Source organism: Agrobacterium sp. 22-223-1, from assembly GCF_053522385.1.
Window position 1 is genome coordinate 1,854,169 of record NZ_JBNWCN010000001.1, and the last position, 55,852, is coordinate 1,910,020.

56 protein-coding genes and 1 riboswitch (2 of these 57 running past the window's edge) are annotated in these 55,852 nt (G+C 60.3%); of the genes, 26 read left to right on the plus strand and 30 right to left on the minus strand.

Annotated features, from left to right (window positions below; genetic code table 11):
- The 3 genes from ACQZ60_RS09185 to ACQZ60_RS09195 form a co-directional block, all read left to right on the plus strand.
- Positions 1-1,046, plus strand: partial view of an aminotransferase-like domain-containing protein gene (locus ACQZ60_RS09185; protein ID WP_020810370.1) — the 3' portion only. It extends 373 nt beyond the left edge of the window; only the last 1,046 of its 1,419 coding nucleotides appear in the window; the start codon falls outside the window, past its left edge; the stop codon is at positions 1,044-1,046.
- 133 nt (positions 1,047-1,179) lie between these two features.
- Positions 1,180-3,414 (plus strand): phosphoribosylformylglycinamidine synthase subunit PurL, encoded by a 2,235-nt coding sequence (purL, locus tag ACQZ60_RS09190; protein WP_448735122.1) that lies wholly within the window; start codon positions 1,180-1,182, stop codon positions 3,412-3,414.
- 16 nt (positions 3,415-3,430) lie between these two features.
- Positions 3,431-3,664 carry a BolA/IbaG family iron-sulfur metabolism protein gene (locus ACQZ60_RS09195; protein ID WP_003507909.1) on the plus strand — a complete coding sequence of 78 codons (234 nt, stop codon included), beginning with the start codon at positions 3,431-3,433 and terminating at the stop codon, positions 3,662-3,664.
- Between the two features lie 141 nt (positions 3,665-3,805).
- On the opposite strand, the gene ACQZ60_RS09200 is transcribed toward ACQZ60_RS09195, so the two are convergent.
- Complete coding sequence (locus ACQZ60_RS09200; RefSeq protein ID WP_448735123.1) at positions 3,806-4,954, minus strand: hypothetical protein; 1,149 nt, start codon at positions 4,952-4,954, stop codon at positions 3,806-3,808.
- A gap of 211 nt (positions 4,955-5,165) precedes the next feature.
- Here ACQZ60_RS09200 and ACQZ60_RS09205 point away from each other — a divergent pair, with 211 nt between their 5' ends.
- From ACQZ60_RS09205 to ACQZ60_RS09220, 4 genes are all read left to right on the plus strand, one after another.
- Positions 5,166-5,414 carry a hypothetical protein gene (locus tag ACQZ60_RS09205; protein WP_003520431.1) on the plus strand — a complete coding sequence of 83 codons (249 nt, stop codon included), beginning with the start codon at positions 5,166-5,168 and terminating at the stop codon, positions 5,412-5,414.
- The gene (locus tag ACQZ60_RS09210) at positions 5,411-5,842 is read left to right on the plus strand and encodes a hypothetical protein (RefSeq protein WP_448735124.1); all 432 of its coding nucleotides are present in this window, start codon (positions 5,411-5,413) and stop codon (positions 5,840-5,842) included. Before ACQZ60_RS09205 ends, ACQZ60_RS09210 begins: the two co-directional genes overlap by 4 nt.
- Positions 5,843-5,979: 137 nt before the next feature.
- Entirely contained in the window at positions 5,980-6,315 is a 336-nt protein-coding gene (gene grxD / locus ACQZ60_RS09215; RefSeq protein ID WP_003520429.1) for a Grx4 family monothiol glutaredoxin, read from the plus strand.
- Positions 6,316-6,452: 137 nt separating this feature from the next.
- Complete coding sequence (locus ACQZ60_RS09220; protein WP_142780179.1) at positions 6,453-7,661, plus strand: multidrug effflux MFS transporter; 1,209 nt, start codon at positions 6,453-6,455, stop codon at positions 7,659-7,661.
- 229 nt (positions 7,662-7,890) lie between these two features.
- Here ACQZ60_RS09220 and ACQZ60_RS09225 read toward each other — a convergent pair whose 3' ends face one another.
- The 5 genes from ACQZ60_RS09225 to rpsD all read right to left on the minus strand — a co-directional run bounded on the left by ACQZ60_RS09225 (position 7,891) and on the right by rpsD (position 12,207).
- On the minus strand, positions 7,891-8,715 hold the full coding sequence (locus tag ACQZ60_RS09225) for an inositol monophosphatase family protein (RefSeq protein ID WP_448735125.1): 825 nt from the start codon (positions 8,713-8,715) through the stop codon (positions 7,891-7,893).
- Between the two features lie 29 nt (positions 8,716-8,744).
- Positions 8,745-9,572, minus strand: coding sequence for an inositol monophosphatase family protein (locus tag ACQZ60_RS09230; protein WP_448735126.1), 828 nt, complete (start codon positions 9,570-9,572; stop codon positions 8,745-8,747).
- A 16-nt stretch (positions 9,573-9,588) separates the two neighbouring features.
- A complete protein-coding gene (gene ttcA, locus ACQZ60_RS09235; RefSeq protein ID WP_448735127.1) occupies positions 9,589-10,530 on the minus strand; it encodes a tRNA 2-thiocytidine(32) synthetase TtcA in 942 nt (313 codons plus the stop codon).
- 61 nt (positions 10,531-10,591) lie between these two features.
- A complete protein-coding gene (locus ACQZ60_RS09240; protein ID WP_003520424.1) occupies positions 10,592-11,521 on the minus strand; it encodes a glutaminase in 930 nt (309 codons plus the stop codon).
- 68 nt (positions 11,522-11,589) lie between these two features.
- A complete protein-coding gene (gene rpsD / locus ACQZ60_RS09245; RefSeq protein WP_003520423.1) occupies positions 11,590-12,207 on the minus strand; it encodes a 30S ribosomal protein S4 in 618 nt (205 codons plus the stop codon).
- A 452-nt stretch (positions 12,208-12,659) separates the two neighbouring features.
- Between rpsD and ACQZ60_RS09250 the strand changes: the two genes are divergently transcribed.
- On the plus strand, positions 12,660-13,643 hold the full coding sequence (locus ACQZ60_RS09250) for a TerC family protein (protein ID WP_142779390.1): 984 nt from the start codon (positions 12,660-12,662) through the stop codon (positions 13,641-13,643).
- A 300-nt stretch (positions 13,644-13,943) separates the two neighbouring features.
- Entirely contained in the window at positions 13,944-14,462 is a 519-nt protein-coding gene (locus ACQZ60_RS09255; protein WP_448735128.1) for a hypothetical protein, read from the plus strand.
- A 3-nt stretch (positions 14,463-14,465) separates the two neighbouring features.
- On the opposite strand, the gene ACQZ60_RS09260 is transcribed toward ACQZ60_RS09255, so the two are convergent.
- The 9 genes from ACQZ60_RS09260 to ACQZ60_RS09300 all read right to left on the minus strand — a co-directional run bounded on the left by ACQZ60_RS09260 (position 14,466) and on the right by ACQZ60_RS09300 (position 21,363).
- Positions 14,466-15,980: a helicase HerA domain-containing protein gene (locus ACQZ60_RS09260; RefSeq protein WP_448735327.1), complete on the minus strand. Its 1,515-nt coding sequence runs from the start codon at positions 15,978-15,980 to the stop codon at positions 14,466-14,468.
- Between the two features lie 128 nt (positions 15,981-16,108).
- Positions 16,109-16,996: an EamA family transporter gene (locus ACQZ60_RS09265; protein WP_448735129.1), complete on the minus strand. Its 888-nt coding sequence runs from the start codon at positions 16,994-16,996 to the stop codon at positions 16,109-16,111.
- 51 nt (positions 16,997-17,047) lie between these two features.
- Positions 17,048-17,686: a LysE family translocator gene (locus ACQZ60_RS09270; protein ID WP_304981340.1), complete on the minus strand. Its 639-nt coding sequence runs from the start codon at positions 17,684-17,686 to the stop codon at positions 17,048-17,050.
- Positions 17,687-17,758: 72 nt separating this feature from the next.
- The gene (locus tag ACQZ60_RS09275) at positions 17,759-18,046 is read right to left on the minus strand and encodes a HigA family addiction module antitoxin (protein WP_020810458.1); all 288 of its coding nucleotides are present in this window, start codon (positions 18,044-18,046) and stop codon (positions 17,759-17,761) included.
- A gap of 14 nt (positions 18,047-18,060) precedes the next feature.
- Positions 18,061-18,339, minus strand: coding sequence for a type II toxin-antitoxin system RelE/ParE family toxin (locus tag ACQZ60_RS09280; protein ID WP_020810459.1), 279 nt, complete (start codon positions 18,337-18,339; stop codon positions 18,061-18,063).
- Positions 18,340-18,435: 96 nt separating this feature from the next.
- Positions 18,436-18,675, minus strand: a complete 240-nt coding sequence (locus ACQZ60_RS09285) for a hypothetical protein (RefSeq protein ID WP_035236761.1) — start codon at positions 18,673-18,675, stop codon at positions 18,436-18,438.
- Between the two features lie 377 nt (positions 18,676-19,052).
- A complete protein-coding gene (murI, locus tag ACQZ60_RS09290; RefSeq protein WP_020810462.1) occupies positions 19,053-19,874 on the minus strand; it encodes a glutamate racemase in 822 nt (273 codons plus the stop codon).
- Positions 19,858-20,691, minus strand: a complete 834-nt coding sequence (locus tag ACQZ60_RS09295) for an RNA methyltransferase (protein ID WP_003520414.1) — start codon at positions 20,689-20,691, stop codon at positions 19,858-19,860. Before ACQZ60_RS09295 ends, murI begins: the two co-directional genes overlap by 17 nt.
- A gap of 138 nt (positions 20,692-20,829) precedes the next feature.
- Positions 20,830-21,363, minus strand: a complete 534-nt coding sequence (locus tag ACQZ60_RS09300; RefSeq protein WP_448735130.1) for a hypothetical protein — start codon at positions 21,361-21,363, stop codon at positions 20,830-20,832.
- A 214-nt stretch (positions 21,364-21,577) separates the two neighbouring features.
- Between ACQZ60_RS09300 and ACQZ60_RS09305 the strand changes: the two genes are divergently transcribed.
- The gene (locus ACQZ60_RS09305) at positions 21,578-22,792 is read left to right on the plus strand and encodes an NADP-dependent isocitrate dehydrogenase (protein WP_448735131.1); all 1,215 of its coding nucleotides are present in this window, start codon (positions 21,578-21,580) and stop codon (positions 22,790-22,792) included.
- A 317-nt stretch (positions 22,793-23,109) separates the two neighbouring features.
- A complete protein-coding gene (locus tag ACQZ60_RS09310; protein ID WP_020811594.1) occupies positions 23,110-23,736 on the plus strand; it encodes a glutathione S-transferase family protein in 627 nt (208 codons plus the stop codon).
- 76 nt (positions 23,737-23,812) lie between these two features.
- Here ACQZ60_RS09310 and ACQZ60_RS09315 read toward each other — a convergent pair whose 3' ends face one another.
- The 3 genes from ACQZ60_RS09315 to recA all read right to left on the minus strand — a co-directional run bounded on the left by ACQZ60_RS09315 (position 23,813) and on the right by recA (position 28,282).
- Entirely contained in the window at positions 23,813-24,196 is a 384-nt protein-coding gene (locus ACQZ60_RS09315) for a VOC family protein (RefSeq protein ID WP_020811593.1), read from the minus strand.
- A gap of 99 nt (positions 24,197-24,295) precedes the next feature.
- Positions 24,296-26,959, minus strand: a complete 2,664-nt coding sequence (gene alaS / locus ACQZ60_RS09320; RefSeq protein WP_448732836.1) for an alanine--tRNA ligase — start codon at positions 26,957-26,959, stop codon at positions 24,296-24,298.
- Between the two features lie 231 nt (positions 26,960-27,190).
- Positions 27,191-28,282 carry a recombinase RecA gene (recA, locus tag ACQZ60_RS09325; RefSeq protein WP_059760399.1) on the minus strand — a complete coding sequence of 364 codons (1,092 nt, stop codon included), beginning with the start codon at positions 28,280-28,282 and terminating at the stop codon, positions 27,191-27,193.
- Positions 28,283-28,528: 246 nt separating this feature from the next.
- Here recA and ACQZ60_RS09330 point away from each other — a divergent pair, with 246 nt between their 5' ends.
- Together ACQZ60_RS09330 and ACQZ60_RS09335 are read left to right on the plus strand one after the other, a co-directional pair.
- Positions 28,529-29,470: a carbohydrate kinase family protein gene (locus ACQZ60_RS09330; RefSeq protein ID WP_448735132.1), complete on the plus strand. Its 942-nt coding sequence runs from the start codon at positions 28,529-28,531 to the stop codon at positions 29,468-29,470.
- A gap of 29 nt (positions 29,471-29,499) precedes the next feature.
- Entirely contained in the window at positions 29,500-30,423 is a 924-nt protein-coding gene (locus tag ACQZ60_RS09335) for a pseudouridine-5'-phosphate glycosidase (protein WP_003525163.1), read from the plus strand.
- Positions 30,424-30,669: 246 nt separating this feature from the next.
- Here ACQZ60_RS09335 and ACQZ60_RS09340 read toward each other — a convergent pair whose 3' ends face one another.
- Positions 30,670-32,934: an OmpA family protein gene (locus ACQZ60_RS09340; protein ID WP_448735133.1), complete on the minus strand. Its 2,265-nt coding sequence runs from the start codon at positions 32,932-32,934 to the stop codon at positions 30,670-30,672.
- Between the two features lie 336 nt (positions 32,935-33,270).
- Here ACQZ60_RS09340 and ACQZ60_RS09345 point away from each other — a divergent pair, with 336 nt between their 5' ends.
- The 5 genes from ACQZ60_RS09345 to ACQZ60_RS09365 all read left to right on the plus strand — a co-directional run bounded on the left by ACQZ60_RS09345 (position 33,271) and on the right by ACQZ60_RS09365 (position 37,131).
- Positions 33,271-34,044: an ABC transporter substrate-binding protein gene (locus ACQZ60_RS09345; RefSeq protein ID WP_142779400.1), complete on the plus strand. Its 774-nt coding sequence runs from the start codon at positions 33,271-33,273 to the stop codon at positions 34,042-34,044.
- Positions 34,045-34,156: 112 nt separating this feature from the next.
- Positions 34,157-34,960 carry an ABC transporter permease gene (locus tag ACQZ60_RS09350; RefSeq protein WP_059760406.1) on the plus strand — a complete coding sequence of 268 codons (804 nt, stop codon included), beginning with the start codon at positions 34,157-34,159 and terminating at the stop codon, positions 34,958-34,960.
- Positions 34,957-35,787, plus strand: coding sequence for an ABC transporter permease (locus ACQZ60_RS09355; RefSeq protein ID WP_059760408.1), 831 nt, complete (start codon positions 34,957-34,959; stop codon positions 35,785-35,787). Before ACQZ60_RS09350 ends, ACQZ60_RS09355 begins: the two co-directional genes overlap by 4 nt.
- Before the next feature lie 168 nt (positions 35,788-35,955).
- Positions 35,956-36,222 carry an usg protein gene (locus ACQZ60_RS09360; RefSeq protein ID WP_003522173.1) on the plus strand — a complete coding sequence of 89 codons (267 nt, stop codon included), beginning with the start codon at positions 35,956-35,958 and terminating at the stop codon, positions 36,220-36,222.
- A gap of 84 nt (positions 36,223-36,306) precedes the next feature.
- On the plus strand, positions 36,307-37,131 hold the full coding sequence (locus ACQZ60_RS09365) for a class I SAM-dependent DNA methyltransferase (RefSeq protein ID WP_174056994.1): 825 nt from the start codon (positions 36,307-36,309) through the stop codon (positions 37,129-37,131).
- A 242-nt stretch (positions 37,132-37,373) separates the two neighbouring features.
- Here ACQZ60_RS09365 and ACQZ60_RS09370 read toward each other — a convergent pair whose 3' ends face one another.
- The 4 genes from ACQZ60_RS09370 to ACQZ60_RS09385 form a co-directional block, all read right to left on the minus strand.
- Positions 37,374-38,339 carry an aliphatic sulfonate ABC transporter substrate-binding protein gene (locus ACQZ60_RS09370; protein WP_269827506.1) on the minus strand — a complete coding sequence of 322 codons (966 nt, stop codon included), beginning with the start codon at positions 38,337-38,339 and terminating at the stop codon, positions 37,374-37,376.
- Positions 38,340-38,624: 285 nt separating this feature from the next.
- Complete coding sequence (locus ACQZ60_RS09375; RefSeq protein WP_003507846.1) at positions 38,625-39,113, minus strand: Lrp/AsnC family transcriptional regulator; 489 nt, start codon at positions 39,111-39,113, stop codon at positions 38,625-38,627.
- A gap of 70 nt (positions 39,114-39,183) precedes the next feature.
- Positions 39,184-39,828, minus strand: coding sequence for a uracil-DNA glycosylase family protein (locus ACQZ60_RS09380; RefSeq protein ID WP_448735134.1), 645 nt, complete (start codon positions 39,826-39,828; stop codon positions 39,184-39,186).
- The gene (locus ACQZ60_RS09385; RefSeq protein ID WP_448735135.1) at positions 39,821-40,414 is read right to left on the minus strand and encodes a thermonuclease family protein; all 594 of its coding nucleotides are present in this window, start codon (positions 40,412-40,414) and stop codon (positions 39,821-39,823) included. The genes ACQZ60_RS09380 and ACQZ60_RS09385 overlap by 8 nt, the downstream gene beginning before the upstream one ends.
- 108 nt (positions 40,415-40,522) lie before the next feature.
- Between ACQZ60_RS09385 and pdhS2 the strand changes: the two genes are divergently transcribed.
- A complete protein-coding gene (gene pdhS2 / locus ACQZ60_RS09390; protein ID WP_035262217.1) occupies positions 40,523-42,058 on the plus strand; it encodes a two-component system sensor histidine kinase PdhS2 in 1,536 nt (511 codons plus the stop codon).
- A 61-nt stretch (positions 42,059-42,119) separates the two neighbouring features.
- Here the strand turns inward: pdhS2 and ACQZ60_RS09395 are convergent, their stop codons facing one another.
- Positions 42,120-42,524, minus strand: coding sequence for a diacylglycerol kinase (locus tag ACQZ60_RS09395; RefSeq protein ID WP_020012886.1), 405 nt, complete (start codon positions 42,522-42,524; stop codon positions 42,120-42,122).
- A gap of 8 nt (positions 42,525-42,532) precedes the next feature.
- On the minus strand, positions 42,533-43,567 hold the full coding sequence (gene cobT / locus ACQZ60_RS09400; RefSeq protein WP_003522166.1) for a nicotinate-nucleotide--dimethylbenzimidazole phosphoribosyltransferase: 1,035 nt from the start codon (positions 43,565-43,567) through the stop codon (positions 42,533-42,535).
- A gap of 152 nt (positions 43,568-43,719) precedes the next feature.
- Here cobT and ACQZ60_RS09405 point away from each other — a divergent pair, with 152 nt between their 5' ends.
- From ACQZ60_RS09405 to ACQZ60_RS09415, 3 genes are read left to right on the plus strand one after another with little or no spacing between them, the layout of a single operon-like run.
- Positions 43,720-44,505 (plus strand): adenosylcobinamide-GDP ribazoletransferase, encoded by a 786-nt coding sequence (locus ACQZ60_RS09405; protein ID WP_448735136.1) that lies wholly within the window; start codon positions 43,720-43,722, stop codon positions 44,503-44,505.
- A gap of 19 nt (positions 44,506-44,524) precedes the next feature.
- A complete protein-coding gene (locus ACQZ60_RS09410) occupies positions 44,525-44,716 on the plus strand; it encodes a DUF1289 domain-containing protein (RefSeq protein WP_035262220.1) in 192 nt (63 codons plus the stop codon).
- Positions 44,713-45,420 (plus strand): TIGR02281 family clan AA aspartic protease, encoded by a 708-nt coding sequence (locus ACQZ60_RS09415; protein ID WP_448735137.1) that lies wholly within the window; start codon positions 44,713-44,715, stop codon positions 45,418-45,420. Before ACQZ60_RS09410 ends, ACQZ60_RS09415 begins: the two co-directional genes overlap by 4 nt.
- Before the next feature lie 267 nt (positions 45,421-45,687).
- Here the strand turns inward: ACQZ60_RS09415 and ACQZ60_RS09420 are convergent, their stop codons facing one another.
- Positions 45,688-46,290: a hypothetical protein gene (locus tag ACQZ60_RS09420; protein ID WP_125146930.1), complete on the minus strand. Its 603-nt coding sequence runs from the start codon at positions 46,288-46,290 to the stop codon at positions 45,688-45,690.
- A gap of 291 nt (positions 46,291-46,581) precedes the next feature.
- Positions 46,582-46,732, plus strand: a riboswitch (FMN riboswitch).
- A 120-nt stretch (positions 46,733-46,852) separates the two neighbouring features.
- On the opposite strand from ACQZ60_RS09420, the gene ribB reads away from it, so the two are divergent.
- Positions 46,853-47,494: a 3,4-dihydroxy-2-butanone-4-phosphate synthase gene (gene ribB, locus ACQZ60_RS09425; RefSeq protein ID WP_080851608.1), complete on the plus strand. Its 642-nt coding sequence runs from the start codon at positions 46,853-46,855 to the stop codon at positions 47,492-47,494.
- 274 nt (positions 47,495-47,768) lie between these two features.
- Here the strand turns inward: ribB and ACQZ60_RS09430 are convergent, their stop codons facing one another.
- From ACQZ60_RS09430 to ACQZ60_RS09445, 4 genes are all read right to left on the minus strand, one after another.
- Positions 47,769-48,557 carry an SDR family oxidoreductase gene (locus ACQZ60_RS09430; RefSeq protein WP_065115987.1) on the minus strand — a complete coding sequence of 263 codons (789 nt, stop codon included), beginning with the start codon at positions 48,555-48,557 and terminating at the stop codon, positions 47,769-47,771.
- 14 nt (positions 48,558-48,571) lie between these two features.
- Positions 48,572-50,050, minus strand: coding sequence for a sugar ABC transporter ATP-binding protein (locus tag ACQZ60_RS09435; protein WP_080851605.1), 1,479 nt, complete (start codon positions 50,048-50,050; stop codon positions 48,572-48,574).
- Positions 50,051-50,168: 118 nt separating this feature from the next.
- The gene (locus ACQZ60_RS09440; protein WP_448735138.1) at positions 50,169-51,098 is read right to left on the minus strand and encodes a substrate-binding domain-containing protein; all 930 of its coding nucleotides are present in this window, start codon (positions 51,096-51,098) and stop codon (positions 50,169-50,171) included.
- Positions 51,099-51,232: 134 nt separating this feature from the next.
- Complete coding sequence (locus tag ACQZ60_RS09445) at positions 51,233-52,213, minus strand: ABC transporter permease (protein ID WP_448735139.1); 981 nt, start codon at positions 52,211-52,213, stop codon at positions 51,233-51,235.
- 440 nt (positions 52,214-52,653) lie between these two features.
- Here ACQZ60_RS09445 and ACQZ60_RS09450 point away from each other — a divergent pair, with 440 nt between their 5' ends.
- The 3 genes from ACQZ60_RS09450 to ACQZ60_RS09460 form a co-directional block, all read left to right on the plus strand.
- Complete coding sequence (locus ACQZ60_RS09450) at positions 52,654-53,463, plus strand: transketolase (protein ID WP_149740910.1); 810 nt, start codon at positions 52,654-52,656, stop codon at positions 53,461-53,463.
- Entirely contained in the window at positions 53,463-54,419 is a 957-nt protein-coding gene (locus ACQZ60_RS09455) for a transketolase family protein (RefSeq protein ID WP_080851601.1), read from the plus strand. The genes ACQZ60_RS09450 and ACQZ60_RS09455 overlap by 1 nt, the downstream gene beginning before the upstream one ends.
- A gap of 116 nt (positions 54,420-54,535) precedes the next feature.
- Positions 54,536-55,852: the 5' portion of an FGGY family carbohydrate kinase gene (locus ACQZ60_RS09460; RefSeq protein ID WP_448735328.1), read on the plus strand. Its footprint extends 153 nt past the window's final position; the window shows 1,317 of its 1,470 coding nt (coding positions 1-1,317); it begins with the start codon at positions 54,536-54,538; the stop codon falls past the right edge of the window.

Sequence of the window (55,852 nt, forward strand, 5' to 3'; positions counted from 1 at the left end):
TGATCGCCAGGCACATCGAGGCGGTGACCAGAGAGCATCCGCAGGACATTACCAACTATGCCCGCTCTTTTCCCGACAACTGGTGCATGGCGGGCGTTCGCTGGCTTTCCCAGAACGGCTGGTCGCCGAAGCCGGAAAACATCGTTTCGACGCTTGGCGCCCATGCGGCGGTGATGAGCGTGATGTCCGCGATGACCGCGCCGGGCGACCGCATCGTCTTCGAACCCGTCACCTATTCCCACATCAGCCGCAGCGCCGCCCTTGCCGGCCGGCGGGTGACGCTGGTGGAAGCGGATGAGAACGGCATTGTCCCTGACGATTTCGAACGCGTCTGCGCCCAGCAGCACCCCAAGATGATCTTCCTGATGTCGGCCGGCCAGAACCCGACCTGCGCCACCCTGCCGGAAGAGCGCCGCCGCGCGATTGCCGATATCGCCCGCCGTTACGGCGTGTGGATCGTCGAGGACAATCTTTATGGCGCGATGACGCGCGATGCGATCCCGCTGATCGCCGAATTTGCGCCCGACATTACCTTCGTCGTCGGCGGCCTGTCGAAATCCGTCGCCGCCGGCGTGCGCGGCGGCTGGGTCGCCTGCCCCGCGCAATATTCCTCGCGCATCCGTATTTCCCACTCGATGATGACGGGCGGCCTGCCCTTCATGCTGGCCGAACTGAATGCGCGCCTCGTCAATAGCGGCGACGCCCACGATATCCGCAAGGATTGCATCGCCGAACTGAATGAGCGCGAGGCGATTGCCCGGCGCGTCTTTACCGGGCTGGACTTCAATTCGCTGCCCGACATCGCCTTCCTGTGGCTGAGACTGCCCGAACCATGGCTTTCCGGCACCTTCCGCAATGCGGCGATGAAGGAAGGCGTGTTGATCGACGACGAGGACGAGTTCAAGGCCGGACGGACGGACAAGGTTTTCCACCGCGTCCGCATCAGCTTTTCCGGGCCTTCCACCCGCGAGGAGCTGACCCATGCCTTCGGCATCCTCCGCCACCTGCTGGATAACGGCTCCGCCGGCTATGAAAGCGTGGCGTGATACGGGTCGCAACGGGTGAATAACCGCATAAACCGCCAATTAGCCGGCAAAGCGGCGCATTTTCCTGTCGCGCCATGGAGCCTCTTGCGCTAAAGAACCGGAAACTTTCCTCGGCTCGAACCGCGTGAGACCTATGTCGATTCCAAACTCCATCAAGATCACCCCGGAACTCGTTGCATCCCACGGGCTGAAGCCCGACGAATACCAGCGTATCCTCGACCTGATCGGACGGGAGCCGAGCTTTACCGAGCTTGGCATTTTCTCGGCCATGTGGAACGAGCACTGCTCCTACAAATCCTCCAAGAAGTGGCTGAAGACCCTGCCGACCAAGGGTCCGCGCGTCATTCAGGGCCCCGGCGAGAACGCCGGCGTGGTCGATATCGACGACGGCGACTGCGTCGTCTTCAAGATGGAGAGCCACAACCACCCGTCCTATATCGAGCCCTATCAGGGTGCGGCAACGGGCGTCGGCGGCATCCTGCGTGACGTCTTCACCATGGGCGCACGCCCGATCGCGGCCATGAACGCCCTGCGCTTCGGCGCGCCTGACCACCCGAAGACCCGTCACCTCGTGGCCGGCGTCGTCGCCGGTGTCGGCGGTTACGGCAATTCCTTCGGCGTACCGACCGTCGGCGGCGAAGTGGAATTCGACCCGCGTTATAACGGCAACATCCTCGTTAACGCCTTTGCCGCCGGTCTTGCCAAGTCCAACGCGATCTTCCTGTCCGAAGCCAAGGGCGTCGGCCTGCCGGTCGTTTATCTCGGTGCGAAGACCGGCCGCGACGGCGTCGGCGGCGCGACCATGGCGTCCGCCGAATTTGACGAATCCATCGAAGAAAAGCGCCCGACCGTTCAGGTCGGCGACCCCTTCACCGAAAAGTGCCTGCTGGAAGCCTGCCTTGAGCTGATGAAGACCGGCGCGGTCATCGCCATTCAGGACATGGGTGCGGCCGGCCTCACCTGCTCGGCCGTTGAAATGGGCGCCAAGGGCGATCTCGGCATCGAGCTTGACTTGAACGCCGTACCGGTGCGCGAAGAGCGCATGACGGCTTACGAAATGATGCTGTCGGAAAGCCAGGAGCGCATGCTCATGGTTCTCGAGCCCTCCAAGGAAGAAGTCGCCAAGGCGATCTTCGTCAAGTGGGGTCTGGACTTCGCCATCGTTGGCAAGACCACCGACGACCTGCGCTTCCGCGTGCTGCACAATGGCGAGGAAGTCGCCAACCTGCCGATCAAGGAACTGGGCGATCAGGCTCCGGAATATGACCGCCCGTGGACACCCGCCAAGGTGCCCGCGCCGCTGGCGGAAAACGACGTCCCCGCCGCCGATATCGCCGATGCGCTGGTGTCGCTGGTCGGTTCGGCCAACAACTCTTCGCGCCGCTGGGTCTACGAACAGTATGACACGCTGATCCAGGGCAATTCGCTGCAGCTTCCCGGCGGCGATGCCGGCGTGGTGCGCGTCGAAGGCCATGACAAGAAGGCGCTCGCCTTCTCCTCCGACGTCACACCGCGTTATGTCGAGGCCGATCCCTTCGAAGGCGGCAAGCAGGCCGTCGCCGAATGCTGGCGCAACATCACCGCCACCGGCGCTTTGCCGCTGGCGGCCACCGACAACCTCAATTTCGGCAACCCGGAAAAGCCCGAGATCATGAGCCAGCTGGTCCATGCCATCAAGGGCATCGGCGAAGCCTGCCGCGTGCTGGAATTCCCGATCGTTTCCGGCAACGTCTCGCTCTATAACGAGACCAACGGTCAGGCGATCCTACCCACCCCCACCATCGGCGGCGTTGGCCTGCTGAAGGACTGGGGCCGCATGGCGCGCATCCGTTTCGCCGCCGCTGACGAAGTGGTGCTGCTCGTCGGCGCACCTGCCGGCCTCGGCACGCATATCGCCCAGTCGGTTTACATGCGTGACATTCATGGCCGCATCGATGGCCCGGCGCCGCATGTCGATCTGACCGCTGAAAAGAACAACGGCGATTTCGTCCGCAGCCTCATCACCGACGGTCTTGCCACCGCCGTTCACGATTGCTCCTCGGGCGGTCTCGCACTTGCAGTCGCCGAAATGGCGATTTCGTCGGGCATCGGCGCGACCATCGACGCGGTCGAAGGCCACAACCCGGTCCTCACCTTCTATGGCGAAGATCAGGGCCGTTACGTTCTGACGGTCAAAAAGGCCGATCTCGACGAGGTGCAGACAGCGGCGAAGGCGGCGGGCGTTTCCTGCCCGGTCATCGGCGTTACCGGCGGTTCCACCGTAAAGCTGGGCACGGCGCGGGCTGTCGAGATTAAAGAATTGCACTTGGCCTATGAATCGTGGTTCCCTCAATTCATGGACGGCGAAACTTTGCTCGCCGCAGAATGAATTAAGGAGAAACATCATGCCCATGAAACCCGGCGACATTGAAGACATGATTAAGGCGGGAATTCCCGGGGCAAAGGTCACGATCCGCGATCTGGCCGGTGATGGCGATCATTACGCGGCGGAAGTCGTTGCGGAAGCATTCAAGGGCAAGACCCGCGTGCAGCAGCACCAGATGGTCTATGACGCGCTGAAGGGCAATATGGGCGGCGTTCTGCATGCCCTTGCCCTGCAGACCTCGGCTCCCGAATGATTGCGCCCGTGAAAGCGGTTCCAGCAACAAACCGTCTCTGTCCCGCCTGCGGCAGAGCGTGAAACCTGCGGAATAAATCAAGGCCCGCGTGATACTCTCACGCGGGCCTTTTTCATGTCCGGCCGAATGGATCAGCGCCGCTTACAAGGCGGGCGGCGTCTGCGAATCCAGAGCGGCGAAGGAGGCGGCAGGCAAAGGCCCCGCCGTCAGCAGGGTAAAATCGTAACCGGATCTGCGGTCCGGCCCCAGCACATATTGCCGGTGCATGCGCAGGAAGTTGCGCTTGTTCTTCTTATAACGGTCCGGCGAGAGCGAATGCTTGAAACGGATCGGCACGATCTTCGGCTGCGGCGCATCCCTGTGACCGGTCAGGCCCACGGTATTGCACCGGTAGAGATGAATCGGATCGGTCAGGCACTGGATATCGAACCATGTCACCTCCGGGTGACGCGCAATCGAACCGACGCTCTCGCGAAGCCGGTCCGCGCTCGACAGGAACGCACATTGCAGCGCCGCGCCGCCCAAGGTCGCAAAGGACAGTTTCCGGCCATCCAGCGCATCCGGCTTCAGCTCCAGCACACGGCCGATCACGGCGAGCGCAAGGCTGGCGCCCATGCTGTGCGACACCACCAGAACCTCATCCGCGGGCTGCTCCAGCGCCGTCAGAACAAGTGCCGCCCTCTCCTCGATCCAGTCACGGGCAATCGGCTCATCGCGGCCGACCGCAAGCGCGAACCGCCAGTCCGCATAAAGATGCAGGGTGTGAAACCGCTCCGCAAACGGCAGGAAAGCCTTCACGAAAAACAGCGCGGCGGCGGGAAGGCTGATCGCCAAGAGCCAGAGAGGTAAGGCGAAAATTAAGGGCGACAGGGCAATAGCCGCCGCAAGGGCACCGCCGACAAGCATCAGCAGGAACGGAAAGATGAAGAACAGGCCAAAACGCCAGGCGTGGCGGAAGTAACGCGCCGCGCCGCCTTCGGCGATGATGCCGGCTCCGGCCTTGAAACCGAGCCAGATCTGCCGCCAGACGGGCGCATCCCGCAATTGCGATATCACCGCATTATGGTCGTAAACGAAAATGTCGGAGCGCGTCCGCCAGTCGCCCGCCGAGGCCTCCACCGTGAATGTTTCGCCCCCGGGCGCATTCTCCAGCGGCCCCACGGCATAGTCGACATCCCATGTCTTGCCGGCCAGCGCCGCCGCCCGCTGGTAACGCAGATGATGGGCGGCCGCATCGAGCGGATCGAAACCGGGGAAATAAAGAACAAGTCGTGACTTGACGGCTGGCATGCATGAACCTTCGGCCGGAGCATTTCCAGTAAAAGCGGAATCGCTTTTACGTTAAGACAATGCGTAAAAACAAAGAGATAGTGCGCTTTTGCGTTTCGGAGAAAAGCAAAACCGCGCTAGAGACACCCGAAAGGATCGCTTGATACAGCGGGCGATGCACGTATAGTAAAAATCGCGACGGAAATGTGATTTATTTATCGGTGAGGGAAATTTGTCTGGCATCGTCGATCAAGTACTCAACGGCGTCGTCAAGGGCGCACTGTCTGAAATCCTCACCAAGACCGGCATCCGCAAAACCCGGCGGGCGCGCCGGACGAAAAGCACCGGCTCGCTTGCCGGCGGCATCGTCGGCTCGGTTCTGGAAGCCGCGATCAACGCCGCCGTCAAACCCAAGCCAGCCAAGAAGCAGGTGAGCAAAAGACGCACGGCCGCCGCCCGCAGCAGACAACGATATCGATGATGTATCGCCTCCCCCTGCTTCCCGCCTTTTTACTACTGGCGATTTCGGGATCGTTACAAGGTGCCGCAGAGGTTAAGAGCAGCAAAGAGATCAAGATCGGCTTCGTCGTGGAGCTTGATGGTACTGATCGGATATCCGGCACAGCCTTCTGCAAAACCGGCAACACCTGCCGCCTGGTAGACCAGAAAAGTCCAAAGTTAATTCTCGATATTGAAGTGAACAGTTTCTATAGCGAAATGGAGATTGACTGTGAGGACGATTGCTCGTTGCCGAGCGGCAGGCGAGCCATAACGTTCGATAACACTCGCGAATTCGATATTTGGGAAGGCGAAACAGGTGTATTGATACAATCAGTCTTCAGACGGTGGGAGCGGATAGGAAAAATCGTTCTCGACTTTTCTTACCCGAAGAGAACGACGCGCTGGTAGCCGGAGTTTCGACCCGCAATCAGCGATGCCACACCCGCAGTTTTTTACGCTTTCCGGGTGGAAATCGCGCCACGACATGTTATTTAGGAACAAACAGAAAGCAGCGGCCTTGAACCGCATGTGAAAGGAATAGGCCTATGAGCGGCATTCACGACATGATCGACAGCGAAGTGAAGAGCAACGACATCGTTCTTTTCATGAAGGGCACCCCGCAATTTCCGCAGTGCGGTTTTTCCGGCCAGGTGGTACAGATCCTCGATTATCTCGGCGTCGACTACAAGGGCATCAACGTGCTTGCCGATGCAGATATCCGCCAGGGCATCAAGGACTACTCCAACTGGCCGACCATCCCGCAGCTCTACGTCAAGGGCGAATTCGTCGGCGGCTGTGACATCGTAAGAGAGATGTTCCAGTCCGGCGAACTTCAAAACCACTTCCAAGAACAGGGTATCAGCGTCCGCGGCGCGGCCTGATTTCGGCCGGTTCATCCGGCCCACCCTGATTGTCAGAAATTTATGCCAGGCGTTGCTTCATGCAACGCCTTTGCCGTTCTTTTTGGGGCAATCCTGTGACAAATCTTTCACAATCCACCGCTTCGCGCGCAGGCTCGATGGGGCGCACGGAATTCATCGCGCTTGCCGCGATGCTGATGGCGCTGAACGCGCTCGCAATCGACATCATGCTGCCGGGTCTTCAGGAAATCGGCGCTTCGCTCGGCGTCGAAAACGAAAACCACCGCCAATATGTGATTTCCGCCTATCTTCTCGGCTTCGGCATCGCCCAGCTTCTGTACGGACCGATTTCGGACCGTTTCGGACGCCGCAAGCCGATGTTCGTCGGGCTTGCCATCTACATCGTTTCAGCCATTGCCGTGGTCTTCGTACCGTCCTTCTCAGGGCTGCTGGCGCTGCGCTTCATTCAGGGCATCGGTTCTGCGGCCACGCGTGTCATCACGGTCTCCATCGTGCGTGACATCTATGGCGGACGGCAGATGGCGGAAGTCATGTCGCTGATCATGATGGTCTTCATGGTCGTGCCGGTCATTGCGCCCGGCACCGGCCAGATCGTGCTGTTTTTCGGTGACTGGCACCTGATCTTCGCTTTCATGGCGGCCATTGCCGCCGTGGTAACGGCCTGGATGTATTTCCGCCTGCCCGAAACCCTGCATCCGGACGATATCCGCCCCCTGACCGCAAGCTCCATCCTCGGCGGTTTCAAGATCGTGCTCACCAACCGTATCGCGCTCTGCTATACGCTCTCCAGCACCTTCATCTTCGGGGCGCTGTTCGGCTTCATCAACTCGGTCGAACAAGTCTATAAGGGCATTTACGGGCTCGGCGCATGGTTTGCGGCGGCCTTTGCGGGCGTGGCGCTGTTCATGGCCTTCTCCTCCTTCGTCAATGCAAGGCTGGTCGGCCGGTTCGGCATGCGCAAGCTGTCACACGGCTCACTGCTCGGCTTCATCGCCATCACCTTCGTCTGGCTGCTGGTGCAGGTGCTGGGGCCGGAACCGATGCCTTTCGCCATCTTCATCGTGTTCTTTGCGCTCGCCATGTTCCAGTTCGGCTGGATCGGCTCGAACTTCAACTCGCTCGCCATGGAGCCGCTCGGCCACGTCGCCGGCACCGCATCGTCCGTCATGGGCTTCATGGGAACCGTCGGCGGCTCGCTGATCGGCGCGGCCATCGGCCAGTCTTTCGACGGCACGGCGCTGCCCATGGTGGCGGGCTTCTTCGCCGTCTCCATCGTCGGCCTCATCTTCGTGCTGATCGGTGAAAAGGGCGTGCTGTTTCAGGCGCATAACAAGCCGACCCGCTGAGGGACGATGGAAAAATGAAAGGGCGCGGAATTCTGTTCCGCGCCCTTTTTATTGATTGGTTCACGTCATACGCATTTCGTCACCCCGGACTTGATCCGGGCTCCAGCCAGCCCAAGTCTTTGGGCTGAGAAGAGTCTTCCGCCACGCAGACGCGCGGCTACTGGATGCCGGATCAAGCCCGGCATGACGGGCAAAAGCCTTTCCGCCCTGTCCCTTACACAACACCACCTCAAACCGTAAAAATCTTCTCCCGCAGCAGTTCCCACGTCTCCTGATCCGGCGCGAGCAGCAGCCCGCCATCCAAATGGCGCGGCAGATAGGGCGAGCCGTCGAGGCGCGCCGCATAGGCGCCCGCCTCCTGCGACAGCAGCGTGCCGGCCAGATGGTCCCAGGGCATCAGCTTGTTATACATCAGGAAATGCATGTGGCCGCCGCAGAACAGGCGATATTCATGCGCCGCGCAGCGATAGCTGGTGAAGAGCCGCACATCGGCGAGGTTCGTCAGGATCTTGCGCCGTGTCTCCACGTCGAAATAGCCGGTATTGGCGATGCCGACCATCTGCGACAATTCCGGGGCCGGCACGACCGACATCTGCGTCTGCGAACCGTCGGCGCTGCAAAGCCACGCGCCGGAACCCTTTTCGGCAATCGCCCAGTCATTGCCCATCGGATCGAAGATCAGGCCGGCAACGGTCTCGCCCTTGGAGATGACGCTCATCATCACGCCGAAAAGCGGCAGGCCGGAAGCGAAATTATAGGTGCCGTCGATGGGATCGACCACCACGGCAAGATCGGCATCGGCAAGCTTGCCGAGCAGCGAGGCATCCGCCGCCACCGCCTCTTCGCCGATGAACAGTGCATCAGGCATGATTTCCTGCACACGGGCGCGGATCAGCCGCTCGGCGGCCTCGTCGGCCTCGGTGACGAGATCGATCGCCTCGGTCTTGATCCGCACATCGCCCTCGCCCAGATTGCGGAACCGCGGCAGGATTTCCACTGCCGCCGCCTCCTGAAGCGCATTGGCAAGAGAGGCGATGTCGAGTTCGATAGCCATGGGCGATATCCTTCTATTTGAGCGCGATCTTATAAGGCGACGATTTCCCATCGCAGCATCTTCCAGCTTTCCTTGTCGGGAGCGGACAGGATGCCGCCCTCCGTTTGCCCCGGCCGATAGGGCGTATTGTCGAAACGGGCCGTGTAACCGCCCGCCTCCTGATGAATGAGCACGCCGGCGAGATGATCCCACGGCATCAGCTTTTCATGGCCGATGAAATGCAGCTTGCCGGCCGAGGCGAGCCAATATTCATGTGCCGAGCAGTTGAGCGACAGCGCCATCTTGATCTTCGCCATATTGGCGGCAATCACCGGACGGCGATCCTGATGGCTGTGGCCCCAGGAAAAGATGCCGACCATATCGGACAATGGCGCGGGATCGGCAACCCTTAGCTTCGCCTGCGAACCGTTCCTGCGGTTGAGAAACGCACCCTCGCCTTTCAAAGCAACGATGGTATCGCCCATCACCGGATCGTGGATGATGCCCGCCACCGTCTCGCCCCTGACGGTGACCGCAAGCAGCGTGCCGAAAGCGGGAAAACCGGAAGCGTAATTGAAAGTGCCGTCGATGGGGTCGATCACGAAGGCAAGCGGCGCATCGGCAAGTGCGGGAATGACGGATTGGTCCGCCTCATAGGCCTCTTCGCCGACGATATGGGCCTTCGGAAATCGCTGAAGGAGAGCAGCGGTGATCGCCTTTTCCGCCAGAACATCGGCCTCGGTGACGAGATCGACGGCCGAGGTCTTTTCGGAGATCGCACCGGCGCTCAGGTTTCGGAAGCGGGGAAGAATTTCATTCGCGCCGGCAGCGGCAACGGTGGAAACGAGGAAGTCGATATCTTTGTCGGAAAGGGTCATCGGGCGGGGCACTTCTTCATAAGGGGGAGTTGGCCTCCCTACGCTCTTCAGGTGACGCCCCGGTGACAGAAAGCGCCGAAAAATCAAAAAGCTTAGGATCGAGCAGATGCGACGGATTGACATGGGCAAGCGCCCTCAGCATCACGTCCTTGCGGCCGGGCATACGCCGTTCGATGTCGGCCAGCATCTCCTTCATGGCATTGCGCTGAAGCCCGTCCTGCGAGCCGCAGAGGTCGCAGGGAATGATCGGGAATTCCATCGCCGCCGCAAATTTCGCCATATCCTCTTCGGCGCAATAGGCAAGCGGGCGCATAACCATCAGGTCGCCCTCGTCATTCAAAAGCTTAGCCGGCATACCGGCCAGCCGGCCGCCGTGGAAGAAGTTCATGAAGAAGGTTTCGAGAATATCCTCGCGATGATGGCCGAGCAGCAGCGCGTCGCAACCCTCCTCCCGCGCGATGCGGTAGAGATTGCCGCGCCTGAGCCGCGAACAGAGCGAACAGTAAGTGCCGCCGGACGGCACCTTTTCCTTCACCACGGAATAGGTGTCGCGATATTCGATGCGATGGGGCACACCAATCTTCGCCAGATACTCCGGTAAGACGTGCTTTGGAAAATTCGGCTGACCCTGATCGAGATTGCAGGCAACAAGTTCGACTGGCAAAAGGCCGCGCCATTTCAGATCGAGCAGCAGCGCCAGCAGCCCATAGCTGTCCTTGCCGCCGGAAAGGCCGACAAGCCAGCGCTTCTGGCCATTCAGCATGCCGAAATCTTCAAAGGCCTGGCGCACATTGCGCAACAGCCGCTTGCGCAGCTTGTTGAAGGAAACCGAACGCGGTGCATTGTCGAACAGGGGATGCGAGCTGCCGTTTTCTTCGGGCGCGTCCTGATCCGCCCCGATCCGGTCGGCCCCAGCCCGATCTACAAAGTCATCGATCTTGGTGAGAATGTTCATCATCAGCTCGCTCCGGCACGACTGCCGTTCTTAATGCAGGCAATGCCCCCATCCGCCGGCAATATCAAGCCCCGAATACCGACCAGCCGGTTTTCGTCGCCAGCATTTCCAGCGCCTGTGACCCGAGCGCCGAATTGCCGACCTTGTTGAGACCCGGCGACCAGACCGCAATCGACGCGTTGCCGGGCGCCACCGCCATGATGCCGCCGCCCACACCGCTCTTCCCCGGCAGGCCGACATGATAGGCGAAATCGCCCGATCCGTCATAATGGCCGCAAGTCAGCATCAGCGCGTTGATGCGCCGCGCTCGCCGGTCTGAGACGACCGTATGCCCCGTCAGCGGATTGCGGCCGCGATTGGCGAGGAAGAGGCCGGCGCGGGAAAGCTGCGCGCAGGTCATGGACAGCGCGCACTGATGGAAATAAACGCCGAGCGTATATTCCACGGGATGGTGCAGATTGCCGAAGGAGCGCATGAAATTGGCGAGCGCGAAATTGCGGAACCCCGTCGCCTGCTCGGATTTCGCCACCGTATCGTCGATGCTGATCGTATCGTCATCCGCGAGATAACGAACGAAGCGCAAAAGCTCGCCGATAGCCTCACGCGGCTGGTGGCCGGCAAGCACGATATCGGTGACCACGATAGCACCGGCATTGACGAAGGGATTGCGCGGGATTCCGTGCTCGTGCTCCAGCTGGACGATGGAATTGAAGGAAGAGCCTGAAGGCTCGCGCCCCACCCGATTCCACACCGTTTCCCCCGCCTTGCCAAGCGCCAGCGTCAGCATGAAGACCTTGGAGATGCTCTGGATCGAAAACGGCGTGAGCGCATTGCCGGCCGTATAGGTGGTTCCATCGACGGTGGTGATGGCGATGCCGAACTGGTTGGGATCGACCTTGGCAAGTTCGGGAATGTAATCCGCAACCTTCCCCTCACCGAGCCTCGGCGCCATGCTGTCGTAAATGGAATCGACGATCGCCTGAATGTCCTGCATGCAAAGCCTTCCCCGCAAACAAAAAAGCCGCCCCGAAGGGCGGCTTCCTGAATACTGAAACGCGTCGATTAACGCGAGTAGAATTCGACGACCAGATGCGGTTCCATGACGACCGGGTACGGAACGTCGGAGAGAGCCGGAACGCGGGCGTAGGTCGCAACCATCTTGTTGTGGTCAACTTCGATGTAGTCCGGAACGTCGCGCTCAGCGAGCTGAACGGCTTCCAGAACGGTTACGAGCTGCTTGGACTTCTGGCGAACTTCGATAACGTCGCCCGGCTTGCAGCGGTAAGAACCGATGTTGACGCGAACGCCGTTAACCGTGACGTGGCCATGGTTGATGAACTGGCGCGATGCGAAAACGGTCGGAACGAACTTGGCGCGGTAGACGATGGCGTCCAGACGCGACTCGAGCAGGCCGATGAGGTTTTCGGAAGTGTCACCCTTGCGACGGTTTGCTTCGTCGAAGGTGGCGCGGAACTGCTTTTCGCGCAGTTCGCCGTAGTAGCCCTTGAGCTTCTGCTTGGCGCGCAGCTGCGTGCCGAAGTCGCTCATCTTGCCCTTGCGGCGCTGGCCGTGCTGGCCCGGGCCGTATTCGCGGCGGTTTACCGGGGACTTCGGACGGCCCCAGATGTTTTCGCCCATGCGGCGGTCGATTTTGTACTTAGCCGATTCGCGCTTGCTCATCGTATTTCCTTCTCAAAAGGTTATGCCGGTTTGTTGCCAAACCGGTTCAAGGAAACACGCCCTCCTCTGAAGCCCGTTTCAGGGCCTCTGACAGGCTTCTCACATGCAAATGGAGAAACCACGGGACATGTCGGTGATATTGACCGCCGAACGTCAGCTATTACACTGCAAGGCAGTCAACAAAACACACCGGACATCACTGCCCGGCGTTGGGGCGGCTTCTAAACACGTTTTACAAATTTGTCAAACAACGCCTGCCGCTTTTTTTCTCGATCCTGCCCTTGAAAAGCCTGAGCGCCCACCCATCTCTCCATCGTGATCAGAACTCGGGCCCCTCTGGCGTGTTACCGGACAACACGTGATGTCGAGTTTCTTTAGGTTGGGGCCCACGTATATTCTTCACGCACGTTCCCCATCCGCAAAGCCAACCTCGTCCGGCTAAAGGTTGACTGATGGAATTTCTCCTGACGGATTTTCTCGGCACCCCCACATGGATGTGGGCTGTCTTCATTTCTCTCGTCCTTGGCCTGCTCGCGCTCGATCTCGGCGTGCTGCACAAGAACTCCAAGGAAATCGGCGTTCGTGAAAGCCTGCTGATGTCGGGCTTTTATATCGCCATCGGCTTGGCCTTCGGCGGCTGGATCTGGTACCAGTCCGGCGAACAGTCGGCGATGGAATATGTCACCGGCTTCGTGGTCGAAAAAAGCCTGGCGATGGACAATATCTTCATCATCGCCATGATTTTCTCTTATTTCGCAATTCCCCGCCAATATCAGCACCGCGTGCTGCTCTGGGGCATCCTCGGCGTCATCGTCCTGCGCGGCATCATGATCGCCGGCGGCGCGGCCATCGTCGAAAACTTCCACTGGGTGCTTTATCTCTTCGCGGCCTTCCTCGTCTTCACCGGCCTCAAGATGCTGTTCTCGTCCGACCACGATGAATCGGATATCGGCAATAACCGCATCCTGAAGTTCCTGCGCAGTCACCTTCCGGTGACAAATAGGCTGCATGGCGAGAAATTCTTCGTCAAGGAAACCGATGAGGCCACCGGCAAACTCAAGACCTTCGTGACGCCGCTCTTCCTGGCGCTCATCATGGTCGAAATCGCCGACCTGATCTTCGCAGTCGATTCGATCCCGGCGATCTTCGCGATCACCACCGATCCGTTTATCGTCTACACCTCGAACATCTTCGCGATCCTCGGCCTGCGCGCCCTCTATTTTGCGCTCGCCGCCCTGATCCACCGCTTCGCTTATCTGAAATATGCGCTGGCTGCGGTTCTGGTCTTCGTCGGTTCGAAAATCTTCGTCGCCGATATGCTCGGCATCGCCAAGATCCCGCCCGCCGTCTCACTCGGCGTCACGGTCGCCATCCTCGCAACCGGCATCATCGGTTCGCTGATCGCAACGCGGAAGGAAGCAAAGGCCATCGAATAAGAATATGCGACGAGGAGGCGGAAACGCCTCCTCGTACCACTGACAAAGTCCTGAAAGCTCTCTTCCGTCATGCTCGGGCCTGTCGCGAGCATCTGCAACGTCTCGATTTTATTAAACGTGATTAGATCCTTGGGACAAGCCCAAGGATGACGTCGAGAGTGAGCAGGTTTGTCAGTAAATTGAGGAGGCGATGACGCCTCCTCTTTCTTTTTTGATGCTGAAACCTATAATCTGCATTATTACTACCAAGACCAAAATCTATTTTAAAAATATTAAAAACTTCCAATTCATTGCTTTAAAATGACCTTTGAACCCGTTGACCAAGCCATTTCCGAACAGAAACTCTGGCGAGCGAAGGAAATCCTTCAAGGCAGGCTCAGCCATCCTGAAGTCGATCTGGCGCTCTTTCAAAAATACGGCGAAGTACTGCTCGAGATGAACGATCTCGTTGAAGCGGGGCGCATGTTGTTCTGCTCCGGCGCGCGCGAGGAACGTTTCAGGGAAGCGATCGATATATTCCTGTCGAGAAGCAACCGGCGAGAACCGCAGCGCTTTCTGGCGCAATTGCCCTCTTCCATAAGGCGGCAACGGCATCTGGCGGAATTTATCGCCTCGCCGGAATTCGAACGCAGCGGATGGACGGCGGCGCAGCTCTCCCGGGTCGCTCCCGTAAAAACGGATGTCAGCACCCGCCCCTATCAACGGCCGCACCGATTGGCCTCGGCACTTGTCATAGCCGTTCTTGTCTGCGTACTGACTTTAAGCCTCGTCGGTCTCTACACAACGATCAGCTTCGTCGTGCGGATTCTGACGGAATAACGACTACTCCGCCGCGAGCCGCGCATCGTCCTCTGCCGCATCCGCGTCACCCGGCGCGGTCTTCGCGTCGAGATCGGGAAACGCCACGATGCGCTTGCCGGAGAAATCGGCATGCACCACCACAAGCTCCTTCTCCTCGAAATAACCAAGCAGCCGCCGCGCGCGGCGGGCGGAATGGGTGCCGTAGGCGCGGGCGATGCGAGCATCCGACGGACAAGGCTCCTCGCCGAGAGCGGCCTTGACCAGCAGCAGGAAAACACCCTGAAGGTCGTCGGAAACCGACGTCGACAGTTCCAGCGCCTTTTCCCAGCCTTCGCTGGCCGCCATCGCCGCATCCACGCCGGAGCGGGCAATCGCCACCTGTCGGCGGAATTCCGGCAGCGTCATCGGCGTGCCGGGAATACGGCGCATGCGGGCGCGCACCAGAAAATCCTGATAAAGCACGGCATCGGTTCGATAGGCCGATTGCGGATCGTCGAGAATTTCGACGAGAACCGTCGCGATTTTCTCCTCACGCTCCTCCGGCGTCATCTCCGGCTGGCCGCTTCGCGGCTGCTCGGGTGAAGGACCGACGGCAGCAGGCGTGGAACGGGAGAGTTCGGCCAGAATATCCGTGGTCGGGCGTGGTGCTGGCGGTGTGCGGCGCACGGCAGGCCGGGTAAACTCTTCCGGATCCGGCGTGAAAATAAGGTCTTCGACATCTTGAGGCGCATCCGGCAGCGGCATCAGCTTCGGCGAAGAGGAACGCGCCGAGGTTTCCACCGGGCCGATGACGATGGGAAGCGGCCGGCGCGACAGCGCCGGGCCGAGCGCCACGAAATTGCCGCGCTGCAGATCGCGGAACATTTCCGCCTGCCGCCGGTCCATGCCGAGCAGGTCGGCCGCGCGCGCCATGTCGATATCGAGGAAGGTGCGGCCCATCAGGAAGTTGGAGGCTTCCGCCGCCACGTTCTTGGCAAGCTTGGCAAGGCGCTGGGTGGCGATGACGCCGGCAAGCCCGCGTTTACGCCCACGGCACATCAGATTGGTCATGGCGCCAAGTGACGCCTTGCGCGCATCCTCGGTCACCTCGCCGCCGACGGAGGGCGCAAACATCTGCGCCTCGTCCACCACGACAAGCACCGGATACCAGAATTCACGATCCGCATCGAACATGCCGTTGAGGAAGGCGGCGGCGGCCCGCATCTGCTGCTCGATATCGAGGCCTTCAAGCGTCAGCACGCAGGAAACGCGGTGCTGGCGAATGCGGTTGGCAATGCCGGCAAGCTCCGCTTCGGTACGCTCGCCATCCACCACCACATGACCGAACTTGTCGGAAAGCGTGACGAAATCGCCCTCGGGATCGATGATGACCTGTTGCACCCATTGCGCCGATTGCTCAAGCAGCCGGCGCAGCAGATGCGACTTGCCGGAACCGGAATTGCCCTGCACCAGCAAACGCGTCGCAAGCAATTCCTCGATATCGAGCTTGGCCTGCTGCCCGCCCGATAGGGTTCCCATGTCGATGCCGACCTGCAATGTTCCATTCCTCGTGCTGCATGTCATCCGGCCGATTCCCCTGGCGGCGGCCGAACATGCTCTTTACCAAAAAATCGCCGGTTGCGTCTGCCGCATCCCGATAATGCACAGGCAATTCAATATTCAGCCTATGCGGGCCGACCCCGAAACCAGGAAAAGGCGATACGCCGCCCGAAGACGTTGAGCATCAACCCCAGAATGACCAGCGCCGCGCCCACCACCTCGAAGACGGTGATGTGCTCCGCAAAAGCGAAATAGGCGCTGACGAAACCGATCACCGGCACCAACAGCGAAAAGGGCGCCACGGTTCCCGCCGGATAACGCAGAAGCAAATAACTCCAGATGCCCGCGCCCACAATGGTAGCGCCATAGGCCATATAGACCAACACGAAAGCCGTCATTGCCGTTGCGTTGGCAAGGCCCTCGGCAATCGCACCCGGCCCTTCCACCACCAGCGAAAGCGCCGCCAGCGGCAGGACCGGCACCAAGCTAGTCCAGGCAACAAAGGAAACGGCGTTCACCTGGCCGATACGCCTGTTGACGATATTGCCGCAGGCCCAGGCAATCGCCGAGCCGATACCCATCAGAAGCGGTACGAGAGCCGCAGCCGTCATGCGCTCCACGCCGATAACCGCAAGCCCACTGAAAGCGATGACCGCGCCGACGACCTGCGAAGGCAAACGCCGCTCGCCGAGAAACAGCACGGCAAGCGCCAGCGTGAAAAAGGCCTGCGACTGCATGACCAGCGACGCAAGCCCGGCAGGCAGACCGAGCTTGATGGCCGGATAAAGCAGGCCGAACTGCACGAAACCCATGGCCATGCCGTATACGATCATATGCCGCCACGGCACATTCGGTTTCGGCAGAAAGAATACCAGAGGCACGGCCGCACAGAGATAACGCAGCGCCGTCAGGAACAGGGGCGGCATGTCCGCGACCCCGATCTTGATGGCAACGAAGTTGAAGCCCCACAAAAACACGGTGATCAGGGCGAGAAGAATATGCGGCAATGCCATTTTGTTATGTCCGAATTTCAGGCGACCGACACCTCTGATGTTTGAGGGGCTTTACGCCGAAACCGCCCTCTTCCAGCCGAAGGCAACGAGACCGGCGCCGATCAGGAGACCGCCGCCCGTGCGGTTGACGATGCGCTGAACCTTCGGCTTGCGGATCGTATTGCGGGCGGCACTTGCCAGAAGTCCATAAAGCGCCGCATTCACCGTGGCAAGCACCAGGAATGTGACTTCGAAAATCAGCACCTGCGGCCAGAAGGGCAATGTCGGCACCAGAAACTGCGGCAGGAAAGCCACGAAGAACACGATGCTCTTCGGGTTCAGCGCGGTGACGATATAGGCATGCAGGAAGATTTTGAGCGGCCTTTCGCGGCCGGTCACGCCCGTCCCTTCCGCACCCTCGCCGCTGACCGGCGAACGCCACAGCTTGATGCCGAGATAGATGAGGTAAGCCGCACCGATCCATTTCAGCCCGGTGAAAAGCGCCGCCGATGTGGCAAGCAGCGCGCCGAGCCCGAGCATGGAAGCCGTCATCGCGGTGAAATCACCGAGCGCCACACCCGTCACCGTCGCCGTGCTGGCCTTGCGGCCATGACCCAGCGCATAAGAAATCACCAGCAGGATCGTCGGTCCCGGAATGGCAAGCATGATGGCGGATGCGGCCACGAAGGCCAGCCAGTTCTCCAGCGGCATGATGAATCTCCCTATCTGATTTTTAGGAGCAAGCCACCAAAACCAGAAGGTATCAAGCCAAATCTTCGAAGATTATGCCGCCCTGTCATCCAACGGACGAACGGGCGGCTGCTCGCGTTTCATCGCCTGTGCGAGATCGTAATTCGACTGCATGGCAAGCCATGCCCGCGCGGTGCTGACCCCTGCCCGCTCCAACCGTAAGGCAAGGTCTGGGCTCACTCCTGCCCGTCCGTTCAAGACCCGAGAAAGCGCTACGCGCGACATTCCAAGCCTTTCAGCAGCGTCTGTTACGGAAAGCTGAAGTGCGGCAATAACCTCCTCCCGTAACAACTCACCGGGATGAACAGGAAATTTCATCATTGGAACAATTCCCTTCAGTGATAGTCCTGATAGTCGACAAGTTCGACGTCGCTATCCAGAAATCGAAACGTCACACGCCAGTTTCCATTCACCCATATGGACCAGTGGCCCCTCATATCACCCTTTAACGGATGAAGTTTGAGACCAGGAAGATTAAGATCGGGAGCGCCTGCCGCAACCTCAAGCAAGGTTAGTATTCGGCCAAGCTTGGCGGCATGGGCAGGCTGAATACCCTTCGTCGTCCCGGAACGATAAAAAGCTTCTAGCCCTTTGTGTCGGAAACTGACGATCATAGGAACAGCGTATCCTGTATCGCATCGCTATACAATACGTAACGGCAGAGATGCGGCGGCCGCCCCGACGTTTTTCGCCGGAGAGGCCTTTGCCAATCAAAACCGGGGCGCCCAGTAAGGAACCTCCCAATCCCGCCGCCGCTTCACCCGGGAGGGGTCAAGGCCGATATCGACCAGAAGTCGCTCTGGCAGATCGGCAGGATCGGTCGGCGGTGCACGCGGCACCACTGCGGCAATGAGAACCGCTTTCAGGGTTTTCCAGACACCGAATGTGACGAACAAGCGATCGACCGCATCCGGCAGCGCATATGCTACCAATGGTTGATTTTTCTGCATGGGAAATCCATCCCGGCGCGGCAAAGCGGCCAGGTCCTTTATCGATGGAAAACGACATGCCGGAAGCGCGGACGCAGCAGCAGGGCCACGCGGACGCACGATCACATGTCGGACGAAGTGAAAATGCCAAACGGCAGGGAAATCAGGCTTTAAGCCTTATCGGAGGGAGATGCCTCGGGTCACATAACCGCCGATAATCATGCCGGAAAGGCCTGACATGCCGTTAAGGCGCATATTGATGTCATTGGTCATTCCACGCCTCCATTTATAGCGGTTACAGACAAGATGCATCTTACACAAGAAATCCGGCGCGACAAGTGGTCGCAATCTCGAATTGCAAAAGACGGATAAAACAGATGCAAAAATGCAACAGGCGCTCAGGCCGCCGAAACGCTGAGACCGAAACCCTGCATCAGCCGCCGGGTGGCGAAATCCGGCTTGCCGGAGGTGAAGACGGCAAAATCGAAACCATCCGGATGCTCCGCATCCTGCGGCAGCGGCACGAGGTGGCGCGCGCGCCGCGCAATCGCCTCGGCGGGGTCGAGCCAATCCACCGGCCATGGCGCCAGCCTGCGAAACAGATTGGCCATGAAGGGGTAATGGGTGCAGGCAAGAACGACGATATCCGTGCGTTTTCCCTCGCTGTCGATGAAGCAGGGTTCGATTTCGGCAAGCACAGCCTCATCCGAAACCGGCTCGCCCCTGATCCAGCTTTCCGCCATGCGCGCCAGGTTTTCAGAGCCGACGAGGCGGACATGGCATTGGCTGGCGAAGGACTGGATGAGATCGCGCGTATAGGCGCGCTTGACGGTGCCCGGTGTCGCCAGCACCGAAACGAGGCCCGAGCGGGTGCGCTCCGCCGCCGGCTTGATGGCGGGCACAGTGCCAACGAAGGTCATCTGCGGAAAGCGGGCGCGAAGATCTGCGCCAGCGAGCGTGAAGGCGGTGTTGCAGGCGATGATGCAGACTTCCGGGCTATATTCGTCCAGCAGCTTGTCGAAGAGCGAGAGAATGCGCGCCTTCAGCGCCTCCTCCTCCCAGCCGCCATAGGGGAAACCCGCATCGTCGGCCACATAGATGAAGCCGCGCTCGGGCATCAGCACCCGCGCCTCACGCAGCACGGTCAGCCCGCCAATGCCGGAATCGAACACCAGTACCGGTTTCAGCACATCGGCCGCCGCCTCACTCGTCTTCAGCATTCTCCCCTGCTCCCTCGGCCGACGGCCCCGCTGCCCTTCCCGCCTGCTTCGGCCACTGCCGTGGAAAGCGGTCGAGCGAATTGATCACGCCACGGAAAACGCTGATTTCCTGCTCGGAAAACCCGCGTCGCGACAGCACGGCGCGCAGATTGTCGACCATTTTCGGCTTTTTTTCAGCGGGATGAAAATAACCCCGCGCATCCAGCGCTTCCTCGATATGTTCGAACAGGCCGAAAACCTGTTCCTTGGTCGAAGGACGTTGCTCGACGGACTGGAAAAGCGTCTCTCCCAGATCGTCCATGCCGGATTTCATCCATTCATAGGACATCAAAAGCACGGCCTGTGCGATATTGAGCGAGGCAAAAGCGGGATTGACCGGAAATGTCACGATCTCGTCGGCCAGCGCCACTTCCTCATTGGTCAGCCCCCAGCGCTCGCGGCCGAAGAGGATACCGGTCTTTTCGCCAGCCTTGAATTTTGCCCTGAGGGTATCGGCGGCGGTGACGGGCGCACGCACCGGCTTGAAACCGTAACGCTCGCGCGCGGTCGTGGCATAGACGAAGTTCAGGTCCTTGATCGCCTCTTCCAGCGTCTCGAATACCTTCGTGGCGTCAATGACGTGATCGGCCTTGGAGGCCGCGGCGCGCGCCTTCTCGCTCGGCCAGCCATCACGCGGATTGACCAGACGCAATTCGGCCAGGCCGAAATTGGCCATGGCCCGCGCCACCATGCCGATATTTTCGCCGAGCTGCGGTTCGACGAGAATGATCGCGGGGCCTTCCGCCACAAGTTCGAGATCGCTGTTTGTGCCTGCCATCGTCTTTTGTCCGTGTGTTGAAGCGTCGCATCGATTTTCAGCCCGACGCGCTAAAGCGCGCTTCACTGGCACAGATCGGCGCCAAAATCAAAGCCGGCGCGGAGAAAGCCTGGCTTCACCCCGCTGGCAAGACGCCCCTTATTGCTCGCCCTTGATGATCGTCGCCATCTCTTCGCGCAGCGAATCCCTACCCTCGTCGCCAACGCGATGAATATCGCTGATGACCGGCCGGCCATCCTCCTCGACGACGTCGAAATGCACTTCGTCAACCGTCGCCTTCATCTCCGCCTCGTCCATGCAGGCCCAGAGCTTGAATTTCGCCGTCACGTCAGTCACGCCGTCCTTCACCGCACCGGCCGTCACTGAAACTTCCTGCAGCGGGCAGCCATCCTGGGAGTTGGTCACGACATCGTAGCCGAAGGGATCACCCTTCTCCCCGCTTTCTGCCTCGTAGGCCGGCTTCTTGGACGCTTCGTGATATTGTGCGACGAAATCCTTGCTGAACAGGCTGGTCAGCATGTCCTCATCAAAGATGTATTTCCAGTTCTCCGCATCGCCGGACCAGTTCTTGACAGTGATATCCATCACCTTCTGGACGGGATCGGTGGGCCCGGCAGCAAGGGCGCTGTGGGAAAAGAGGACGGCGGCAGTCAGAAGCAGAATATTCCGCATGATGTGATCCCGGGATAGGCCCGAAGGCGGGCGAAGCGATTCGCCTGACTGTATTCCGGCATTATGGTTTGGCAATGCGCAAAGCGTTATTGCGCTGCGCCAAAAAAGCGCCCCCCATGGCTTTGCCTCAGACGCTCGCAATGCTATAGCCGCACCGGATATTTTTCCGAATACCGGCGTTATCAGACGCCACAGCTTCGAAGGTGAGGAATTCATGGCAAAGATCAAGGTAGCCAATCCGGTCGTCGATCTCGACGGCGACGAAATGACCCGTATCATCTGGCAGCTCATCAAGGACAAGCTGATCCTGCCATACCTCGATCTCGACATCGAATATTACGATCTCTCGGTTGAAAACCGCGACGCCACCAACGACCAGGTCACTGTCGACGCGGCGCACGCCATCAAGAAGCACGGCGTCGGCATCAAGTGCGCCACCATCACCCCGGATGAAGCCCGCGTCGAGGAATTCGGCCTGAAGCAGATGTGGAAGAGCCCTAACGGCACGATCCGCAACATTCTGGGCGGCGTCATCTTCCGCGAGCCGATCATCTGCAAGAACGTTCCGCGCCTCGTTCCCGGCTGGACCAAGCCGATCGTTGTCGGCCGTCACGCTTTCGGCGACCAGTACAAGGCAACCGATTTCAAGTTCCCCGGCAAGGGCAAGCTGACCATCAAGTTCGTCGGTGAAGACGGTCAGGTCATCGAAAAGGACGTCTTCGATGCCCCGAGCGCTGGCGTGGCTCTTGCCATGTATAACCTCGACGAATCCATCCGCGAATTCGCCCGCGCCTCCATGAATTATGGCCTGATGCGCAAGTGGCCGGTTTACCTCTCCACGAAGAACACCATCCTCAAGGCCTATGACGGCCGCTTCAAGGATATCTTCGAAGAAGTCTACCAGACCGAGTTCAAGGCGCAGTTCGACGAAGCCGGTATCACCTATGAGCACCGCCTGATCGACGACATGGTCGCTTCCGCGCTGAAGTGGTCCGGCGGCTACATCTGGGCCTGCAAGAACTATGACGGCGACGTGCAGTCCGACACGGTTGCGCAGGGCTTCGGCTCGCTCGGCCTGATGACCTCAGTTCTTCTGTCACCGGACGGCCGCACAGTCGAAGCCGAAGCTGCGCACGGCACGGTTACGCGCCACTACCGCCAGCACCAGAAGGGTCAGGAAACCTCGACCAACTCGATCGCTTCGATCTTCGCCTGGACCCGTGGCCTCGCCCACCGCGCCAAGCTGGACGACAATGCGGAACTGGCAAAGTTCGCGGCAACGCTCGAAACCGTCTGCGTCGACACCGTCGAAAGCGGCTACATGACCAAGGATCTGGCGCTCCTCATCGGACCGGACCAGCCCTGGCTTTCCACCACCGCCTTCCTCGACAAGATCGACGAAAACCTCAAGAAGGCAATGGCGGCTTAAGCCGGCCTTCCCAGCGACTTCAAAACCCGGCCTCAGCGCCGGGTTTTCTTTTTTGTTCACAGTATCTTGATTAGCCGTTGTACTAGGCGCAGACTTCGATTCCGCGTGCTGCGGCCAGTACAACAATAAGACAAAGCTTAAACAGCATCTACTTGCACATAACTTGCCCGGCACAGTCAAACGTTCATCGGAGCATCGGCGCGATCTTAGGGAACACGCGAAGGATGTTGCGAACTTTAAAAATGCGAAGCGCAGGCGCGAAATCCTCATCGGTTTTCCCATGATGCTTCGGCGATTTTGCTTGGGGAGGCAAAAGCATGAGTGAATTGATCTTCTACACCAACCCCATGTCGCGCGGACGCATCGCGCGATGGATGCTTGAGGAAGTGGGCGTTCCTTACCGAACGGAAATACTGGGCTTCGAGACCTCGATGAAATCGCCCGCCTACCGGCTGATAAATCCGATGGCGAAGGTGCCCGCCATCAAACACGGCGATACCATCGTCACCGAGGCGGCGGCGATCTGCGCCTATCTCGCCGATGCCTTTCCCGGCGCGAACCTTGCGCCCACACCCAAGGCGCGCGGGCTTTATTATCGCTGGATGTTCTTTGCCGCAGGCCCGCTGGAAATGGCGGCGAGCATGAAGGCGATGGGTTTCGAAGTGCCCAAGGAGAAGCTGCGCATGGCCGGCTGCGGCAGCTATGCGGATGTGATGAATACGCTTGAGCGGGCCGTCAGCGAAAACCGCTTCATCGCCGGCGATCTCTTCACGGCGGCGGATGTCTATGTCGGCGCGCATATCGGCTGGGGCCTGCATTTCGGCACCGTCGAAAAACGCCCGGCCTTTCTCGATTACATGGCCCACCTCACCGACCGCCCGGCCTACAAGCGGGCCGCCCAGCTCGACGAGGAAGCAGCGAAGGACTTGCAGGCAACCGGATAAGACCGGCCAGCCACGCCGCTACCGATAAACAATAGCCCGCCCGAAAATCGAATATCCTATCGATCATCGCGGCGGGTTATGTACCGGACTGGCCGAGCGGCTCCCCGACCTCTATCGCGTGCCCGTCCGGATCGTAAAAACGAAACACCCTCTGCCCCCAGGCCTGTCGCTCGAGTGGATGGATAAGCTCCACATGCGGCGCGATATTTCGAAAAGCTGCATCGACATCCGCATGTTCGAAATAAAGCAGCATATTCCGTCTGCCATAGGGCTCTTCCGCGCCCGACGATGTGCCCCAGACCGTCTCCGCGAGCGACCGCCCCTCATGAATTGCAAAGCCAGTTTCAAAGAGGACGAAGTTTCCACAATCCTCGACAATCTTCAGGCCGAGCCTGTCACGATAAAACGCCTTCGAACGGCCGATATCGCGCACGAAAGGAATAGGATTTACAAAGCGCATCGCTTCCCTCCGTCGCGTCCTCGGCGCGCAACCATCTTGTCTTTGAAGGCGGAAACAAAAAAGGCGGGGTAAAACCCCGCCCTCTTCAATTCACACCGATCAGGCAGCCAGCGCCGCCGCCACCGCTTCAATGGCATCCTGTGCCCTGGCGCCATCCGGGCCGCCGGCCTGCGCCATATCGGGACGGCCGCCGCCGCCCTTGCCGCCAAGTGCGGCGGAAGCGGTGCGGACGATATCGACAGCGCTGAAACGGGCCGTCAGATCTTCGGTAACGGCTGCGACAGCGCTTGCCTTGCCGTCTTCGGAAACGGCGATCAGCAGCACGACGCCCGAGCCGAGATTGGCCTTGGCCTCATCGGCAAGACCCTTGAGGTCCTTGGCATCGATACCGGACATGGATTTTGCCAGGAAGTTGACGCCAGCAACCTGCTTGACATCGCTTGCGCCGGCATCCGCCGAACCGCCGCCCATGGCAAGCTTCCGGCGGGCATCGGCAAGCTCGCGCTCCAGCTTCTTGCGCTCATCGAGCAGACCTTCGACACGCGACAGCACATCGCCCGGCTGCACCTTCAACGAAGAAGCAAGCGCCTTAACCCGCTCATCCTGTTCTGCCAGATAGGCAAGCGCGCCCTGCCCGGTCACGGCTTCGAGACGGCGCACGCCCGCACCGACGGCGCTTTCGCCGAGAATGCGGATGAGGCCGATCTGGCCGGTGGCCGCCACATGCGTGCCGCCGCAAAGCTCGACGGAATAGGGACGATTGGCTTTTGCGCCATGCAGGCCGGTGCCCATGGAGACGACACGAACTTCGTCGCCGTATTTTTCACCGAACAGCGCCATGGCGCCCTCGGCAATGGCGTCGTCGACGCTCATCAGGCGGGTCACGACCGGCGAGTTCTGCAGAACGATTTCGTTCGCCATTTCTTCGACGACCTTCAGCTCCTCGGCCGACATCGGCTTCGGGTGCGAAACGTCGAAACGCAGGCGCTCGGGCGCAACCAGCGAACCCTTCTGGGCGACATGGGTGCCGAGCACTTCGCGCAGCGCCTCGTGCAACAGGTGGGTGGCGGAATGGTTGGCGCGCAGGCGCGAACGGCGGTCATGATCGACCGTCAACTGAACGGCATCGCCAACTTTCAGACCGCCCTTGGAGACCGTGCCCAAATGCACGAAGAGGCCTTCGCCCTTCTTCTGGGTATCGGAAACGGCAAAGGCGCCATTGTCGCCGGAAATCACGCCGGTATCGCCCATCTGGCCGCCGGACTCGCCATAAAACGGCGTCTGGTTGACGACGACCTGCACCGTCTCACCATCGGCAGCGCTATCCACAGCCTTGCCGTCCTTGACGATTGCCTGGATGACGCCTTCGGCGGTTTCGGTGTCGTAACCGAGGAATTCGCTCGCACCGAGCTTTTCCTTGAGCTCGAACCAGACGGTCTCCGTCGCCTTGTCGCCGGAACCGGCCCAGTGCGAGCGGGCTTCCGCCTTCTGGCGCTCCATCGCATCGGTGAAGCCGGAAATATCGACGCCGATTTCGCGGGCGCGCAGTGCATCCTGCGTCAGGTCGAGCGGGAAGCCATAGGTGTCGTAGAGCTTGAAGGCGGTTTCGCCATCCAGCATGTCGCCCTTGTGCAGGGTCGAGGTGGCGTCTGACAGCAGCGACAGGCCGCGTTCCAGCGTCTTGCGGAAACGGGTTTCCTCAAGCTTCAGCGTCTCGGAAATCAGCGCCTCGGCACGGACCAGTTCCGGATAGGCGCGGCCCATCTGCTGCACCAGCGCCGGCAGCAGCTTGTAGATCAGCGGCTCGCGCGCGCCGAGAAGCTCGGCATGGCGCATGGCGCGACGCATGATGCGGCGCAGAACATAACCGCGACCTTCGTTCGACGGCAGGACGCCATCGGCGATCAGGAAGGCGGACGAACGCAGATGGTCGGCGATGACGCGGTGGCTGGCGCGCTTTTCGCCTTCGGCCGGAACGCCGGTCGCTTCCACGGAAGCGGCAATCAGCGCGCGGAACAGGTCCGTATCGTAATTGTCATGCTTGCCCTGCAACAGCGCGGAAATACGCTCAAGACCCATGCCTGTGTCGATCGACGGACGCGGCAGGTCGATGCGCTCCTCCTTCGTCAGCTGCTCATATTGCATGAAGACGAGGTTCCAGATTTCGATGAAACGGTCGCCATCTTCTTCCGGCGAGCCGGGCGGGCCGCCCCAGATATGATCGCCATGATCGTAGAAGATTTCCGAACAGGGACCGCAGGGGCCGGTATCGCCCATCGCCCAGAAATTGTCGCTGGTCGGAATGCGGATGATACGGTCGTCAGAGAAACCGGCGATCTTCTTCCAAAGGTTAAAGGCCTCGTCGTCGGTATGGTAAACGGTGACCAGCAGACGATTGCGGTCGATGCCGAATTCCTTGGTGATCAGGTTCCAGGCATGGGTGATCGCTTCTTCCTTGAAATAATCGCCGAAGGAGAAATTGCCGAGCATTTCGAAAAAGGTGTGGTGACGGGCGGTATAACCGACATTGTCGAGGTCGTTATGCTTGCCGCCGGCGCGCACGCATTTCTGCGCCGAAGCGGCCGTGGAATAGGGACGGCTTTCAAGACCGGTGAAGACGTTCTTGAACTGCACCATGCCGGCATTGGTGAACATCAGTGTCGGATCGTTGCGCGGCACCAGCGGGCTGGAGGGCACGATCTCGTGTCCGTTCTTCTTGAAGTAGTCGAGAAAGGTCGACCGAATTTCATTCACACCGCTCATGCCCACACACCGCTCACAGCTGGAGTCCATCATTGCCATCGGGAACGATGGCTTTATTGCAAAATCACTGGCTTTTATCGTTCGCATCCTGCCCTGTCCAGCCATGGAGGCGAAGCAAGACATATAGGCAATTAAAAAGGGCCACGCGAAGAAAAATCGCACGACCCTTTTTGATCTATATCAGTTCGGCAAAGTCTGCGGGTGGCAATGCCCGAGCCTTCACGGAAGGTGTCAGCCTTCGTCGGAGCCGTCGTCGCCTTCGCCGGCGTCCGGCCCGCCATTCTGCAGGAAGCGGTCGGCGATCAGGCCGGCATTCTGGCGCAGCGCCAGTTCGATCTCATTGGCCGTTTCCGGATTGTCGCGCAGGAATATCTTGGCGTTTTCACGCCCCTGCCCCAGACGCTGGCTATTATAGGAGAACCATGCACCGGACTTCTCGACGATACCGGCCTTCACGCCGAGATCGACAAGCTCACCGGTCTTGGAAACGCCTTCGCCATACATGATGTCGAATTCCACCTGCTTGAAGGGCGGCGCCATCTTGTTCTTGACGACCTTCACACGCGTCTGGTTGCCGACAACCTCTTCGCGCTCCTTGACGGCGCCGATACGGCGAATGTCAAGACGAACGGACGCATAGAACTTCAGCGCGTTGCCGCCCGTCGTCGTTTCCGGCGAACCGAACATGACGCCGATCTTCATACGGATCTGGTTGATGAAGATCACCATGCACTTAGACTTGGAGATCGACGCCGTCAGCTTGCGCAGCGCCTGGCTCATCAAACGCGCTTGAAGACCCGGCAGGCTATCGCCCATTTCACCTTCGATTTCCGCCCGCGGCGTCAGCGCCGCAACTGAGTCGACGACCAGCACGTCAACCGCGCCGGAGCGCACCAGCGTATCGGTGATTTCCAGCGCCTGTTCGCCCGTGTCGGGCTGCGAGATCAGAAGGCCCTGCAAATCCACACCGAGCTTGCGGGCATAGACCGGATCAAGCGCATGTTCGGCGTCGACGAAGGCGCAGATGCCGCCCTTCTTCTGGGCTTCGGCAATGGTCTGCAATGCCAGCGTCGTCTTGCCCGAGCTTTCCGGGCCATAAATTTCAATGATGCGCCCCTTCGGCAGACCGCCGATGCCGAGCGCAATATCCAGGCTGAGCGAACCCGTCGAAACGGTCTCCACTTCAACCACGTTTTCATTGGAACCGAGCTTCATGATCGATCCCTTGCCGAACGACCGTTCGATCTGGGAGAGCGCCGCTTCCAGTGCCTTGCTTTTATCCACCGATTTATCCTCTACGAGACGCAAAGAATTTTGTGCCATCCGAACCACCTTTAGGTTATTGAAGCCGCACAGGCAATGAAGCAGTATGGAAACGGTATGTACTCTATTTGTTCTTATTTCGCAAGGCTGAGCCAGCATATTGAAAACAAATAGCGATAAGTCGTTTGTTCTGCTTTCGTTTTTCCGTGCCCGGCCTATGGCCGCAAACCGGATGCGAGGTCAGGAAGACGTCAGTTTAGGCCGAATCGTCCGGTCTTTCCATCCGCCAGAGAGGGAAACGCAAGCGTGAAGAAAATACTCGTTCTGGGCGGCGCGCATATCGACAGGCGTGGCATGATCGAGACTGAGACGGCGCCCGGCGCGAGCAACCCCGGCTCCTGGATGGAAGAGGCCGGCGGCGGCGGTTTCAATGCCGCGCGCAATCTTTCCCGCCTCGGTTTTCAGGTCCGCATCATCGCCCCGCGCGGCGGCGATACGACCGGTGAGGCGGTGGCAGAGGCCGCACGGCAGGCGGGCGTGGAAGACACGCCCTTCACCTTCCTGGACCGCCGCACGCCAAGCTACACCGCCATTCTGGAGCGTGACGGCAATCTCATCATCGCGCTTGCCGATATGGACCTCTACAAGCTCTTCACCCCGCGCCGCCTCAAGATACGCGCCGTGCGCGAGGCGATCACGGCGAGCGATATCCTGCTCTGCGACGCCAATCTGCCGGAAGACACGCTGACGGCGCTCGGCCTCGTCGCCCGCGCCTGCGAAAAGCCGCTGGCGGCCATCGCCATATCCCCCGCCAAGGCGGTGAAGCTGAAAGCGGCGCTCGGCGATATCGACATCCTCTTCATGAACGAGGCGGAAGCCCGCGCGCTGACCGGCGAAACGACTGCCAATGTTCGCGACTGGCCCAACATCCTGCGCAAGGCCGGGCTTGCCGGCGGCGTCGTTACCCGCGGCGCAAGCGAGGTGGTGGCCTTCAGCAGGACGGAGACGGCGATCCTCCACCCGCCCCTCATCCGCGAGGTGAAGGACGTAACCGGCGCGGGCGACGCCATGGCGTCGGGTTATCTCGCCGCCATCGCCGAGGGAAAGACGATTGCGGAAGCGTTGAGGCAAGGCGCGGCGGCGGCCGCCATCACCGTGCAATCGCCCTTCGCCACCTCCCAGGACCTATCAAAAGACAGTGTCGAAGCCATGTTGGGGCTTGTTCCCCAGGCTGAAATGCTGGCATGAACCCGCTTTTAAAAACTGGAACAGATGAAATGACCCGCCCTATCTCCCCGCTCCTTCCAATCGTCTATTCTCAGGAAGTCGCCGCCGCCAAGCAGCGCGGTGCGCCGATCGTGGCACTTGAATCGACCATCATCACCCACGGCATGCCTTACCCAGGCAATATCGAGATGGCGGAAAGCGTCGAACAGATCATCCGCGATCAGGGTGCTGTTCCGGCCACCATCGCGGTCATTCACGGCACCCTGCATATCGGCCTTGAGAAAGACCAGCTCGAGGCGCTGGCCCAGACCACCGACGCCATGAAGGTCTCGCGCGCCGATATCGCCTTTGCGATCGCCGAGCGCCGCACCGGCGCCACCACGGTGGCCGCCACCATGATCGCCGCCGCCCGCGCCGGTATCCGCGTTTTCGCCACCGGCGGCATTGGCGGCGTACACAAGGGCGCGGAAGAGACCTTCGACATCTCCGCCGATCTGACCGAGCTTGCGAAGACCGGCGTGATCGTCGTCTGCGCCGGCGCCAAGGCCATTCTCGATATTCCGAAGACGCTCGAGGTTCTCGAAACCAATGGCGTGCCGGTCGTCACTTTCGGCTCGGAAGAATTCCCGGCTTTCTGGTCGCGCTCCTCCGGCCTGCCGAGCCCGCTCTCGCTCAACAGCCCGGCGGCAATCGCCAATTTCCAGACAACCCGCGAACAGCTGGGTATCGAGGGCGGTATGCTGGTGGCCAATCCCGTGCCGGAAGAGGACGAAATTCCGCGCGAGGAGATGGAAATCTACATCAACCGCGCCATCTCCCACGCCGAACGCGACGATATCACCGGCAAGGAAGTCACCCCCTACCTGCTCGGCGACATCTTCCGCCTGACGGATGGCCGCAGCCTGGAAACCAATATCGCGCTGGTGCGCAACAATGCCCAGCTGGCGGCGGAAATCGCGGTCGCGCTGAACTGAAGACACACATCTCCTCTTCGGGCGGTTCCCAAAGTGAGTGCTGGGGGGTTTTGGAGGCTGGAACAAACACTTCCTCCGTCATGCTCGGGCCTGTCCCGAGCATCTGCTACGTCTCGACCGGAGGAAACGTGATTAGATCCTCGCCTCAAGGGCGAGGATGACGTCGCGTATTTGGAAAGCCTGTCCCAATGAAAAAGGCCCGGAGAGCCTGCGCTTTCCGGGCCTTTGTTTTTCATCAGAACCTAGTCACTTCTGGGCGACCGGCTTCACCAGCGGCGTCACGCGGCGGATGGTGACGCGGCGGTTCTGCTGTTCCGGGCCGAGCGTCTGGACCTTCAGGTAACGCTCACCATAACCTTGCGTCGCGAGGTTTTCCGGCGGAATGCCGTAAACATCGGTCAAGACGTTGGCGACGGAAGCGGCGCGCTCGTCGGAAAGCACGAGGTTGCTTTCATCAGAACCGACGGCGTCGGTATGGCCTTCGATCAGGAAGGTTTCACCCGGGTTCTTGTCCAGCGCCTTGTTGATGGCATCCGCCACCTTGCGCAGCGAACGGGCCTGCGTCATCGGGATTTCGGCGCTGCCGGTGGCAAAAGTGATGGTATCGAGGTCGATACGGCGCACCTTGTCGCGGATACGGGCCGAATAACGCACTTCATCCAGCGAATAAACACGCTCCACCGGCTCGACCGGCGGCTGTTCCAGGAAGCGGTAATAATCGCGGTCCGGATCGCTCGAGGTGTCGATGATGTAGTCCGTCACGGGAATGCGCAGGCGCATCGGCGGCAGGTCGAGGCCCGGATCGCGATAGACGTAATCGCGGTCGGGATCTTCCATCAGCTCCGGTGCATAGAACAGCACATATTCGCGGCCGCGATCGTCGATGCGCGAGCGCTGGATCACGTCACCATATCGGTTGCGGATCGTCACCACCTGCGTTCCGTCACGGCGCTCCACGGTTTCGCGGACACGGCCGCCGGGCAGACGCTCGTAATAGGGCTCGCCGCCATCGCGGATGAAGCGCTGGTTGTCGTCGCCGCGCACCACGACACGGTCGCCGAATTGCAGGATGATCGGCGCATCGCGGTCGCGATCACGCGGACGGCCTTCGCGCGGCTGCCATTCGCGCACGCCTTCCGGCCGCTCATATTGCGGGCGACGGTCGACACGCTCGCCCTGCTGCGAGGTGATGGCTTCCATCTTGACGGGCGGCGGCGGGGCCTTGCCTTCGGCGGCGCCGGCGCGCTGCGCCTCGGCGTCGGAAGTCGGAACCTTCACGTCACCGGCCTGTTCGCGTTCACGACGGCGCTCCTCGCGGGTCTGGCGGTTGCCGGAACGTTCCACTTCCTTGTCGCTGTCGAGAACGGCGGCGCCCTTGTCGACCGGCAGAATGACGGTATCGGCGGTCTTGGACGGGTCCTTGGCGATTGCCTTGGCCTTATCCAACTCTTCCTTCGTCATCGGCGGCGCTTCCGTCTGCGGAACAGCGACCTGATTGGGAACGGGTTCACCGGCCGGCGCCTGTCCGGTTGTCGTACCGCTCGGCGGCGGCGTCGGCGCGCCTGGCAGCGGGGCTGCGGGTTCGGTTCTGCCCTGACCCTCTACCGGCGGCTGTTCCGAAGGCTGACGGCCCGGTGCGGGGTTTGGCTGGGCTTCAGGTGCCGGCGGACGCGCGGGCGTCGGCGCTTCGGTCGGAACCGGTGCTTCCTTCGCGGCGGGCTCGGGGGCGGCCGGCTTTTTCTCCGGAACGGCTTTTTCGGCCGGCTCGGCTTTCTGTTCCGGGGCCTTTTCCTCTACCGGTGGCTTTTTGGCGGGTGCCGGTTCGCGGGGCTTGGCCGGCTCGCCGGCATTTTCAGGGCGTGCTGCGGGCTCCTGTTCGGCAGCAGGTTCCTTCGCGCGCTCCTTGCGGGGACGCTCGGGACGCTGCTCGCCCTCACCTGCGGGCTGCTCGGCCCGTTCCGGCTTGCGCGGACGTTCCTTCGGCTGCTCTTCGGCAGGTGCGGCTTCGGGCGCGGCCTCGCGCTGGCGTGCGGGGCGCTGTTCGCCCTCGCCCTGCGGCTCCTGTGCGCGTTCGGGTTTGCGGGGACGCTCCTGCGGCTGCTCGGCCGGCGCGGGCTCAGGGCGAGCCTCACGCTGCTGCGGTTCCCGCTGGGGCTCAGGCTGCGGTTCCCTTTGCGGCTCAGGGCGCGGTTCGGCAGGCGCGGCTTCGCGCTTGGGCTCCGGTTCGCGCTGCGGCTCCGGCGCACGCTCCTGTCGTTGCGGCTCGGCCTGCGGCTGCTCCTCTTCGGCCTGCTTGCGACGCTTGCGCAGTTCCTCTTCCGGGTTCGGTTCTTCCGGCTGTGCCTGCGCCAAAATCACCCGGCCGGTCGCAGCATCGCCGGGAAGCGCCTGCGACACGGGCGTCTGCGCCCGCGCAGCACCGGCAAAACCGGCCGCGGCCGGCTCCACCGCAATCGCCAGCGACATGAGGGGGAAAACCACCCCCGTCAGCAATGTGTTCTTCTTCAGCATCGGTGTTTCCTCATCTGCCATTATTGGTCGCCAGTCTTGCGACATCTTGATTCCGGCTGCGCGTGCAGGCGCTGGTCAACGCCTCGCACAGGCTTCGGTTCCCATGATGGACAAAGCCTTCTGTACCGGAAATGAACAGATCAAGGCGTTTTCGTGGAAGCTCTGCGGCACAATCGCGGTCACTAATATTGCAGTTGCATTTTTTGACCAACCGGATGAATAATCGCATCCGCGCTGAAGGCTACAGGCGGCATCATCCGCTGCGCCCTGCGCCCATGGCGTCCGCACTGAAAACAACAACAGACCGCGGATGAACGACCAAAAGAGAGGATCGAAATGCCTATTTCCACCCGTCTGCTCGCAGCCGTATCGATTGCTGCCATCTCGCTGTTTTCCGGCGCAGCCCTCGCGCAGGACAAGATCGTCATCGGCACCGAAGGCGCCTATCCGCCCTTCAACAATCTCGAAGCCGACGGCACCCTGACCGGCTTCGACATCGACATCGCCAAGGCGCTGTGCGAACAAATGAAGGCCGAATGCACCTTCGTCACCAATGACTGGGACGGCATCATTCCCGCCCTTCAGGCCAAGAAGTTCGACGCCATCATCGCGTCCATGTCGATCACGCCCGAGCGTCTCGAGAAGGTCGACTTCTCCAAAAAATATTACAACACCCCGCCGGCCATCGCCGTGCCGAAGGATTCGCCGATCAAATCCGTCGAGGATCTGAAGGGCAAGTCGCTCGGCGCGCAGGGTTCCACCACCCACTCCAACTATGCCGAAAAGCATTTCCCCGATGCCGACGTGAAGATGTATCCGACCGCCGACGAATATAAGCTCGACATCGCCAATGGCCGTATCGACGCCGTCATCGACGATATCGTCGTTCTGTCGGAATGGCTGAAGACGGATGCGGGCGCGTGCTGCAAGATCCTGACGCCGCTTCCGGTCGATGTCGAGATCAACGGCAATGGCGCGGGCGTCGCCGTCCGCAAGGGTGACACGGCGCTTGCCGACAAGTTCACCGCCGCCATCGCCGGCATTCGCGCCAGCGGCAAGTATCAGGAGATCAACAAAAAATACTTCGATTTCGACGTTTACGGCGAGTAAGCCCGTTCGATCTGTTGAAATCTCGTGGCGGAAGGCTTGCCCTTCCGCCATTTTTGTTTGAAAACGTCACGATAACAATCACGGCGGCTTAAGACCGCAGGGGAAAATTGGCATGAGCGGAGCATTTTCCGCCATAGGTGCGTTCTGGACCTATGTCTCGACACTTCTCGATCCCTTTTGCGGGCCGGTCGGTCTCTTCTCGCTTTTCGGAAACGGCACCCTGGTCGCCTGCGGCGATGCGGGCTGGGGCGACGAAATCGCCTTCGGCGTCAAGGTCACCATCTCGCTGGCGCTCGCCACCCTGCCCGTCGGGCTGCTGATCGGTTTCCTCATCGCGCTCGCCGCGCAATCGGAAGAAAAATCGCTGCGGCTGGCGACCGGTATCTACACGACCATCTTTCGCGGCCTGCCGGAACTGCTGACGCTTTTCATCGTCTATTACGGCATCCAGATGCTGCTGCAATCGGTGGCCGGTTATGTCGGCATCACCGGTCCGGTCGAGATCAACGCCTTCGTGGCGGGCATGGTGGCGCTGTCCGTGGTGTTTTCGTCCTATGCGTCCGAAGTGCTGCTCTCCGCCTTCAAGGCCATACCGAAGGGGCAATATGAAGCGGGTGCGGCACTGGGGCTTTCGCGGGGCCGCACCATGGTGCTCATCATCATTCCGCAACTGGTCAGGATCGCCCTTCCCGGCATGACCAATCTCTGGGTCATCCTGCTGAAAGACACGTCCTACGTATCGATCATCGGCCTTGCCGATATCGTTCGCCAGACCGGCATCGCCGCCCGCGTCAGCAAGGAAGCCTTCTTCTTCTACAGCATCGCCTGCCTGCTTTACCTCATCCTCGCGCTGCTTTCCTCCATCGGCATCGGCTTCATCGATCGCTGGTCGCGCAAGTCGGAGGTGAGCCGATGAGCCATATTCAGGAACTCATTCCCCCCCGCCCCGCCCCGGCCGTCGCGGAAAAGCCGATCAATATTTCGCGCATCGTCGGCATCGCCGTCATCACGCTCTGGCTGCTGCTCGCCGCCGGACTGATCTTCGCCATGATCGAGGGCTGGGACTGGGACAAATTCCAGCGTTACGGGCCGCGCTATATCGACGGTCTCATCACCACCATTACCCTCGTCGGCAGTTCGATCATTCTCGGCGCCATTCTTTCCGTGCCGATCGCCTTCGGCCGCATGTCGGAAAACCGCATCGTCGGCGCGCTGGCCTATGCCTATGTCTACGTCTTCCGCAGCACGCCGCTTTTGGCGCAGCTTTTCCTGATCTATTACGGCCTCGGCAGTTTCCGCCAGGGGCTGGAAACCGTCGGCCTGTGGTGGTTCTTCCGCGAAGCCTGGTATTGCGGCCTGTTGTCGCTCACCCTCAACACCGCCGCCTATCAGGCCGAAATCCTGCGCGGCGCGATCCGCAGCGTGCCACGCGGCCAGCATGAGGGCGCCGCCTCGCTCGGCCTGTCGAAACTCGTCACTTTCCGCAAGATCATCCTGCCCCAGGCGCTCATCGTGGCGCTGCGTCCCTATGGCAACGAAATCATCCTGATGATCAAGGGTTCGGCGGTGGTCTCCATCGTCACGGTCTTCGACCTGATGGGCCAGACCCGCTACGCCTTTTCCCGCACCTTCGACTATCAGGCCTATCTCTGGGCCGCGATCTTCTACCTGACGATCGTCGAAACGCTGCGGCATGTCTGGGCATGGCTGGAAGCCCGCCTGACCCGGCATCTCAAGCGCTAGTCGCAACGTTGGCAGCACTCATCAATGAAGGCTGCCAACATTTTGAAAAATATAAATATTTTGTGACAACCCATGTCTTTGGCAAGCTTGGATTAACCATGACGTGTTCCCATATTCGATACAGCGGTAACGCTGTGATCGGCAATCATGGAAACGGGAACCGCCGTCATGAACAAGGACATGGAAATGATGCTGAGAGGCTACGGCCTCACCACCGCCCAGATATTTTATCGCCTGCCGGATCATCCGCTGGTTCTCCAGACCTATGTCTGGCAGGACTATGATCTTGCCCCGGACTTCCCTGAGATGCATGGCTTCCTCAAATTCTGGAAGGAAAAGCTCGACGGACCGCTGCATTCCGTCCGCTACGTGCACCGGCAGGTAATCTCGGCGCAGGAATGGCGAGCGCTCAAGGGGGAGTTCATCATCCACTGAGCCATCGCGCCACATAAACATTGCGCCCGTCCCCGATGCGGCTTACAGCAAACCTCAACTGAAGATGCTGACGGATAAGGCACGATGACGAAGAACCAGAAAATCGACGAAGAGGCGCTTGCCGAGGCCTATAACCGCGCTCTCGCGCTTGAAAAAGCCGGCGATGTGGACGCGGCGGTGAAGGCCTATGAAGAGGTTCTGGCCATCGATCCGGACGATCACGGCGGAGCGGCCGTTCGCATCGCCGCCATGGGCCGGGGCGAAACCCCGCCGAAGGCGCCCGACGCCTATGTCGAAACCCTGTTCGACCAGCATGCCGAAGCTTTCGAGGATATTCTTGTCGAACAGCTCGGTTACGCTGTGCCGATGATGGTGCGCCAGCGGCTGCAGACGCTGAACCTCGGCCCGTTCAAGCGCCTGCTCGATCTCGGCTGCGGCACCGGCCTCACCGGCGAGGCGCTGCGCGACATGGCCGACGATATCACCGGCATCGACATTTCCGAAAACATGGTCGAAATCGCCCATGAAAAGGACCTCTACGAGACGCTCTATGTTGCCGAAGCCGAGGATTTTCTCGAGGATAATGACGACGAGCCTTTCGACATCATCACCGCCACCGATGTGCTGCCCTATCTCGGCGCGCTGGAGCCGCTGTTTTTCGGCGCCGCCGAAAACCTCAACGCCGGCGGCCTGCTGATCTTCTCGTCGGAAACCCTGCCCGAAGCGACCCTGGCCGGACGCCCCTATATGGTCGGCCCGCACCAGCGTTTCGCCCATGCGGAAACCTATGTCCGCGAAAGACTGGCCGCAACCGGTTTCGAGGTTCTCGAAGTGACCGACATCAACGTGCGCATGCAGGACGGCAATCCGACGCCCGGCCACCTGGTGATTGCCAAGCTCAAGGGCTGATGCCCTAACATTGCGGCAATTTTCTTCTCCCCGACGGGGAGAAGGTGGCCCGAAGGGTCGGATGAGGGGCAAGCTCTCAATCTATCTCTACCCTTGCCCCCTCATCCCGCTGCCGCGGACTTCTCCCCGGCGGGGAGAAGAAGCAAGCGGGACATGCTCACCCTACGTTTAAGGAACATTGCTGAATCAACCTCTCAGCAACACCCGCCAGCGGATTGAAGAGACTCACCTTTCCGGCCCGCTCAGCTCGCCTTCGGTCGCCAGACGATATCCGCCACGTTGAGTTTCTTCGGCACGATCTTCAGATCGTAGAACTCATCCGCAAGCGCCTGCTGATAGGCGATGGCCTCATCCGGAACCAGCGAAACCCGCCCGAGATCGGCGCCCGGGCGCGTCAGCGAGACCTTGGTGACATCCTCGGGAACGCCGGTGATCGACGCCAGCGACTTTGCCGTTGCATCGATATTGGCCTGCGCTTTCGCACCCACATTCGCCAGCTCCTTGAGGATCAACGGCACGAGATCGGGATTGGTCTCCACGAAATCGCCATTGGCAAGGAAATAGCTCCACGGATCGACGATGCCTTCGGCGGTCGAAAGAACCCGCGTCGTCGGCTCTTTTTCCGCCACGGCGAAATAAGGGTCCCAGATCGACCAGGCATCGATGCTGCCGCTGCGGAAGGCGGCGGCCGCATCCGGTGGGGCAAGATCGACCGGCGTAATGTCATTCAACGTCAACCCTGCCTTTCGCAACGCCTTGACGGTGACATTATGCGCGCTGGAGCCGCGCTTGAAGGCGACCTTTCTGCCTTTCAGGTCTTCCAGCGTCTTCAGCGGCGAATCCTTCTGCACGAGGATGGCCGATCCGCCGGCCGCCGCTTTGTAAGTACCCACATAACGCAGATTGCCGCCCGCAGCCTGCGCGAAAAGCGGCGGCACATCGCCGGTCGGGCCGATATCCAGCGCGCCGGCACCCAGCGCTTCGAGAAGCGGCGGCCCGGAGGAAAATTCCGACCATTTGACCTCGATGCCGCGATCCTTCAGCAACGCTTCGAGCGCGCCCTGGCTTTTGGCGAGCGCTATCACGCCATTCTTCTGCCAGCCAATCCGCAATGTGGTGGTTGCGGCACTCGCCCGCCGGATATGCGGCAGAAACACCGCCCCGGTCGCACCTGCAATCAGTCCCAATGTTCCGCGTCGTGTAAGCATATGGATATCCCTCGCTATTCCATCCTTCGACAGTAAAAGCGTAGATATTCGAGAGATTTTATCAAAATCGCAGTTTGCGCGCAGATAGCTCTGGGAGAATTGAATGTGCGAATTTGCCACGATGGGCGGAATAGAATTGTCGTGCCCCGGCGGGGGCTACCGGATGGACCTTCCAGCAAGGCAAGCCCCTAGGAAGCCAGATCGACGGAGAAAAAGACCCGCAAATGAAAATGCCCTCCCCGGCAACCGGAAAGGGCATTGGTCGAAAAACTGGCCGGCGGCGGATCACTCCTCGCCGGATTTCGGATTGTCCAACAGCATGTAATCGAGCGGCAGTTCGGTCGTATATTTGATCTGCTCCATCGCGAAGGCGGAGGACACGTCGCGAATTTCGATCTTGGCGATCATGCGCTTGTAGAAGGCGTCATAGGCCGCAATATCAGGCACGACGACGCGCAGCAGATAATCGACATCGCCGCTCATGCGGTAAAATTCGACGACTTCCGGAAACTCGGAAACCACCTCGGAGAAACGCTTCAGCCATTCGATGGAATGGGAGGCGGTACGGATGGAGACGAAAACCGTGACCTTGGTGTTGACCTTGACCGGATCGAGCAGCGCCACGCGCCGGCGAATAACGCCGTCTTCCTCCATCTTCTGGATACGCCGCCAACAGGGCGTCGTGGAAAGGCCGACCTTTTTCGCCAGATCGGCAACGGCCAGCGTGGAATCCTCTTGCAGAATGCGCAAAATCTTACGGTCTAGGCGATCCAATGCGTCTATCCTCCTGAATTAATTTCCTTTCAATACACTAATTTTTGGAGAAAAACAGAAAATTGTTTCACTAAAGCCGCATTTCCACATGTTGTCGCAGAACCGGCAGCAGTTCCTCGGTGAACCATGGGTTCTTTTTCAGCCAGCCGGTATTGCGCCAGCTTGGATGCGGCAGGGGAAAAATGCCGGGGCCGGAATTGGTATGGAGAAAGCCGCGCCAGTCCTGCACCGTTTCCGTCATGGTCTTGCGCCGCCTTTCACCCAGGTGAAAAGCCTGTGCATATTGCCCGATGGCGAGGATCAGCTCCACCTGCGGCATCGCCATTATTACCCGCTCACGCCATTGCGGCGCGCATTCGCGCCGAGGCGGCAGGTCGCTGCCCTTGTCGTCATAACCGGGAAAACAGAAACCCATGGGCACGATGGCGAAACGATCCGGATCGTAGAATGTTTGTCGGTCGACGTTCAGCCATTGCCGCAGCCGGTCGCCCGAGGCATCGTTGAACGGCAGCCCCGTTTCATGCACGCGAAGCCCCGGGGCCTGCCCGGCAATCAGGATGCGCGCCTTGGTCGACATGACGACCACCGGCCGGGGTTCGTGCGGCAGGCGATCGGCCATTCCCCTGAGCGGCTTGTCGCGACAGAGACGACAACGGGCGATTTCGCCGCGCAATACGTCCAGCCCGTCATCACGCACCGGCGCTAGCTCAACCATGATCCCACCCCAGAAGATGACGGACAATGGTGAGGAAACCCGCAGCCGGCGTTTCCAGATCCGCGGCACGGTGTTCCCGCCGCCATTGCGACGGTTTCTCGAATTCTCCCGCCCAGATGCCGCGTGCCTGCCTGCGCGCCGCCGCCTGCTCGCTGGAGAACTGGAAATAACCGGATGCGACGGCAAAACCCGCCGACACCATTTCCGATGAGACATCCCTGCCGCCGGCGGAACAATAAACCAGCAGCCGCCCGTAACGGTCCCTGGAACTGCCGGAACAGGAAAAATCCTCAGCCCCGGCCAGCCTTTGCAGAACACGGCGCGCTTCCTCGCCGCACGACCAGCTTTCGCTGCCGCGCAGGCATGTCTGCGCAAGCTCCGGCGCATCGATGCCGAGCAGCCGGAAACGTTCCTCACCCTTCGACAGCGTATCGCCATCGATCACGAAGAAGCGGCCGCTATAGGTTTCGCTGTTGATCTGGTCGAGCTTGGCCGCGATCAGAATGCCGAGAAAAACCGTGGCGAGAAAAAGCCCGCCATCGCGAAATGCCGAAAACCGCCTGCCCTTGCCTCCATTTCGTCTCATGTAACAACAAACCCTTGTCAGAAATGGCAAACAAATCCTTTCACGGCAGCATCTTCTTAAGATTTTGCGCATAGTCTGCAAGGGTTCATGTCACCCTGCGTTGTAACAATGAGTAAAAGCGTCAGCACGTCCACCGACAAGATCATCGTCGACCGGTCGAAAAAGCACCGCAACAAGGCGGTCTTCGACACGGTGAAGACGACGCGTGAACGCCTGCAGCAGGGGGCCGGCGCAAGCGACGCCTATGAACGCGAAATGCTGACCATGCACATCGCCGAAACCCTGCAGGGCGCGATGATCATGCCGCTTTTCATCCTGCTCGCCTCCATCATCGGCCTTTATATAACCCGCGACATCAGCCTGATCATCTGGTCGCTGATTGCGCTGAGCTTCCACGCCTTTTCCCTGCTCTTGGCCAAGCGGGCGGCAAAACAGGAGATCACGGCCGACAATCTTCAGCACTGGAAAAGTCTCTTCCTCGGCATGCAGATCCTCATCGGCTGCGCCTGGGCGATGTTTGCGCTGGCCGAACCGGTGCGCAACGACCCGACGCTCGTGCTTTTCTTCAAGGGCTCGACGCTGCTGATCGCGCTTTCGCTCACCGCCATGGCCAATTTCATGTTGCGGCGGGCGACCTTCATGACCTTTTTGCCGGTGCTGGCGGCTCTCTGCATGACATCGGCCATTTCGCGCAATCCTTTCGATGTCGGTCTCGCGCTGATGTTCGGCATGGCCATCCTCTTCTGTCATCGCATCACCAGCCGCCTTTACCAGACCAGCATCAAGCTCCTCTCCTCGCAGACGGAAAAGGACGACCTGATCGCCGAACTCGAAGTCGCGAACTCGGTTTCGGACGAGGCGCGGCGGCGCGCGGAAGAAGCCAATCTGGCGAAATCGCGCTTTCTCGCCTCCATGTCGCACGAGCTGCGCACCCCGCTCAACGCCATTCTCGGTTTCTCCGAGGTCATGTCCTCGGAAGTGCTCGGCCCGCTCAACAATCCGCTCTACAAGGAATATTCCGGCGATATCCATCGCTCCGGCCAGCATCTGCTTGATCTCATCAACGAAATCCTCGACCTGTCGCGCATCGAGGCCGGCCGCTATGACCTCAACGAAGAAGCGATCTCGATGCTGGAAATCGCCGAGGATTGCATCGGCATGATCCAGCTTCGCGCCCGCGCCAAGAACATCAAAATTTCCCAGCAGTTCGAAAACAGCCTGCCGCAGGTCTGGGCCGATGAGAAATCCATCCGTCAGGTCATCCTCAACCTGCTATCCAACGCCGTGAAATTCACGCCGCAGGGCGGTGAAATCCTCGTGAAAGCCGGCTGGACGGCGGGCGGCGGCCAATATGTCTCGATCAGGGATAACGGTCCCGGCATTCCCGAAGATGAAATTCCCGTGGTGCTGTCCGCCTTCGGTCAGGGATCGATCGCGATCAAGAGCGCCGAACAGGGAACCGGCCTTGGCCTGCCCATCGTTCAGGCCATTCTCGCCAAGCATGACGGCCAGTTCATCCTGAAATCGAAACTGCGCGAGGGCACCGAAGGCATCGCCATCCTGCCGGCCAAACGTGTGCTGCAAAGCCTGCCGGCCGTGGAAGAAACCCACGCCATCCAGCCGCGCCGGCGATCCTTCGCTTAGGGCATTTCCAGGAAAAGTGGCCCCCGGTTTTCCATCCGGAAATGCCTCGAGGCTAACAACTTCAGAAGAACAGCGTCGTTACCAGAGAATACAGCACGAAAAATCCGTTCGCCATCAACAGGCAGAAGACGGCGAAGGAGCCGAGGTCCTTGGCGTGCCGCCCGACCGAGGAGATTTCCGGTGAAATACGGTCCACCAGCTCTTCGATGGCGGTATTGAGCGCTTCCACCGAAAACAGCAACAGCATCAGCACCGTAAAGACGAGAAGATGGGCAAACGGCGCGCCCACGACCAGAAGCAGGGCAAGCCCGACGCCGAAGGCGAGAACCTCATGCCGGAACGCCGCTTCCTGCCACAGCCGGCCAAGCCCCTGCACGGAATAGCGCGCGGCGGCAAAAAGATGCCGCCAGCCTTTTTCCTTGCGAAAGGCGGGTTCCGGTTGCTTCTTTTGCGGCGTCACGTCCATCTTCGGCCTCAATGGTCGGTGCGGGAACTGATGCGGGTGTCCACACCCGCCGCTTCGAATGTCGCCATGCCGGAATGGCAGGCGGCGGCGGCCTTGACGATGCCGGCGGCAAGCGCTGCCCCCGTGCCTTCGCCGAGACGCATGCCAAGCGCCAGAAGCGGCGTCTTGCCGAGTTTTTCGATGGCGGCCAGATGGCCCGGCTCACCCGAGACATGGCCGATCAGGCAATGGTCGAGCGCCGCAGGATTGGCAGCCTTGAGGAGAGCGGCAGCGGCCGTCGCCACATAACCGTCGATCAGCACGGGAATGCGCTGCACACGGGCGGCAAGGATGGCGCCGGCAATCGCTGCGATTTCGCGTCCGCCGAGACGGCGCATGATCTCCAGCGGATCGGACAGATGATCCTTGTGGAACTCCACCGCTGCCTTCACCGCCGCGATCTTGCGGGCCATAACTTCGCCTTCCGAACCGGTACCCGGACCGGTCCATTCTTCCGCCGTGCCGCCATAAAGCGCGAGATTGATCGCCGCCGCAATGGTGGTGTTGCCGATGCCCATTTCGCCGACACAGAGAAGATCGGTGCCGCCGGCAATCGCCTCCATGCCGAAGGCCATGGTGGCGGCGCAGTCGCGCTCGGAAAGCGCCGGCTCGCAGGTAATGTCGCCGGTCGGGTAATCGAGCGCCAGATCGAAAATCTTCAGGCCAAGATCGTTTGCAACGCAGATCTGGTTGATCGCCGCCCCGCCTGCCGCGAAATTTTCCACCATCTGCTGGGTCACGGATGTCGGATAGGGCGTAACGCCGTGCCGGGTGACGCCGTGATTACCGGCGAAGATCGCCACCAGCGGACGGGTGACGGCCGGAGAACGGCCGGACCAGGCAGCCAGCCACATGGCGATTTCTTCGAGACGTCCGAGCGAACCGGCAGGCTTGGTCAGCTGCGCATTGCGCTCCTTGGCCGCCACAAGCGCGTGCGTATCCGGGCCGGGAAGCTCGCGCAGCAGCGCGCGGAAATCGTCGAAGGGCAATCCGCTCATGCTCATGATATCTGTCTTTCTCGTCGTCGGGTTGGCTGTCGCATCGGCTCATGCGTCCGGAACTTGTGTTTTCCGGCAAATCGGTCTTTGTTGCGCCTCTCATAATCGCGGATGCGCCGCGGAACAACCGGAAATGCAGCGACTGCAACGGAGAGAGCATGAAGGCCGGGGATTTTATAACAGATGTCATGCATTCCCTCGCCTTTCTGAGCCGCCTGCCCGTTCCCTCGCGGTTTTTCGATGATGCCGACGGCGTGTCGATGCGCCGCACCGCCCGCGCCTTTCCCGCCGCCGGCCTGCTGATCGCCCTGCCCGCCGCTTTCCTTATTGTGGTTTTCGCAGCCTTCGACGCCTCTCCGCAGCTCACCGGCTGGCTCGTCATTGGCCTGACGGTTCTCATCACGGGGGCTCTGCACGAAGACGGCCTGGCCGACATGGCCGACGGTTTCGGCAGCGGCAAGGAGAAGGCCCGCATGCTTGAGATCATGAAGGACAGCCGCATCGGCAGCTATGGCACGATTGCCATGATCCTGTCCTTTGCGCTTCGCGCCACCGCACTCGCCTCGCTCATTGAGACGCTGCCGGCAAAGACCGCCGCCGCCACCCTGATCGCCGCGCTTGTCCTGAGCCGTGCCCTGATGGTGTGGCACTGGCAATCCCTGCCCGCCGCCAAAACCTCCGGCATCGCCGCCGGCGCCGGTCAGCCGGGCACAAGCGAGCGCAACATCGCGCTGGTGATCGGGCTACTGCTTTTCACACTCTTCACGCTGCACGCGCTGCCGCTTCTGTCGATTGCCCTCGTGCTGGCGGCAGCCTTTCTGGCAGCCGTCCTTTTCGGCAGGCTCTGCGACAGGAAGATCGGCGGCCATACCGGCGACACCATCGGTGCCTGCCAGCAGATCACGGAGATCGTGATTCTCATCGCCCTTGCCCTTGCGGCGTGACAGCCTGATATAAATCATCATGGAAACACCCTGCATCCATATCTGCCGCCTCGATGAAACCAGCAGCCTCTGCATCGGCTGCGGGCGGACGCTGGATGAAATCGGCGGCTGGGCAGGGTATAGCGACGAGAAGCGCCGCGAAATCATGCGGTTGCTGCCGCAAAGACTGGCAAACCTGCCCGAGACCGCCAAGGAGACGCATACCGCATGAACAGGCTGACCATCGTTCTCCTCCTGCTGGCCGTCGGCCTTGGCCTGCTTCTCATCAATCACGACGGCGGCCGAACGCTCGGCATCGATAACGATCAATTCGCCCACGTGCTTTATCTTCTGCCCATTGCCGGCCTATTATCCGCCGGCATTCTGGCGGGAAGACGCGGCAGCCTCAGTACCGTCATCCGCCAGCTCGCCGTATGGCTCGTCATCATTCTCGGCCTCGTCTCGCTCTATCTCTATCGCTACGACCTGCAATCCTTCGGAGACCGGCTGCTGGGTGGCCTGATGCCCGGCCGCGCCGTGGTGGTGACGACGGCTGGCGGCGAACAGGAAATCGTCCTGCATAAATCGATGAGCGGCCATTTCGAGGCGAATGTCGGCGTCGAGGGCAAGACGATCCACATGCTGGTCGATACCGGTGCAAGCTCGGTGGTGCTCGCCAATGCGGATGCGACCGCAATCGGCATCGACACCACAAATCTCCGCTATACCGTACCAGTGATGACCGCGAATGGCCGCACGGCGGCAGCGCCCGTTACCCTTTCGGAAATCAGCATTGGCCCGATCATGCGACGCAACATCCCCGCCCTCGTCGCGCAGGATGGCCAATTGGGCCAGAGCCTGCTCGGCATGAGCTTCCTCTCGACGCTCGGTTCGCTGCAGATGCAGACCGATGAATTGCGGTTGCGTGATCGGTAAGCTCCTCTCGGAGAAGGCGTCTTATCTTGCGATCAAACGCCCCCATCACAATATATGTGAAGTAACGAGGAAAGGGTTGGTCAACGTTGACCCGCTGAAGCAGTGGCTTATCTCGAAAAATACCGCCACTTCGGCAAATCATTGACATGCCGCACTGACCATGAGACAAGATTACATACTCAACGCAGGGGTTCTCAACATGATTGGTCCTGATCCTATCCTACTTTGATCTAAACGTCTTTCCACTGTGAGAAGCGAAGCGTCGAACTATGGTTTCGGCGCTTTTTGGTTTTTTGAGATGCCCGGCGAACGGATTTTTCGCTTTAGTTTGTATCCCCTGTATTTTCCTTCCATTGTCTGCAAAAGCTTCTCGCCGGTTTTCTTTGCCTCTTCCGCGTGCTCGTAGAGGCTACGAATGGCGCTCTCCCGACCCTCGAGTGAAATATTGGTGAAACTCTTACGGTATATTCCATCTATCTTGGCGCGGATTTTATCCAGAACACCATAGAAATAGACCACATCTCCAATATACTCTCTTCCAGTGGCCGATATGGAATCGATATTCTTCAGATAGAAATGTGTATGACGTGCATCTGTAATATGCGGGACGAAATCTTTGTTTTCCTTGATGCGCTCCCTGAAAGTCACATAGGAAATAGGTGCGGCAAGGAAGATCGCCATATCGGCTGTATTAAAGTCGATTTCCGCATACAGGGATCGAATAAATTTCTCTTTTTCTCGCGATTTTTTCCAGAATCCTACGCCCACCGCTACAAATTGTCCAAGTATCCACAGCGTGAAGGCTGTGGAAGCCGCGACCAACGCGGCGAGCAATTGCGGGCTTTCAGATATTTGCTGCGTCGCTGACATGCAACAATTCCCTTAAATATAAGAAAATACATATTGTAATAACAACAATATAAAAATCATAAGATTCCAATATTAACAACATAAATACGATACTTCAGATGGCGAGCGGGCCACGATTTGCGCCGCCAATATCAAATCGGTCTCGATGGAAAAACACGGTAGGAACTCGACCTAAAACGGGCGGAACTAAAATACTCGTAGAAACGCCTTTCCGAGAGATTTCTTTCTGCCCGGCCCTCGCCCAACGAACCATTGCCCCTTGATTCCTTCCCATTTGATAATTTATGTTGGTTCCGTTCTCAGGGCGGGGTGCAATTCCCCACCGGCGGTATCGGGATTTTTCCCGGAGCCCGCGAGCGCTTCCGGTCTCCAAAGCCGGAAGGTCAGCAGATCCGGTGAGAGGCCGGAGCCGACGGTATAGTCCGGATGGAAGAGGACAAGGCATAGGACGCCCGCGCGTGAGCGGGCTTCGCATTGCATTGTTCGCCCAAGGGATATTTGGCGCTTCTCGAAGCGCGAAAATGCCGCAAAACGGCATAACCCTTGAAAGGCTTGAAAGAAAATGACCATTGCTAAAATTGAAGACGCCATCGAAGCCATTTCCCGTGGCGAGATGGTGATTGTGGTTGACGACGAAGACCGCGAAAATGAAGGCGATATCATCGCCGCCTCCGACAGCATCACCCCACAGCAGATCGCCTTCATGATGAACCATGCGCGCGGGCTGATCTGCGTCGCCATGCCGGGCGAGCGTCTCGATGCGCTCGACATTCCGCTGATGGTGTCGCGCAATACCGAATCCCTCAAGACGGCCTTCACCGTCTCGGTGGACTATATTCCGGGCACCACCACCGGCATTTCCGCCGCCGACCGGGCAAAGACCGTGCGCGCGCTGGTATCGGAAGAATCGCGCCCGGAAGATTTCGCCCGCCCCGGCCACATCTTCCCGCTGCGCGCCAACCCGCAGGGCGTTCTCGGCCGCACCGGCCACACCGAAGCGGCCGTGGACCTTTGCCGCCTCGCCGGCAAATATCCCTGCGGCACCATCTGCGAAGTCGCCAATGACGACGGCACCATGGCCCGCCTGCCCCAGCTCGAAGTCTTCGCCGAACGCCACGGTCTGCTGGTCGTGACGATCAAGGACCTCGTTGCTTACCTCAAGGGCGAGGTTGTCGAGGATGTGTTGCAGAAGCAGGTTGCTTGATCTGCTGCTCGTGGTGTGAATACGAAAACGCCCGGCGCAAGCCGGGCGTGATGCTTGTGAAACCGTCTGGCTTCTCCTCTTCCGTCATGCCGGACTTGATCCGGCATCCAGCCACGGCGCGTCTGCGCCGTGAGAAGAGTCTTTTGCGATCAAAGACTTGATCGCACTGGACCCCGGATCAAGTCCGGGGTGACGGAGGGAAAAAGCCGCGTCAACCTGGCCCATAGGTCTGGCGCGCCCTATCGTCCACCTCAGCGCTACCGCGTCGAAAACCCTACCAGCAGCAGAAACCGCCATCCACCAGCAAATCCACACCCGTCACGAAGCTCGCGGCATCCGACAGCAGGAAGATCGCCGGCCCAACCATCTCATCCACGCCCGCCATGCGCTGCATCGGCGTTTGCTCTTCGAACAGCTTCGTCTGGTGCACCATTTCCGGCCGCGTATTCATCGGAGTCGCCGTATAACCCGGCGAGATGGTGTTGACGCGGATGCCGCGACCCACCCACTCCATCGCCATGGATTTCGACATGTGGATGACGCCAGCCTTCGAGGCATTATAGTGGCACTGCATCAGCCCGCGATTGACAATGACGCCCGACATGGAGGCGATGTTGACGATTGCGCCACGGCCGTTCTTCAGCATGGCATTGGCTTCCGCCTGGCAGGAGAGGAAAACGCCCTTCAGGTTGATATCCATCATCGTCTGGAACTGGCTTTCCTCCATCTCCTCGGCAGGATTGGCATTGGCGATGCCGGCCGCATTGACGGCGAGCGACAGCGCGCCAAGCTCGGCCTCAGTACGCGCAACCGCTTCAGTCAATGCCTGCTTGCTGGTGACGTCAGCCGCAATCTGGATCGACTTGCGCCCGGCCTTGGCGATGAAATCCGCCGTCTGCGCCAGACCGTCATCGGTGCGGCGATCAAGCAGCGCGACATTTGCGCCGGACTGGGCAAGCCCCATGGCGATCCGCTGGCCGATGCCGGAGCCGGCGCCGGTGACGAGCGCCACCTGGCCGGAAAGATCGAACAGTTTCGGCGCGTTGAGCGTGATGGTGGACATCTCTGTTTCCTTCTTCAAATGGTTGCCAGTTCCATGACCGAGACGTCGTTTGCTTCGTCCCGGTTGAGGATGCCGGCCTGTTTTCCCTGCGCGAGCACGAGGATGCGGTTCGAAACGCCCAGCACCTCTTCCAGATCGGAGCTGACGACGATGACGGCCACGCCGTCTTTCGCCAGACCGACAATGATATCGTAAATGCCCGCCCGCGCACCGACATCGATGCCGCGGGTCGGCTCGTCCAGCACCACCACGCGCGGATTGCGGGCAAGCCATTTGGCAATGACCACCTTCTGCTGGTTGCCGCCGGAAAGATCCGATGCCGGCTGTTCGCTGCGGCCCTTCACCCCGAATTTGGCGATTGCCTCCCTGGTAAAGGCGCGCTTGATGCGTGGCGTGATCCAGCCGGTGCCGACGCGGTCGAGATTGGCATAGATCAGGTTTTCACCGATCTCGTGCTCCACCACCAGCCCCTGCAATTTGCGATCTTCCGGCACCATGACGATGCCCTTGGCGATGGCGTCCGCCGGGCTTTTCAGCGTCAGCACCTTGCCATCCAGCAGAACCTCACCCGCACTCGTCGGATCGGCGCCGGAAATGGCCCGCACCAGTTCGGTGCGTCCCGCCCCGATAAGACCGGCGATGCCAAGGATTTCACCGGCGCGAACGCCGAAGCTGATATCGCGGAAAGCATTGTCCGCGCCGGTTAGCCCTTTCACCTCCAGCACCATCTTGTCCTGCGGCTCCGGCAGCGTCGGGAACAGGCGTTCCAGCGAGCGGCCGACCATGCTTTCGACAATGGTGCGAACCGGCGTCGCGCTGTCGGCAAATTCATGCACCCGCTCGCCATCGCGCAACACGACGATGCGGTCGGTGATCTGTTTGATCTCTTCCATGCGGTGGGAAATATAGATGATGCCCACGCCCTCGGCGCGCAGCTTGCGCACCTGCTCGAACAGCGCCTGCGTTTCCGCGCCGCCAAGTGCCGCCGTCGGCTCGTCGAGGATCAGAAGTTTGGCGTCCAGCGCCAGCGCCTTGGCGATTTCGATCAGCTGCTGGTTGGCGGTCGAAAGGCCGGCCACCTTGCGGGTTGCGGGAATGTGGAGGTTGAGGCGCGCCAATTGCTGCTGGGCTCTGCGCACCATCTCGGCGCGGTCGACAACACCGTTCTTCATCGGCCAGCGGCCAATGAACACGTTTTCGGCGATGGAAAGCTCCGGCAGAAGCTTCAATTCCTGATGGATGAGCACGATGCCCTTGTCGATCGCCTCCCGCGGCGAAGACGGTGCATAGGGCTGCCCGAGCCATGTCATCGTGCCTTCGGACGGTTCACGCGAACCGGCGATGATGCCTGACAGCGTGGATTTGCCCGCGCCGTTTTCACCCAGCAGGGCCACCACTTCGCCGGGATAAACGTCGAGATCGACGTTTTTCAGGACCTCGAGCGGACCGTAACGTTTGCTGATGCCACGGAGCGAAAGAACCGGCTCGCGCATGACGGGACCTCCCAGGACATGATCGCGGCGGAGATACGCCACAGCCTTGTGTCCAAATTGCATAGAGACAAACCAATGAATGCCCCGCGCATCCCATCGGACGCGCGGGGCGGATGCATCAGGGATGGTTGGCGATGAAGCCTTCGACATTTTCCTTGGTGGTCAGCGTCGCATCGGAAAGCTGCACAGCCGGAACCTTCTCACCACCGACGATCTTGACGGCCATCTCGACAGCCGTGCGGCCCATCTTCTGGGTCTGCTGCGTCGCGGTCACGTCGAAGACGCCGTTCTTCAGCGCCTCGAGCGCCGCCGTATCGCCATCGAAACCGCCAACGACGATCTTCTGCGAGGGATTGGCGACCTTGATCGCCTGCGCCGCGCCAAGCGCCAGACCGTCAGCCTGCGCAAAGACGATGGAAACATCCGGATTGGCCTGCAGCATATTCTGCATGATCTGGAAGCCTTCGTCCTGGCTCCACATGTTGGACCACTGTTCGGCAACGATCTTCACGCCGGAATTGGCGTTTACCGATTCCATGCAGCCCTTGGTGCGGTCCACTTCCGGCGTCGTGCCCTTCTGGCCGTGGATGATGACCATCTTGCCAGCACCGCCGGCCTGCTTGATGATGTAATCGCAAACCGCCTTGGCGGAAGCGACGGAATCGGTGGCGAGGAAGGTATCGCCCGGCGCGCCATCGGCATTGCGGTCGATGTTGATGACCGGGACGCCCGCAGCCTTGGCAAGCTTTACCGGAACGGTCGCAGCGGCGGCACCGGCCGGAATGTAGATCAGCGCATCGATGTTCTGGGTCAGCAGATCCTGGATCTGGTTCACCTGCGTCGGGCCATCGCCCTTGGCATCGACGGTGACGACTGCAATGCCGCGCGTCTTGGCTTCGGCTTCGACGGCCTGCTTGATCTGGTTGAAGAAGTTCGCCTGCAGATTGGCGACGGCAAGGCCGATCTTCTTGACTTCGGCGGCATTGGCCTGGCCGAGCGACATGGCGAGAAGGGCGGCGGATGTCAGCAGAATGCGTGAAAATTTCATGATTATTCCTCCATTTGTTGATTGTTGACCTTTGGGCAGATCGAACCTCCTCCCCTCCGGCCGTCTATTTCACGCCTCCCTAATAGGGAGGGTCGTTTATTGCGCGGACGGCACAGCACCGTCCGCAGGCAAATTCAGCTTCTGCGGCGGCGCAATGTTTCAGCGCCAACGGCCAGCACGATGACGACACCGATGATGACCTGCTGCAAAAAGGGAGAGACGTTGAGCAGATTGAGACCGTTGCGCAGCACGCCGATGATCAGCACGCCGATCAGCGTTCCGCCGATGCCGCCCGCACCGCCCGAAAGCGAGGTTCCGCCGATGACGACGGCCGCAATCGTATCCAGCTCGTAACCGAAACCGCTGGAGGGCTGCACCGAGTCGAGACGCGCCGCAAGAACGATGCCGGCAAGACCGGCAAGAACCGCGCAGGCGACATAAACGCAGATCGTCACCAGCGGCACATTGATACCGGCAAGACGCGCCACTTCCGGGTTACCGCCCACCGCATAGACCGTGCGGCCTTCCGAACGGAAGCGCAGGAACAGCCACGAAACCATAACGACGACGAGCATCAGAAGCACGGTCGCTGTCAGCACGCCGAAATGGCGGTCGATTGCCAGCATCATGAACCAGTCAGGGAAACCGACAATCTGCTGTCCATCGGTGATCATGTTGGCGAGACCGCGCGCCACCGACATCATGGCCAGCGTGGCGATGAAGGCCGGCACCCGAAAAGCCGTAACCAGAATACCGACCACAAGGCCGCAGGCGGCGGACGCGATCAGCGCCAGCACGATGGCCATGCCCATCGGCATGCCCGCGACATTGGCCGTCCAGCCCATGATCATCATCGACAGCGCCAAAACCGAGCCGACAGACAGATCGATGCCGCCGAGAAGGATCACGAAGGTCATGCCGACGGCCATGATGCCGAGAACAGTGATCTGGTCGAGAATGTTGAGCCCATTGCGCAGCGACAGGAAATTCTCGCTGGCGAAGGTCAGAAACACGCAGAGCAGCAGCAGGCCCAAAAGAGGTCCGGTCGCACCGCTCAACCAGGCAAGCGGGCTCCTGGTGTGCGTGACCCCCTCATTGCGTTCAATCGCGGACATGGCTCCTCCCGGTGACTGTCTTGCATTTTTTAAACCGATTAGAATAATTATTCATCATCGGTGAAACATGCATAAGCCAGTTTCGAGAAGCTTGTCAATAGGCTTGGATGGCGAGGCAGGCCTTGCGCAAGATGGGATAGCTGGAGACTTGCGCCTCCCCACCTCATTCCTGTGCTCGTCACAGGAATCCAGCCGACGCGCGTCTGCGCGGCGGGAAGAGCCCTTTCAGCCCAAGGACTTGGGCTGACTGGATCCCTGTGACAAGCACAGGGATAAGGACGCCGCGAATACCCTTCCCCATGAAAAATTCTGCGACTCCGGAACGGAGCGGCTTGGGCCGAAACAACACAATTCACAATTCCGGCTTGACAGAAACGCCATCTCTGCAATTATATAAATAGCTGTATAAATATTCACACGCATGTTTTGAAGAGGATTCCATGCAGTCCCAGGAGCTAGAGCGCATTGCGCGCCAGATTCGCCTTCGCGACGTACAGGCTGTTTTCGAAGCGGGTGCGGGCCATGTCGGCGGCGAAATGTCCGCTATCGACATCATGACGGCCCTTTACTTCCGCGTCCTGCGCATCTGGCCGGATGATCCGAAGAACCCTGCCCGCGACCGTTTCGTGCTTTCCAAGGGCCATACGGCCTGCGCGCTTTATGTGACGCTCGCCAAGCGCGGCTTCATCCCGGAAGAGGAAATCTCGACCTTCCTGCAACCGAATTCACGCCTTAACGGCCACCCGAACTGTAACAAGGTTCCGGGTGTGGAAACCAATACCGGCCCGCTCGGCCATGGATTGCCCGTTGCCGTCGGCATGGCCAAGGCGGCCAAGCTTTCCGGCGCGGACTACCACACCTATGTCATGACCGGTGACGGCGAGATGCAGGAAGGCTCCAACTGGGAAGCCATCATGTCCGCCGCACAGTTCGGCCTGAACAATCTGACGCTGATCGTCGATCACAATCGCTTCCAGCAGGGTGCGGCGCTTTCGGAAACCAATGATGTCGCGCCGCTTCGCCCGAAGCTGGAGGCTTTCGGCTGGGAAGTCAGCGAAATCAACGGCAACGCCATGGCGGAAGTGGTCCCGGCGCTGGAGCATCGTGGCGACCGCCCGCATTGCATCGTCGCCCACACCAACAAGGGTCATGGCATTTCCTTCATGCAGGACCGCGTCGACTGGCACCATAAGGTTCCGAGCAGGGAACAGTACGAAATTGCCGTCAAAGAACTTTCGGAGGCATTGTGATGAACGCGCCCGTAACCGCCGCCAAGCTTTATGACTGCCGCGACGCCTTCGCCGAAACGCTGGAAGCGCTGGCCGCCGGCAATGACAAGGTCGTCGCCGTCTGCAACGATTCGGTCGGCTCCTCGAAACTCGGCGGCTTCAAGTCGAAATTCCCCGAGCGCCTCGTGAATGTCGGCATTGCCGAACAGAATATGGTCGGCGTCGGCGCGGGTCTGGCCAATGGCGGCCAATTGCCCTTCGTCTGCGGCGCATCCTGCTTCCTCACCGGCCGCGCGCTGGAGCAGATTAAGGCCGACCTCGCTTACTCGAACGCCAATGTGAAACTGATCGGCATCTCCTCGGGCATGGCCTATGGCGAACTCGGCCCGACGCATCATTCCATCGAGGATTTCGCCTGGACCCGCGTTCTGCCCAACCTGCCGGTCATCGCCCCCTGCGACCGCATCGAGACGGCCGCCGCCGTCAAATGGGCGGCGGACTATGCCGGCCCCTGCTTCCTGCGGCTGTCGCGCGTCGGCGTGCCGGATCTGCTGCCGGAAGGCCATGTCTTCGAACTCGGCCGCGCCAATCTGCTGCGCGAGGGCTCCGATGTGACGCTGATCGCCAATGGCACGCTGACGCACCGCATCGTCAAGGCCGCCGACATTCTGGCAAGCCGTGGCGTCAGGGCGCGTGTGCTGAACATGGCGACCGTACGCCCCATCGATGAGGCGGCCATCGTCGCAGCTGCGAAGGAAACCGGCGCGATCCTGACGGCCGAGGAACATTCGATCTTCGGCGGCCTCGGCTCCGCCATTGCCGAAGTCGTGGTCGAACAGGCCCCCGTGCCGATGAAGCGCCTCGGCGTTCCCGGTGTCTTTGCCCATACGGGTTCGGCCGAATGGCTGCTCGATGAATTCGGCATGGCGCCTGCCGCCATTGCGGATGCGGCCGAAGCGCTGATCAAGAGAAAATAAGGTCTCCTCCCAGAGTCGTCGCGTGTCTTCGGATGCGCGGCGACACCCTTTCTGCAATATCGTCGTTTAACCGCCGCAAGGCCGAAACGAAAAACTGCCGACGAAAGACTCCCATGATGCGCGCCATTCTGTCCATCGATCAGGGCACCACCAATTCCAAGGCCATTCTCGTCTCGGAAAGCGGAGAGTTGCTGGCGCGCGGCTCATCACCGGTCGGCATCGCCTATCCGCAGCCCGGCTGGGTGGAACAGGAGCCGCAGCGCATCTGGGCCTCGGTCTGCGAAGCGGTCTCCGCCTGCCTTGCCGCCGCGCCTTCTGACGTCGATGTCGCGGCCATCGCCATCTCCAACCAGCGCGAATCCGTGACCATCTGGGATGGCGAAACCGGCGAGCCGCTCGGCCCGGTGCTCAGCTGGCAATGCCGCCGCACGGCGCAGGATTGCGCCGAACTGATCGAGAAGGGCCATTCCGAGCGCGTCATGGCGCTGACCGGCCTGCCGATCGACCCGATGTTTCCGGGCGCAAAAATGCGCTGGCTGCTGGAGCGCGCGCCGAAGGGCCGCAAGCTCCGCCTCGGCACCATCGATAGCTGGCTCATCCATCGCTTCACCGGCGGCAAGGTCCATGCTTGCGACGCCTCCAATGCCGCCCGCAGCCAGGTGCTCGATCTCAACCGGCAGGTCTGGAGCGAGGAGCTTTGCGACCTTTTCGGCATCGATATCGACACCCTGCCCGATCTGCGCGACAGCAGCGGCGATTTTGGCGTCACATCAGGCGTTCCCGGCATCAAGGACGGCACGCCTATCCTCGCCGCCATCGGCGACAGCCACGCCGCCCTCTTCGGCCATGGCGCCTTCAATCCGGGTGATGGCAAGGTAACCTTCGGCACCGGCTCCTCTGTCATGACGACCCTGCCGCATTTCATCGCGCCCGAACGCGGCATCACCACCACAGTCGCATGGCGGCTCGGCGGCAAACCGACCTTCGCCTTCGAGGGCAATATTCTCGTTTCCGCCGCGTCCCTGCCCTGGATGACAGAGATTCTCGGCCTGCCGGATGTCGCCGCCCTCGTCGAGCTGGCCGCCACTGCAGAGCCAAATGGCCCCGGCTTCGTGCCGGCCTTCGTCGGTCTCGGCGCGCCCTATTGGGATACGAATGCGCGTGCGCTTTTCTCCCAGATCAATTTCAGCACCAGCCGTGCCCAGATGGCCCGCGCTGTCACCGATTCCATCGCCTTTCAGGTCCATGACGTCTTTGCCGCCATGCGCGCGCAGTCACCTTCCGGTTTCGGGCGGCTGTTTGTGGATGGCGGGCCGAGCCAGAACTGTTTCCTGATGCAATGCGTCGCCGATATGCTGGAACACCCCGTCATCCAGCGCGATGCGCCGGAAGCCTCCGCGCTGGGCGCTGCCTATCTCGCCGGCCTCGCCCTC

Excerpts from the sequence above, each read along its gene's own strand:
- ACQZ60_RS09445 (WP_448735139.1), bottom strand. The coding sequence starts at position 52,213 with ATGTCCGCGATTGAACGCAATGAGGGGGTCACGCACACCAGGAGCCCG.
- ACQZ60_RS09395 (WP_020012886.1), bottom strand. The coding sequence starts at position 42,524 with ATGGACGTGACGCCGCAAAAGAAGCAACCGGAACCCGCCTTTCGCAAG.
- ACQZ60_RS09305 (WP_448735131.1), top strand. The coding sequence starts at position 21,578 with ATGGCAAAGATCAAGGTAGCCAATCCGGTCGTCGATCTCGACGGCGAC.
- ACQZ60_RS09380 (WP_448735134.1), bottom strand. The coding sequence starts at position 39,828 with ATGGTTGAGCTAGCGCCGGTGCGTGATGACGGGCTGGACGTATTGCGC.
- grxD (WP_003520429.1), top strand. The coding sequence starts at position 5,980 with ATGAGCGGCATTCACGACATGATCGACAGCGAAGTGAAGAGCAACGAC.
- ACQZ60_RS09430 (WP_065115987.1), bottom strand. The coding sequence starts at position 48,557 with ATGTCCACCATCACGCTCAACGCGCCGAAACTGTTCGATCTTTCCGGC.
- ACQZ60_RS09315 (WP_020811593.1), bottom strand. The coding sequence starts at position 24,196 with ATGCGCTTTGTAAATCCTATTCCTTTCGTGCGCGATATCGGCCGTTCG.
- ACQZ60_RS09225 (WP_448735125.1), bottom strand. The coding sequence starts at position 8,715 with ATGGCTATCGAACTCGACATCGCCTCTCTTGCCAATGCGCTTCAGGAG.
- ACQZ60_RS09455 (WP_080851601.1), top strand. The coding sequence starts at position 53,463 with ATGAACGCGCCCGTAACCGCCGCCAAGCTTTATGACTGCCGCGACGCC.
- ACQZ60_RS09415 (WP_448735137.1), top strand. The coding sequence starts at position 44,713 with ATGAACAGGCTGACCATCGTTCTCCTCCTGCTGGCCGTCGGCCTTGGC.
- ACQZ60_RS09340 (WP_448735133.1), bottom strand. The coding sequence starts at position 32,934 with ATGCTGAAGAAGAACACATTGCTGACGGGGGTGGTTTTCCCCCTCATG.
- ACQZ60_RS09285 (WP_035236761.1), bottom strand. The coding sequence starts at position 18,675 with ATGCAGAAAAATCAACCATTGGTAGCATATGCGCTGCCGGATGCGGTC.
- ACQZ60_RS09435 (WP_080851605.1), bottom strand. The coding sequence starts at position 50,050 with ATGCGCGAGCCGGTTCTTTCGCTCCGTGGCATCAGCAAACGTTACGGT.
- ACQZ60_RS09310 (WP_020811594.1), top strand. The coding sequence starts at position 23,110 with ATGAGTGAATTGATCTTCTACACCAACCCCATGTCGCGCGGACGCATC.
- ACQZ60_RS09420 (WP_125146930.1), bottom strand. The coding sequence starts at position 46,290 with ATGTCAGCGACGCAGCAAATATCTGAAAGCCCGCAATTGCTCGCCGCG.
- ACQZ60_RS09345 (WP_142779400.1), top strand. The coding sequence starts at position 33,271 with ATGCCTATTTCCACCCGTCTGCTCGCAGCCGTATCGATTGCTGCCATC.
- ACQZ60_RS09210 (WP_448735124.1), top strand. The coding sequence starts at position 5,411 with ATGATGTATCGCCTCCCCCTGCTTCCCGCCTTTTTACTACTGGCGATT.
- ACQZ60_RS09280 (WP_020810459.1), bottom strand. The coding sequence starts at position 18,339 with ATGATCGTCAGTTTCCGACACAAAGGGCTAGAAGCTTTTTATCGTTCC.
- ttcA (WP_448735127.1), bottom strand. The coding sequence starts at position 10,530 with ATGATGAACATTCTCACCAAGATCGATGACTTTGTAGATCGGGCTGGG.
- ACQZ60_RS09355 (WP_059760408.1), top strand. The coding sequence starts at position 34,957 with ATGAGCCATATTCAGGAACTCATTCCCCCCCGCCCCGCCCCGGCCGTC.
- purL (WP_448735122.1), top strand. The coding sequence starts at position 1,180 with ATGTCGATTCCAAACTCCATCAAGATCACCCCGGAACTCGTTGCATCC.
- recA (WP_059760399.1), bottom strand. The coding sequence starts at position 28,282 with ATGGCACAAAATTCTTTGCGTCTCGTAGAGGATAAATCGGTGGATAAA.
- ACQZ60_RS09255 (WP_448735128.1), top strand. The coding sequence starts at position 13,944 with ATGACCTTTGAACCCGTTGACCAAGCCATTTCCGAACAGAAACTCTGG.
- ACQZ60_RS09295 (WP_003520414.1), bottom strand. The coding sequence starts at position 20,691 with ATGGCAGGCACAAACAGCGATCTCGAACTTGTGGCGGAAGGCCCCGCG.
- ACQZ60_RS09300 (WP_448735130.1), bottom strand. The coding sequence starts at position 21,363 with ATGCGGAATATTCTGCTTCTGACTGCCGCCGTCCTCTTTTCCCACAGC.
- murI (WP_020810462.1), bottom strand. The coding sequence starts at position 19,874 with ATGCTGAAGACGAGTGAGGCGGCGGCCGATGTGCTGAAACCGGTACTG.
- ACQZ60_RS09195 (WP_003507909.1), top strand. The coding sequence starts at position 3,431 with ATGCCCATGAAACCCGGCGACATTGAAGACATGATTAAGGCGGGAATT.
- ACQZ60_RS09250 (WP_142779390.1), top strand. The coding sequence starts at position 12,660 with ATGGAATTTCTCCTGACGGATTTTCTCGGCACCCCCACATGGATGTGG.
- pdhS2 (WP_035262217.1), top strand. The coding sequence starts at position 40,523 with ATGAGTAAAAGCGTCAGCACGTCCACCGACAAGATCATCGTCGACCGG.
- cobT (WP_003522166.1), bottom strand. The coding sequence starts at position 43,567 with ATGAGCATGAGCGGATTGCCCTTCGACGATTTCCGCGCGCTGCTGCGC.
- ACQZ60_RS09405 (WP_448735136.1), top strand. The coding sequence starts at position 43,720 with ATGAAGGCCGGGGATTTTATAACAGATGTCATGCATTCCCTCGCCTTT.
- ACQZ60_RS09270 (WP_304981340.1), bottom strand. The coding sequence starts at position 17,686 with ATGCCGCTGGAGAACTGGCTGGCCTTCGTGGCCGCATCCGCCATCATG.
- ACQZ60_RS09275 (WP_020810458.1), bottom strand. The coding sequence starts at position 18,046 with ATGATGAAATTTCCTGTTCATCCCGGTGAGTTGTTACGGGAGGAGGTT.
- ACQZ60_RS09370 (WP_269827506.1), bottom strand. The coding sequence starts at position 38,339 with ATGCTTACACGACGCGGAACATTGGGACTGATTGCAGGTGCGACCGGG.
- ribB (WP_080851608.1), top strand. The coding sequence starts at position 46,853 with ATGACCATTGCTAAAATTGAAGACGCCATCGAAGCCATTTCCCGTGGC.
- ACQZ60_RS09360 (WP_003522173.1), top strand. The coding sequence starts at position 35,956 with ATGAACAAGGACATGGAAATGATGCTGAGAGGCTACGGCCTCACCACC.
- rpsD (WP_003520423.1), bottom strand. The coding sequence starts at position 12,207 with ATGAGCAAGCGCGAATCGGCTAAGTACAAAATCGACCGCCGCATGGGC.
- ACQZ60_RS09200 (WP_448735123.1), bottom strand. The coding sequence starts at position 4,954 with ATGCCAGCCGTCAAGTCACGACTTGTTCTTTATTTCCCCGGTTTCGAT.
- ACQZ60_RS09335 (WP_003525163.1), top strand. The coding sequence starts at position 29,500 with ATGACCCGCCCTATCTCCCCGCTCCTTCCAATCGTCTATTCTCAGGAA.
- alaS (WP_448732836.1), bottom strand. The coding sequence starts at position 26,959 with ATGAGCGGTGTGAATGAAATTCGGTCGACCTTTCTCGACTACTTCAAG.
- ACQZ60_RS09240 (WP_003520424.1), bottom strand. The coding sequence starts at position 11,521 with ATGCAGGACATTCAGGCGATCGTCGATTCCATTTACGACAGCATGGCG.
- ACQZ60_RS09440 (WP_448735138.1), bottom strand. The coding sequence starts at position 51,098 with ATGAAATTTTCACGCATTCTGCTGACATCCGCCGCCCTTCTCGCCATG.
- ACQZ60_RS09410 (WP_035262220.1), top strand. The coding sequence starts at position 44,525 with ATGGAAACACCCTGCATCCATATCTGCCGCCTCGATGAAACCAGCAGC.
- ACQZ60_RS09350 (WP_059760406.1), top strand. The coding sequence starts at position 34,157 with ATGAGCGGAGCATTTTCCGCCATAGGTGCGTTCTGGACCTATGTCTCG.
- ACQZ60_RS09450 (WP_149740910.1), top strand. The coding sequence starts at position 52,654 with ATGCAGTCCCAGGAGCTAGAGCGCATTGCGCGCCAGATTCGCCTTCGC.
- ACQZ60_RS09230 (WP_448735126.1), bottom strand. The coding sequence starts at position 9,572 with ATGACCCTTTCCGACAAAGATATCGACTTCCTCGTTTCCACCGTTGCC.
- ACQZ60_RS09220 (WP_142780179.1), top strand. The coding sequence starts at position 6,453 with ATGGGGCGCACGGAATTCATCGCGCTTGCCGCGATGCTGATGGCGCTG.
- ACQZ60_RS09265 (WP_448735129.1), bottom strand. The coding sequence starts at position 16,996 with ATGGCATTGCCGCATATTCTTCTCGCCCTGATCACCGTGTTTTTGTGG.
- ACQZ60_RS09385 (WP_448735135.1), bottom strand. The coding sequence starts at position 40,414 with ATGAGACGAAATGGAGGCAAGGGCAGGCGGTTTTCGGCATTTCGCGAT.
- ACQZ60_RS09365 (WP_174056994.1), top strand. The coding sequence starts at position 36,307 with ATGACGAAGAACCAGAAAATCGACGAAGAGGCGCTTGCCGAGGCCTAT.